This window comes from Serratia sp. TMDUHS_CL (assembly GCF_037137105.1).
Taxonomy (GTDB): domain Bacteria; phylum Pseudomonadota; class Gammaproteobacteria; order Enterobacterales; family Enterobacteriaceae; genus Serratia; species Serratia nevei.
The window spans coordinates 1-55,724 of the sequence record NZ_JBBBDV010000015.1 but is presented as its reverse complement, the minus strand read 5'-3'; the positions used below and the strand labels follow the sequence as shown (position 1 = coordinate 55,724).

At 60.8% G+C, this 55,724-nt stretch carries 57 protein-coding genes, 2 pseudogenes and 1 riboswitch (1 of these 60 running past the window's edge); of the genes and pseudogenes, 36 read left to right on the top strand and 23 right to left on the bottom strand.

What is annotated here, in order from left to right:
* The 5 genes in view from WCL58_RS22120 to baeR are tightly spaced (at most 10 nt apart) and all read left to right on the top strand, a layout consistent with a single transcriptional unit that may run on beyond the window.
* Positions 1–1,811: the 3' portion of an MdtB/MuxB family multidrug efflux RND transporter permease subunit gene (locus WCL58_RS22120; protein WP_187322671.1), read on the top strand. Its footprint begins 1,309 nt before the window's first position; only the last 1,811 of its 3,120 coding nucleotides appear in the window; its start codon lies beyond the left edge, outside the window; it ends in the stop codon at positions 1,809–1,811.
* Positions 1,808–4,888: a multidrug efflux RND transporter permease subunit MdtC gene (gene mdtC, locus WCL58_RS22115; protein ID WP_141959916.1), complete on the top strand. Its 3,081-nt coding sequence runs from the start codon at positions 1,808–1,810 to the stop codon at positions 4,886–4,888. The genes WCL58_RS22120 and mdtC overlap by 4 nt, the downstream gene beginning before the upstream one ends.
* A gap of 10 nt (positions 4,889–4,898) precedes the next feature.
* Positions 4,899–6,329: an MFS transporter gene (locus WCL58_RS22110; protein WP_185741746.1), complete on the top strand. Its 1,431-nt coding sequence runs from the start codon at positions 4,899–4,901 to the stop codon at positions 6,327–6,329.
* Positions 6,326–7,708, top strand: a complete 1,383-nt coding sequence (baeS, locus tag WCL58_RS22105; RefSeq protein ID WP_049202687.1) for a two-component system sensor histidine kinase BaeS — start codon at positions 6,326–6,328, stop codon at positions 7,706–7,708. The genes WCL58_RS22110 and baeS overlap by 4 nt, the downstream gene beginning before the upstream one ends.
* Complete coding sequence (gene baeR, locus WCL58_RS22100) at positions 7,708–8,424, top strand: two-component system response regulator BaeR (RefSeq protein ID WP_060441150.1); 717 nt, start codon at positions 7,708–7,710, stop codon at positions 8,422–8,424. Before baeS ends, baeR begins: the two co-directional genes overlap by 1 nt.
* 10 nt (positions 8,425–8,434) lie before the next feature.
* Here baeR and WCL58_RS22095 read toward each other — a convergent pair.
* Together WCL58_RS22095 and WCL58_RS22090 are read right to left on the bottom strand one after the other, a co-directional pair.
* Positions 8,435–8,821 (bottom strand): annotated as a pseudogene (locus WCL58_RS22095) (type II toxin-antitoxin system VapC family toxin); the annotation flags it as partial.
* Positions 8,822–8,824: 3 nt separating this feature from the next.
* On the bottom strand, positions 8,825–9,088 hold the full coding sequence (locus WCL58_RS22090; protein WP_004941563.1) for an antitoxin: 264 nt from the start codon (positions 9,086–9,088) through the stop codon (positions 8,825–8,827).
* Between the two features lie 337 nt (positions 9,089–9,425).
* Here WCL58_RS22090 and WCL58_RS22085 point away from each other — a divergent pair, with 337 nt between their 5' ends.
* From WCL58_RS22085 to gutQ, 17 genes are all read left to right on the top strand, one after another.
* Entirely contained in the window at positions 9,426–9,764 is a 339-nt protein-coding gene (locus WCL58_RS22085; protein ID WP_038873760.1) for a YegP family protein, read from the top strand.
* Positions 9,765–10,065: 301 nt separating this feature from the next.
* Entirely contained in the window at positions 10,066–11,418 is a 1,353-nt protein-coding gene (gene trhP, locus WCL58_RS22080) for a prephenate-dependent tRNA uridine(34) hydroxylase TrhP (RefSeq protein ID WP_336851609.1), read from the top strand.
* Positions 11,419–11,884: 466 nt separating this feature from the next.
* The gene (gene yegS, locus WCL58_RS22075; protein WP_049202693.1) at positions 11,885–12,790 is read left to right on the top strand and encodes a lipid kinase YegS; all 906 of its coding nucleotides are present in this window, start codon (positions 11,885–11,887) and stop codon (positions 12,788–12,790) included.
* Positions 12,791–12,959: 169 nt separating this feature from the next.
* Positions 12,960–14,174, top strand: coding sequence for a D-mannonate dehydratase ManD (gene manD, locus WCL58_RS22070; protein ID WP_049213350.1), 1,215 nt, complete (start codon positions 12,960–12,962; stop codon positions 14,172–14,174).
* 5 nt (positions 14,175–14,179) lie between these two features.
* A complete protein-coding gene (locus tag WCL58_RS22065) occupies positions 14,180–15,196 on the top strand; it encodes a Zn-dependent oxidoreductase (protein ID WP_187181566.1) in 1,017 nt (338 codons plus the stop codon).
* Positions 15,197–15,287: 91 nt separating this feature from the next.
* Entirely contained in the window at positions 15,288–16,577 is a 1,290-nt protein-coding gene (locus WCL58_RS22060; protein WP_197808831.1) for an MFS transporter, read from the top strand.
* 52 nt (positions 16,578–16,629) lie between these two features.
* A complete protein-coding gene (locus WCL58_RS22055) occupies positions 16,630–18,135 on the top strand; it encodes a mannitol dehydrogenase family protein (protein WP_336851608.1) in 1,506 nt (501 codons plus the stop codon).
* Entirely contained in the window at positions 18,116–19,447 is a 1,332-nt protein-coding gene (locus WCL58_RS22050) for an MFS transporter (RefSeq protein WP_060441146.1), read from the top strand. The genes WCL58_RS22055 and WCL58_RS22050 overlap by 20 nt, the downstream gene beginning before the upstream one ends.
* Positions 19,448–19,545: 98 nt before the next feature.
* Entirely contained in the window at positions 19,546–20,232 is a 687-nt protein-coding gene (locus WCL58_RS22045; RefSeq protein ID WP_060441145.1) for a GntR family transcriptional regulator, read from the top strand.
* A gap of 206 nt (positions 20,233–20,438) precedes the next feature.
* Complete coding sequence (gene fbaB / locus WCL58_RS22040; protein WP_033644067.1) at positions 20,439–21,488, top strand: class I fructose-bisphosphate aldolase; 1,050 nt, start codon at positions 20,439–20,441, stop codon at positions 21,486–21,488.
* Positions 21,489–21,723: 235 nt separating this feature from the next.
* Positions 21,724–22,272: a PTS glucitol/sorbitol transporter subunit IIC gene (srlA, locus tag WCL58_RS22035; protein ID WP_004941528.1), complete on the top strand. Its 549-nt coding sequence runs from the start codon at positions 21,724–21,726 to the stop codon at positions 22,270–22,272.
* A gap of 15 nt (positions 22,273–22,287) precedes the next feature.
* Positions 22,288–23,265, top strand: a complete 978-nt coding sequence (gene srlE, locus WCL58_RS22030; protein ID WP_102984283.1) for a PTS glucitol/sorbitol transporter subunit IIB — start codon at positions 22,288–22,290, stop codon at positions 23,263–23,265.
* A gap of 22 nt (positions 23,266–23,287) precedes the next feature.
* Positions 23,288–23,650 (top strand): PTS glucitol/sorbitol transporter subunit IIA, encoded by a 363-nt coding sequence (gene srlB / locus WCL58_RS22025; RefSeq protein WP_021504438.1) that lies wholly within the window; start codon positions 23,288–23,290, stop codon positions 23,648–23,650.
* Between the two features lie 10 nt (positions 23,651–23,660).
* Positions 23,661–24,440, top strand: a complete 780-nt coding sequence (gene srlD / locus WCL58_RS22020; protein WP_197757167.1) for a sorbitol-6-phosphate dehydrogenase — start codon at positions 23,661–23,663, stop codon at positions 24,438–24,440.
* Positions 24,441–24,487: 47 nt separating this feature from the next.
* Entirely contained in the window at positions 24,488–24,844 is a 357-nt protein-coding gene (gutM, locus tag WCL58_RS22015; RefSeq protein ID WP_033648849.1) for a transcriptional regulator GutM, read from the top strand.
* A gap of 83 nt (positions 24,845–24,927) precedes the next feature.
* Positions 24,928–25,701, top strand: coding sequence for a glucitol operon DNA-binding transcriptional repressor SrlR (gene srlR / locus WCL58_RS22010; protein WP_033635559.1), 774 nt, complete (start codon positions 24,928–24,930; stop codon positions 25,699–25,701).
* Entirely contained in the window at positions 25,694–26,665 is a 972-nt protein-coding gene (gene gutQ, locus WCL58_RS22005; protein WP_336851607.1) for an arabinose-5-phosphate isomerase GutQ, read from the top strand. The genes srlR and gutQ overlap by 8 nt, the downstream gene beginning before the upstream one ends.
* Positions 26,666–26,704: 39 nt before the next feature.
* On the opposite strand, the gene WCL58_RS22000 is transcribed toward gutQ, so the two are convergent.
* The 3 genes from WCL58_RS22000 to thiM all read right to left on the bottom strand — a co-directional run bounded on the left by WCL58_RS22000 (position 26,705) and on the right by thiM (position 28,839).
* Positions 26,705–27,163 (bottom strand): inhibitor of vertebrate lysozyme family protein, encoded by a 459-nt coding sequence (locus WCL58_RS22000; protein WP_336851606.1) that lies wholly within the window; start codon positions 27,161–27,163, stop codon positions 26,705–26,707.
* Positions 27,164–27,247: 84 nt separating this feature from the next.
* On the bottom strand, positions 27,248–28,048 hold the full coding sequence (thiD, locus tag WCL58_RS21995; protein ID WP_033648851.1) for a bifunctional hydroxymethylpyrimidine kinase/phosphomethylpyrimidine kinase: 801 nt from the start codon (positions 28,046–28,048) through the stop codon (positions 27,248–27,250).
* Positions 28,048–28,839 carry a hydroxyethylthiazole kinase gene (gene thiM / locus WCL58_RS21990; protein WP_336851605.1) on the bottom strand — a complete coding sequence of 264 codons (792 nt, stop codon included), beginning with the start codon at positions 28,837–28,839 and terminating at the stop codon, positions 28,048–28,050. The genes thiD and thiM overlap by 1 nt, the downstream gene beginning before the upstream one ends.
* Before the next feature lie 35 nt (positions 28,840–28,874).
* Positions 28,875–28,971: riboswitch (TPP riboswitch) on the bottom strand.
* A gap of 142 nt (positions 28,972–29,113) precedes the next feature.
* On the opposite strand from thiM, the gene WCL58_RS21985 reads away from it, so the two are divergent.
* Positions 29,114–29,539, top strand: coding sequence for a GNAT family N-acetyltransferase (locus WCL58_RS21985; RefSeq protein ID WP_060424902.1), 426 nt, complete (start codon positions 29,114–29,116; stop codon positions 29,537–29,539).
* A gap of 101 nt (positions 29,540–29,640) precedes the next feature.
* Positions 29,641–30,321: a class I SAM-dependent methyltransferase gene (locus WCL58_RS21980; RefSeq protein ID WP_336851604.1), complete on the top strand. Its 681-nt coding sequence runs from the start codon at positions 29,641–29,643 to the stop codon at positions 30,319–30,321.
* On the opposite strand, the gene WCL58_RS21975 is transcribed toward WCL58_RS21980, so the two are convergent.
* The gene (locus tag WCL58_RS21975) at positions 30,298–31,527 is read right to left on the bottom strand and encodes an MFS transporter (RefSeq protein WP_336851603.1); all 1,230 of its coding nucleotides are present in this window, start codon (positions 31,525–31,527) and stop codon (positions 30,298–30,300) included. The two genes, WCL58_RS21980 and WCL58_RS21975, sit on opposite strands and share 24 nt — an antisense overlap.
* 95 nt (positions 31,528–31,622) lie before the next feature.
* On the opposite strand from WCL58_RS21975, the gene WCL58_RS21970 reads away from it, so the two are divergent.
* On the top strand, positions 31,623–32,081 hold the full coding sequence (locus WCL58_RS21970; protein ID WP_142110374.1) for a winged helix-turn-helix transcriptional regulator: 459 nt from the start codon (positions 31,623–31,625) through the stop codon (positions 32,079–32,081).
* Here the strand turns inward: WCL58_RS21970 and WCL58_RS21965 are convergent.
* Genes WCL58_RS21965 through WCL58_RS21955 form a run of 3 tightly spaced genes read right to left on the bottom strand, consistent with a single transcriptional unit; the run spans position 32,078 to position 33,315 of the window.
* Complete coding sequence (locus tag WCL58_RS21965) at positions 32,078–32,338, bottom strand: DUF1158 family protein (protein ID WP_033655345.1); 261 nt, start codon at positions 32,336–32,338, stop codon at positions 32,078–32,080. The two genes, WCL58_RS21970 and WCL58_RS21965, sit on opposite strands and share 4 nt — an antisense overlap.
* A 55-nt stretch (positions 32,339–32,393) precedes the next feature.
* Positions 32,394–32,774, bottom strand: coding sequence for a putative T6SS immunity periplasmic lipoprotein (locus tag WCL58_RS21960; protein ID WP_336851602.1), 381 nt, complete (start codon positions 32,772–32,774; stop codon positions 32,394–32,396).
* A gap of 7 nt (positions 32,775–32,781) precedes the next feature.
* On the bottom strand, positions 32,782–33,315 hold the full coding sequence (locus WCL58_RS21955; protein ID WP_336851601.1) for a type IV secretion protein Rhs: 534 nt from the start codon (positions 33,313–33,315) through the stop codon (positions 32,782–32,784).
* Between the two features lie 274 nt (positions 33,316–33,589).
* Here WCL58_RS21955 and rluF point away from each other — a divergent pair, with 274 nt between their 5' ends.
* Positions 33,590–34,459 (top strand): 23S rRNA pseudouridine(2604) synthase RluF, encoded by an 870-nt coding sequence (gene rluF, locus WCL58_RS21950; RefSeq protein ID WP_021504493.1) that lies wholly within the window; start codon positions 33,590–33,592, stop codon positions 34,457–34,459.
* A 911-nt stretch (positions 34,460–35,370) separates the two neighbouring features.
* Here rluF and WCL58_RS21945 read toward each other — a convergent pair.
* Together WCL58_RS21945 and WCL58_RS21940 are read right to left on the bottom strand one after the other, a co-directional pair.
* On the bottom strand, positions 35,371–38,448 hold the full coding sequence (locus tag WCL58_RS21945; RefSeq protein WP_336851600.1) for an autotransporter outer membrane beta-barrel domain-containing protein: 3,078 nt from the start codon (positions 38,446–38,448) through the stop codon (positions 35,371–35,373).
* Positions 38,449–38,643: 195 nt separating this feature from the next.
* Complete coding sequence (locus WCL58_RS21940) at positions 38,644–38,958, bottom strand: hypothetical protein (RefSeq protein WP_025303891.1); 315 nt, start codon at positions 38,956–38,958, stop codon at positions 38,644–38,646.
* 175 nt (positions 38,959–39,133) lie between these two features.
* Here WCL58_RS21940 and WCL58_RS21935 point away from each other — a divergent pair, with 175 nt between their 5' ends.
* Positions 39,134–39,766 (top strand): response regulator transcription factor, encoded by a 633-nt coding sequence (locus tag WCL58_RS21935; protein ID WP_197658709.1) that lies wholly within the window; start codon positions 39,134–39,136, stop codon positions 39,764–39,766.
* Complete coding sequence (locus tag WCL58_RS21930; protein WP_336851599.1) at positions 39,763–41,547, top strand: hybrid sensor histidine kinase/response regulator; 1,785 nt, start codon at positions 39,763–39,765, stop codon at positions 41,545–41,547. The genes WCL58_RS21935 and WCL58_RS21930 overlap by 4 nt, the downstream gene beginning before the upstream one ends.
* On the opposite strand, the gene WCL58_RS21925 is transcribed toward WCL58_RS21930, so the two are convergent.
* A complete protein-coding gene (locus WCL58_RS21925; RefSeq protein WP_336851598.1) occupies positions 41,544–42,377 on the bottom strand; it encodes an enoyl-CoA hydratase/isomerase family protein in 834 nt (277 codons plus the stop codon). The genes WCL58_RS21930 and WCL58_RS21925 overlap by 4 nt on opposite strands.
* Before the next feature lie 122 nt (positions 42,378–42,499).
* Between WCL58_RS21925 and WCL58_RS21920 the strand changes: the two genes are divergently transcribed.
* Positions 42,500–42,862, top strand: coding sequence for a winged helix-turn-helix transcriptional regulator (locus WCL58_RS21920; RefSeq protein WP_336851597.1), 363 nt, complete (start codon positions 42,500–42,502; stop codon positions 42,860–42,862).
* 14 nt (positions 42,863–42,876) lie between these two features.
* On the opposite strand, the pseudogene WCL58_RS21915 reads toward WCL58_RS21920, so the two are convergent.
* Positions 42,877–42,942, bottom strand: a pseudogene (locus WCL58_RS21915) (type II toxin-antitoxin system Phd/YefM family antitoxin); the annotation flags it as partial.
* A gap of 512 nt (positions 42,943–43,454) precedes the next feature.
* Between WCL58_RS21915 and sul2 the strand changes: the two are divergent.
* Both sul2 and WCL58_RS21905 read left to right on the top strand, forming a co-directional pair.
* A complete protein-coding gene (gene sul2 / locus WCL58_RS21910; protein WP_001043260.1) occupies positions 43,455–44,270 on the top strand; it encodes a sulfonamide-resistant dihydropteroate synthase Sul2 in 816 nt (271 codons plus the stop codon).
* A gap of 86 nt (positions 44,271–44,356) precedes the next feature.
* On the top strand, positions 44,357–44,659 hold the full coding sequence (locus WCL58_RS21905; protein ID WP_000251875.1) for a phosphoglucosamine mutase: 303 nt from the start codon (positions 44,357–44,359) through the stop codon (positions 44,657–44,659).
* A 175-nt stretch (positions 44,660–44,834) separates the two neighbouring features.
* On the opposite strand, the gene WCL58_RS21900 is transcribed toward WCL58_RS21905, so the two are convergent.
* The 3 genes from WCL58_RS21900 to WCL58_RS21890 all read right to left on the bottom strand — a co-directional run bounded on the left by WCL58_RS21900 (position 44,835) and on the right by WCL58_RS21890 (position 47,497).
* Entirely contained in the window at positions 44,835–46,328 is a 1,494-nt protein-coding gene (locus WCL58_RS21900; protein ID WP_001120888.1) for an IS91-like element ISCR2 family transposase, read from the bottom strand.
* 210 nt (positions 46,329–46,538) lie between these two features.
* Complete coding sequence (locus WCL58_RS21895) at positions 46,539–46,763, bottom strand: hypothetical protein (protein WP_000743213.1); 225 nt, start codon at positions 46,761–46,763, stop codon at positions 46,539–46,541.
* Positions 46,760–47,497: a recombinase family protein gene (locus WCL58_RS21890; protein ID WP_001366550.1), complete on the bottom strand. Its 738-nt coding sequence runs from the start codon at positions 47,495–47,497 to the stop codon at positions 46,760–46,762. Before WCL58_RS21890 ends, WCL58_RS21895 begins: the two co-directional genes overlap by 4 nt.
* Before the next feature lie 147 nt (positions 47,498–47,644).
* Here WCL58_RS21890 and WCL58_RS21885 point away from each other — a divergent pair, with 147 nt between their 5' ends.
* The 5 genes from WCL58_RS21885 to WCL58_RS21865 all read left to right on the top strand — a co-directional run bounded on the left by WCL58_RS21885 (position 47,645) and on the right by WCL58_RS21865 (position 50,626).
* Positions 47,645–47,977, top strand: a complete 333-nt coding sequence (locus tag WCL58_RS21885; RefSeq protein ID WP_000447876.1) for an ArsR/SmtB family transcription factor — start codon at positions 47,645–47,647, stop codon at positions 47,975–47,977.
* Positions 47,974–48,741 carry an arsenical resistance protein ArsH gene (gene arsH, locus WCL58_RS21880; RefSeq protein ID WP_001239389.1) on the top strand — a complete coding sequence of 256 codons (768 nt, stop codon included), beginning with the start codon at positions 47,974–47,976 and terminating at the stop codon, positions 48,739–48,741. Before WCL58_RS21885 ends, arsH begins: the two co-directional genes overlap by 4 nt.
* Complete coding sequence (locus WCL58_RS21875) at positions 48,738–49,244, top strand: arsenate reductase ArsC (protein WP_000140066.1); 507 nt, start codon at positions 48,738–48,740, stop codon at positions 49,242–49,244. The genes arsH and WCL58_RS21875 overlap by 4 nt, the downstream gene beginning before the upstream one ends.
* Positions 49,241–50,308, top strand: a complete 1,068-nt coding sequence (gene arsB / locus WCL58_RS21870; RefSeq protein ID WP_001272375.1) for an ACR3 family arsenite efflux transporter — start codon at positions 49,241–49,243, stop codon at positions 50,306–50,308. The genes WCL58_RS21875 and arsB overlap by 4 nt, the downstream gene beginning before the upstream one ends.
* A 114-nt stretch (positions 50,309–50,422) precedes the next feature.
* The gene (locus tag WCL58_RS21865; RefSeq protein ID WP_000131871.1) at positions 50,423–50,626 is read left to right on the top strand and encodes a hypothetical protein; all 204 of its coding nucleotides are present in this window, start codon (positions 50,423–50,425) and stop codon (positions 50,624–50,626) included.
* Positions 50,627–50,662: 36 nt separating this feature from the next.
* Here WCL58_RS21865 and WCL58_RS21860 read toward each other — a convergent pair whose 3' ends face one another.
* The 7 genes from WCL58_RS21860 to repC form a co-directional block, all read right to left on the bottom strand.
* On the bottom strand, positions 50,663–50,887 hold the full coding sequence (locus tag WCL58_RS21860) for a type I toxin-antitoxin system ptaRNA1 family toxin (protein WP_000211355.1): 225 nt from the start codon (positions 50,885–50,887) through the stop codon (positions 50,663–50,665).
* 63 nt (positions 50,888–50,950) lie between these two features.
* Positions 50,951–51,199: a hypothetical protein gene (locus WCL58_RS21855; protein ID WP_000213809.1), complete on the bottom strand. Its 249-nt coding sequence runs from the start codon at positions 51,197–51,199 to the stop codon at positions 50,951–50,953.
* A 4-nt stretch (positions 51,200–51,203) separates the two neighbouring features.
* Entirely contained in the window at positions 51,204–52,631 is a 1,428-nt protein-coding gene (gene trbL, locus WCL58_RS21850; protein WP_001405816.1) for a P-type conjugative transfer protein TrbL, read from the bottom strand.
* A gap of 10 nt (positions 52,632–52,641) precedes the next feature.
* Positions 52,642–52,878, bottom strand: a complete 237-nt coding sequence (trbK, locus tag WCL58_RS21845; protein WP_000718002.1) for an entry exclusion lipoprotein TrbK — start codon at positions 52,876–52,878, stop codon at positions 52,642–52,644.
* A gap of 12 nt (positions 52,879–52,890) precedes the next feature.
* Positions 52,891–53,670: a P-type conjugative transfer protein TrbJ gene (gene trbJ, locus WCL58_RS21840; protein ID WP_000836966.1), complete on the bottom strand. Its 780-nt coding sequence runs from the start codon at positions 53,668–53,670 to the stop codon at positions 52,891–52,893.
* Between the two features lie 140 nt (positions 53,671–53,810).
* Positions 53,811–53,999 (bottom strand): FitA-like ribbon-helix-helix domain-containing protein, encoded by a 189-nt coding sequence (locus WCL58_RS21835; RefSeq protein ID WP_000024442.1) that lies wholly within the window; start codon positions 53,997–53,999, stop codon positions 53,811–53,813.
* Between the two features lie 1,032 nt (positions 54,000–55,031).
* The coding region (repC, locus tag WCL58_RS21830; protein WP_336851596.1) for a replication protein C, IncQ-type at positions 55,032–55,724 on the bottom strand (693 nt) is incomplete at its 5' end.

The window sequence follows — 55,724 nt, the reverse complement described above, 5'->3', positions numbered from 1 at the left end:
CCGGCGAAATCGGCTTCACCATCATCTCGCTGACCTTCTCGCTGGTGGCGGTGCTGATCCCGCTGCTGTTCATGGGCGACATCGTCGGCCGCCTGTTCCGCGAGTTCGCCGTGACGCTGGCGGTGGCAATACTGATCTCCGCCGTGGTGTCGCTGACGCTGACGCCGATGATGTGCGCCCGCCTGTTGAGCCATGAGTCGCTGCGCAAGCAGAACCGTTTCTCCGCTGCCTCGGAACGTTTCTTCGAACGTGTGATCGCCGGCTACGGCCGCTGGCTGAAAGTCGTGCTCGCCCACCAGTGGCTGACGCTGTGCGTGGCGTTGAGCACCCTGGCCGTCACCGTGCTGCTCTACCTGTTCATCCCCAAAGGCTTCTTCCCGATTCAGGACAACGGCCTGATCCAGGGCACGCTGGAAGCGCCGCAGTCGGTGTCGTTCAGCAAAATGGCGGTGTTGCAACAACAGGTCGCCGCGCAGGTGCTGCAAGATCCGGCAGTAGAGAGCCTGACCTCGTTTATCGGCGTCGACGGCACCAACGCCGCCCTCAACAGCGGCCGGCTGCAGATCAACCTGAAGCCGCTGAGCGAACGCAGCGACAGCCTGCAGACCATCATCGACCGGATGCAGGAGAAGGCGGCAGCACTGCCCGGCCTGAAGCTCTATCTGCAACCGGTGCAGGATCTGACCATCGACACCCAGGTCAGCCGCACGCAGTACCAGTTCACCCTGCAGGCGATGTCCCTCGAGCAGCTCAGCCAATGGGTGCCGCAGCTGGTCGACGAGCTGCGGCAGACGCCCGAGCTGCAGGACGTCAGCAGCGACTGGCAGGATCAGGGGCTGGAGGCCTATATCAACGTCGATCGCGACTCGGCGTCACGCCTCGGCATCCAGATGAGCGACGTGGACAGCGCGCTGTACAACGCCTTCGGCCAGCGCCTGATCTCCACCATCTACACCCAGGCCAACCAGTACCGCGTGGTGCTGGAGCATGACGTGCAGGCGACGCCGGGGCTGGCGGCGCTGAACGATATCCGCCTCACCAGCAGTACCGGCGCCGTGGTGCCGCTGAATACCCTCGCCAAAATTGAACAGCGCAACGGGCCGCTGGCGATCAACCACCTCGATCAGTTCCCGGCGACCACCGTCTCCTTCAACGTGGCGGAGGGCTACTCGCTGGAAGAAGCGGTCAACGCCATTACCCAGGTCGAGAAGACCCTGGCGATGCCGAAAGACATCACCACCAAGTTCCAGGGCGCGACCCTGGCCTTCCAGGCGGCGCTCGGCAGCACGCTGTGGTTGATCCTGGCGGCGGTGGTGGCGATGTATATCGTGCTGGGCGTGCTGTATGAAAGCTTCATCCATCCGGTCACCATCCTCTCCACCCTGCCGACCGCCGGGGTCGGCGCGCTGCTGGCGCTGATGCTGGCGGGCAGCGAGCTGGACGTGATCGCCATCATCGGTATTATCCTGCTGATCGGCATCGTGAAGAAAAACGCCATCATGATGATCGACTTCGCCCTGGCCGCCGAACGCGAGCAGGGCATGAAGCCCTATGACGCCATCTATCAGGCCTGCCTGCTGCGTTTTAGGCCGATCCTGATGACCACGCTCGCCGCCCTACTCGGCGCGCTGCCGCTGATGCTCAGCACCGGCGTCGGCGCGGAGCTGCGCCGGCCGCTCGGCATCTGCATGGTCGGCGGCCTGATCATGAGCCAGATCCTGACGCTGTTCACCACCCCGGTGATTTACCTGCTGTTTGATAAACTGGCGCGCAACACCCACGCCAAAGAAGAAGCGCGGGAGACACCGTGAAATTCTTCTCGCTGTTTATCTTCCGGCCGGTGGCCACCACCCTGCTGACGCTGGCTATCGCGCTGGCGGGCGCGCTGGGCTTCAGCCTGCTGCCCGTCGCGCCGCTGCCGCAGGTGGACTACCCGGTGATCTCCGTCACCGCAACCTTGCCGGGCGCCGATCCGGAAACCATGGCGACCTCGGTCGCCACCCCGCTGGAGCGCGCGCTCAGCCGCATCGCCGGGGTTAACGAAATGACCTCAATGAGCTCGCTCGGCAGCACCCGCGTGATCCTGCAGTTCGATCTCAGCCGCGACATCAACGGCGCGGCGCGCGACGTGCAGGCGGCGATCAACGCCGCGCAAAGCCTGCTGCCCTCCGGCATGCCGAGCCGCCCAACCTATCGGCAGATGAACCCGTCGGACGCACCGATCATGATCCTGACGCTCACCTCCGACACCTACAGCCAGGGGCAACTTTACGACTTCGCCTCCACCCAGCTGGCGCAGAAAATCGCCCAGACCGAGGGCGTCGGCGACGTCACCGTCGGCGGCAGCTCGCTGCCTGCGGTGCGGGTGGAGCTGAATCCTTCCGCGCTGTTTAACCAGGGCGTATCGCTGGACAGCGTGCGCCAGGCCATCAGCAACGCCAACCTGCGCACGCCGCTCGGCTCGGCCGAAAGCCAGGACAAGCGCTGGCAGATCCAGAGCAACGACCAGATCAAGAAGGCCGAGGGCTACAAGCCGCTGATCGTGCATTACAACAACGGCTCCGCCGTCCGGCTGAGCGACGTCGCCAACGTCATCGACTCGGTGCAGGACGTGCGCAACGCCGGGATGACCAACGCCCAACCGGCGATCCTGCTGGTGGTCAGCCGCTCGCCGGACGCCAACATCATCGCCACCGTCGATCGCATCCGCGCCGAGCTGCCCGATCTGCAGGCCAGCATTCCGGCCTCGATCAAGCTGAACATCGCGCAGGATCGCTCGCCAACCATTCGCGCCTCGCTGGCGGAAGTGGAGCAATCGCTGGTCATCGCCATCGCGCTGGTGATCCTGGTGGTGTTCGCCTTCCTGCGCTCCGGCCGCGCCACGCTGATCCCCGCCGTCGCGGTGCCGGTGTCGTTGATCGGCACCTTCGCCGCCATGTATCTGTGCGGTTTCAGCCTCAACAACCTGTCGCTGATGGCGCTGACCATCGCCACCGGCTTCGTGGTGGACGACGCCATCGTGGTGCTGGAAAACATTTCCCGCCACGTGGAAGCCGGCATCAAGCCGCTGCAGGCGGCGCTGCAAGGGATACGCGAGGTCGGCTTTACCGTGCTTTCGATGAGCATGTCGCTGGTGGCGGTATTTATTCCGCTGCTGCTGATGGAGGGGCTGCCGGGGCGCCTGTTCCGCGAGTTCGCCGTTACCCTGTCGGTGTCTATCGGGCTGTCGCTGATCATCTCGCTGACGCTCACGCCGATGATGTGCGCCTACCTGCTGCGCCCGCAAACGGAACGCGCGCAGCAGCGCGTGCGCGGCTTCGGCAAGCTGTTGATGAAACTGCAGCAGGGCTACGGCCGCTCGCTGCACTGGGTGCTCGACCATGCCCGATGGGTGCTGGCGATCCTGCTGGCGACGGTGGCGCTGAACGTCTGGCTGTATATCAGCATCCCGAAAACCTTCTTCCCGGAACAGGATACCGGCCGTCTGATGGGGTCGATTCAGGCCGATCAGAGCATTTCGTTCCAGGCCATGCGCCAGAAACTGCAGGATTTCATGACCATCGTGCGCGACGATCCGGCGGTGGATAACGTCACCGGCTTCACCGGCGGTTCGCGCACCAACAGCGGTTCGATGTTCATCGCGCTTAAACCGCTGTCCGAACGCAAAGAGAGCGCGCAGCAGGTGATCGCTCGACTGCGCGCCAAGCTGGCGAAAGAGCCCGGCGCCAGCCTGTTCCTGATGGCGGTGCAGGATATCCGTGTCGGCGGCCGGCAGGCCAACGCCAGCTATCAGTACACGCTGCTGTCGGACGATTTGAGCGCCCTGCGCACCTGGGAGCCGAAAATCCGCACCGCGCTGGCCGCCCTGCCGGAGCTGGCGGACGTCAACTCGGATCAGCAGGATAAAGGCTCGGAGATGGATCTGATTTACGATCGCGACACCATGTCGCGCCTCGGCATCTCGGTGTCCGACGCCAACAACCTGTTGAACAACGCCTTCGGCCAACGGCAGATCTCGACCATCTATCAGCCGCTCAACCAATACAAGGTGGTGATGGAAGTGGCGCCGCCCTACACCCAGGACGTGAGTTCGCTGGACAAAATGTTCATCATCAACAGCGAAGGCAAGGCGATACCGCTCTCCTACTTCGCGCACTGGCAGCCGGCCAATACGCCGCTGGCGGTCAACCACCAGGGGCTGTCCGCCGCCTCCACCATCTCGTTCAACCTGCCGCTCGGGGCCAGCCTGGGCGACGCCACCGACGCCGTCACCCGCGCCATGACCCAGCTCGGCGTACCGCCTACGGTGCGCGGCGCCTTTGCCGGCACCGCCCAGGTGTTCCAGGACACCCTGAAATCGCAGGTGATCCTGATCCTGGCGGCGATCGCCACGGTGTACATCGTGCTCGGCGTGCTGTACGAGAGCTATATCCATCCGCTGACCATCCTCTCTACGCTGCCTTCCGCGGGCGTGGGCGCGCTGCTGGCGCTCGAGCTGTTCGGCGCGCCGTTCAGCCTGATTGCGCTGATCGGCATCATGCTGCTGATCGGCATCGTGAAGAAAAATGCCATCATGATGGTCGACTTCGCGCTCGAAGCGCAGCGCAACGGCGGCATCAGCGCCCGAGAGGCAATTTTTCAGGCCAGCCTGCTGCGTTTCCGGCCGATCATGATGACCACGCTGGCGGCGCTGTTCGGCGCGCTGCCGCTGGTGCTGGCCAGCGGCGACGGCGCGGAGCTGCGCCAGCCGCTCGGCATCACCATCGCCGGCGGCCTGGTGATGAGCCAGCTGCTGACGCTGTACACCACGCCGGTGGTCTATCTTTACTTCGACCGGCTGCAGGCAAAGTTCCGCCGCAACAAGCAACTGGCCCCGCTGCCACACTAATGGCCGACCGATGCTGATGAAACACGCCGCCACGGTACGCTGGCAACTCTGGATAGTGGCATTCGGCTTCTTTATGCAGACGCTGGATACCACTATCGTCAACACCGCCCTGCCCTCGATGGCCGCCAGCCTGGGGGAGAACCCGCTGCGCATGCAGTCAGTGATCGTCTCCTATGTGCTGACGGTGGCGGTGACGCTGCCGGCCAGCGGTTGGCTGGCGGACAAGGTCGGCGTACAGCGGGTGTTTTTCAGCGCCATCGTGCTGTTCACCCTCGGCTCCATTCTCTGCGCCCGCTCGGATACCCTGAACGAGCTGATCGCCTCGCGCGTGATTCAGGGCATCGGCGGCGCGATGATGGTGCCGGTCGGCCGCCTGACGGTGATGAAGATCGTGCCGCGCGAGCAGTACATGGCGGCGATGACCTTCGTGACGCTGCCGGGCCAGATCGGCCCGCTGATGGGGCCGGCGCTGGGCGGCTTTCTGGTGCAATATGCCAGCTGGCACTGGATTTTCCTGATCAATATTCCGGTAGGCATCGTAGGCGCCATCGCCACGCTGCTGCTGATGCCCAACTACCAAATGCAAACCCGACGCTTCGACCTCAGCGGCTTTATCCTGCTGGCGATCGGCATGGCGTCGCTGACGCTGGCGCTCGACGGCCACAAGGGGATGGGGCTTTCCGGCAGCGCCATCGCCGGCCTGGTGGCGCTGGGCGTAGCGGCGCTGTTGGGGTATGTTTGGCATGCCTACGGCAATAGCCGCGCCCTGTTCTCGCTGCGGCTGCTGCGCACCCCGACTTACAAGATCGGGCTGCTGGCCAGCCTGCTGGGGCGCATCGGCAGCGGCATGTTGCCGTTCATGACGCCGCTGTTCCTGCAGGTGGGCATGGGTTTCACGCCGTTCCACGCCGGGCTGATGATGATCCCGATGATCATCGGCAGCATGGGCATGAAACGCATCGTGGTGCAGGTGGTCAACCGCTTCGGCTACCGCAACGTGCTGGTGGCCGCCACGCTGCTGCTGGCGCTGGTCAGCCTGAGCTTCCTGCTGGCGGCGATGCTCGGCTGGCTGTGGCTGCTGCCGGTGGTGCTGTTCTTCCAGGGGATGGTCAACTCGCTGCGCTTCTCGGCGATGAACACCCTGACGTTGAAAGACCTGCCGGATCGGCTGGCCAGCAGCGGCAACAGCCTGTTGTCGATGGTCATGCAGCTGTCGATGAGCCTTGGCGTCAGCGTCGCCGGCATCTTGATCGGCAGCTTCGCCCATCACCAGGTGGTGGCCGACAGCCCGGCCATCCACAGCGCATTTATTTACAGCTACTGCTGTATGGCGTTGATTATCGCTCTGCCCGCACTGGCCTTCGCCCGCGTGCCGGCCGATAGCGCGCCCAACCGCACGCTGACCAAAGAGCCGGGTACCGGTTCAACGAGGTTGCAATGAAGATAGGCATTACCGGGAAACTGTTCCTGGCCATTTTCGCCACCTGCATGCTGGTGCTGATCACCATGCATTGGGGGGTGCGCGTCAGCTTTGAACGCGGCTTTATCGACTACATCAAACACAGCAACGAGCAGCGCATCAACATGCTGAGCGAAGCGCTGGAGGAACAGTACAGCCACCACGGCAACTGGGTGTTCCTGCGCAACAACGATCAGGTGATCTACCAGATCATGCGCTCGTTCGAACAGAACAGCGACAGCAGCCACAACCTGCCGCCCAAGGGCTGGCGCACCCAGTTTTGGGTGGTGGACAGCCAGTTCAACCGCCTGGTGGGCCACTCCGGGCCGGTACCGAAAGAGGGCCCGCGCCACCCGATCCGCTACAACAACGAGATCGTCGGCTGGGTGATCACCACCCCGGTCGAGCGCCTGACGCGCAACACCGACATCAACTTCGATCGCCAGCAGCGGCGCACCAGCTGGATCATCGTCGCGCTCTCTACCCTGCTGGCTGCGGCGGTGACCTGGCTGCTGTCGCGCGGCATGCTGGCCCCGGTCAAGCGCCTGGTGGCGGGCACCCATCGCCTGGCGGCGGGCGATTTCACCACCCGCGTGGCGGTCAGCAGCCAGGATGAACTGGGCCGGCTGGCGCACGACTTCAACCAGTTGGCCACCTCGCTGGAGAAAAACGAACAGATGCGCCGCGCTTTTATGGCCGACGTCTCGCACGAGCTGCGCACGCCGCTGGCGGTGCTGCGGGGCGAGCTGGAGGCGCTGCAGGACGGCGTGCGCCAGCCGACGCCGGCGTCGCTCAGTTCGCTGCAGGCCGAGGTGTCTACCCTGACTAAACTGGTCGACGATCTGCACCAGCTGTCGCTTTCCGATCTCGGTGCGCTGGCCTATCGCAAATCGTCGGTGGACTGCGTGCACCTGCTGCAGATCGCCGTCGCCGCCTTTCGCGAACGCTTCCGCGCCAAAGGGCTGGAGATCGTTACGCATCTGCCGGCCCAGGCGCCGCTGTTCGGCGATCCCGATCGCCTGAACCAGCTGTTCAATAACCTGCTGGAAAACAGCCTGCGCTACACCGACGCCGGCGGCCGGCTGGAAATCAGCGCCGAGCTGCAGCCAGGGCGGCTGTTCCTCTACTGGCAGGACAGCGCGCCGGGCATCAGCGATCAGCAGCTGACGCGCATTTTCGAACGTTTCTACCGGGCGGAAGGTTCACGCAACCGCGCCAGCGGCGGTTCCGGGCTGGGGCTGGCGATCTGCCACAACATCGTGGAAGCCCACGACGGGAAAATCCGCGCCGAGCATTCGCCTTTAGGCGGCGTGCGCATTACAGTAGAATTTGCTACCCCGATAAAAAATAAGGCGCCCTGATGGACATTCAGAATCACCCCGTGCAGATCATGATTGTTGAAGATGAGCCCAAGCTGGGCCAGCTGCTGGTGGACTATCTGCAGGCGGCGGGTTACGCCACCCGCTGGCTGACCAACGGCAACGAGGTGGTGCCGACCGTGCACCAGCATCCGCCGGCGCTGATTTTGCTCGACCTGATGTTGCCGGGTGCCGACGGCCTGACGGTGTGCCGCGAGCTGCGCCGCTTCAGCGACGTGCCTATCGTGATGGTGACGGCGAAAATCGAAGAGATCGATCGCCTGCTGGGGCTGGAGATCGGCGCCGACGATTACATCTGCAAACCCTACAGCCCGCGCGAAGTGGTGGCGCGGGTGAAAACCATTCTGCGCCGCAGCTATCGGCCGCAGGAGAGCGCGCGGGAAGATGACCTGCTGCACATCGATGAGCCGCGTTTCCAGGCCAGCTATCAGGGGCAGTTGCTGGATCTGACGCCGGCGGAATTCCGCCTGCTGAAAACGCTGGCCAGCCAGCCGGGCAACGTGTTTTCACGCGAGCAGCTGCTGAACAACCTGTATGACGACTATCGGGTGGTCACCGATCGCACCATCGACAGCCACATCAAAAACCTGCGCCGCAAGCTGGAACTGATCGACGGGGAAAAATCCTTTATTCGCTCGGTATACGGCGTGGGCTACCGCTGGGAAGCCGAGCCCTGCCGGCTGGTGAATGGGGTTTAGGGGGAAAACAGCGCGTCCAGTCTTCAACCGCCAACCCGGGCACCATGGCGAATGCGCGATCGTTGGTCACCAGCGTCGCGCCACGGCTCTGCGCGTGAGCGGCGATCAGTTGATCCAGCGCGCCCATGATTTTGCCCTTTCTCTCCATGTTCGCGCGCATTTCACCGTAGCAGCGGGCGGCCTCGCTATCCCATGCATAGACCGTCACCGCGGCAAGAAAGGCCTCGACACTGCTTTGCAACGCCTTGTTCCGCCGCTTAGCGACACCGTAAAGCAGTTCCGCCTCCGTGACGCTGGAAATACACACGGCAGAAGGCGGAAGCTTTTCCATGATGCTTAGCACCTGCGGATGCTGCCGAAACAGGTGGCTGACGGTATTGGTATCAAACATGTACATCGCCTACTCTTCCTCTGAGAATGGATCGCGGTCTGCAACCCCTTGCTGACGATCTTCCGCGCCAAGAAACTCTTGCGGCACCGGCGTTTGGGCGATAATGCTCAGCAGCGGTGCCCAGCTGTCCGGCTTTGCCGGATATTTGGATAAAATCACGTTTCCCTCCCGATCGCGACGGATATAGACACGATCCGTATCAAATTCAAATTCCACCGGTAACCTCACCGCCTGATTTCTGCCGTTTTTAAACAGCTTTGCGATTCTTTCCATCTCAACACTCCACAGCAGGCATAGGCCAAAGCATATGCCTGTAGCGTGTCGATGCCAAGATGTATCGCTCACTTTTCACTCACCTTTACGTAGCGGGCAAACGGTAACGCGCAATGCTGCTCGATGAAACCACGTAATTGTCATTATGCGGCGCACTGCGCAATCACCACGCCTTCCCTTAGCTTCCCGTGCGGCGCCGGGATTCTCGGATGAAAACTCCGCGCCGGCGCAAGAAAACTGCGCATTTTTTAGACTAAGCTGCTGTGAGGTTTAGCCGCCGATTTTCAAGCGATTGGCTACACTTACATCACGAATCGGAACCTACAGGAGAAGAACCATGGCAATCGGTCATTACGAGCTGAAAAAAGCAAAGAACGGACAGTACCACTTCAACCTGAAAGCCAGTAACGGCGAGATCATTCTGGCCAGCGAGATGTACGCCAGCAAAGCGTCGGCGGAGAACGGCATCGCCTCGGTGCAGACCAATGCGCCGCACGAAGCGCAGTTTGAACTGAAGCACAGCACCAGCAATCAGCCCTATTTTGTGCTGAAGGCCAAGAACCATCAGGTGATCGGCGTCAGCGAAATGTACAGCTCCGAAAGCGCAGCCAAAAACGGTATCCAGTCGGTGATGAAAAACGGCCCGACCACCGATATCCGCGATTTGAGCGCCTGATCCCCCGTGTCGCCCGCGCGGTGGCCGCCATCGCGCGTTTTCCGTTTGACCGGGATCAATCTCCCTTGAATAAATCCGGTTAACTGCTGATTTCTTGCCGCGCTGCGGCTACAATCCCCCGCTTTTACTGCGCCATCTGGGGCGCGATATACCCACTGGCTTTCATACGGCAGCTAGGCGGCAAGTTCGTGAGTCTCCAGGAGCTTGGTCAACCAAGTGACTGGAGTGAGCGAATGCAGCCAACAACGCTGCAGTTCGAAAGACAGAGGTATACTGACCTGAAATCAGACCGAGACACACTATGTTTACACCGGAACTTCTCTCCCCGGCCGGAACGCTGAAAAACATGCGTTACGCCTTCGCCTATGGCGCCGATGCGGTTTACGCCGGCCAGCCGCGCTACAGCCTGCGGGTGCGCAACAACGAATTCAACCACGAGAATCTGGCGCAGGGCATCAATGAAGCCCATGCGCTGGGCAAAAAATTCTACGTGGTGGTGAACATCGCCCCGCACAACGCCAAGTTGAAAACCTTCCTGCGCGATCTGAAGCCGGTTATCGATATGGGCCCGGATGCGCTGATCATGTCCGATCCCGGCCTTATCATGATGGTGCGCGAAGCCTTCCCGCAGATGGACATCCACCTGTCGGTGCAGGCCAACGCCGTTAACTGGGCGACGGTGAAGTTCTGGAAGCAAATGGGCCTGACCCGCGTGATCCTCTCGCGCGAGCTGTCGCTGGAAGAGATCGCCGAGATCCGCACCGAAGTGCCGGACATGGAGCTGGAGATCTTCGTCCACGGCGCGCTGTGCATGGCCTACTCCGGCCGCTGCCTGCTGTCGGGCTATATCAACAAGCGCGATCCCAACCAGGGCACCTGCACCAACGCCTGCCGCTGGCAGTATAAGGCTGAAGAAGGCAAAGAGGACGACACCGGCAATATCGTGCACCTGCACGAGCCGATCCCGGTGCAAACCGTCGAGCCGACGCTGGGCATCGGCGCGCCGACCGACAAGGTGTTCATGCTGTCTGAAGCGCAAAAACCAGGCGAATATATGAGCGCCTTCGAAGACGAGCACGGCACCTATATCATGAACTCCAAGGATCTGCGCGCCATCCAGCACGTGGAGCGTCTGACGCAGCTCGGCGTGCACTCGCTGAAGATCGAAGGCCGCACCAAGTCCTTCTACTACTGCGCCCGCACCGCCCAGGTCTACCGCCGCGCCATCGACGACGCGGCCGCCGGCAAACCCTTCGATCCGACCCTGCTTACCACGCTGGAAGGCCTGGCGCACCGCGGCTACACCGAAGGCTTCCTGCGCCGCCACGTGCACGAAGCGCAGCAGAATTACGACTACGGCTCCTCGCTCTCCGAGCGCCAGCAGTTCGTCGGCGAATTCACCGGCGTGCGCCGCGATGGCTGGGCGGAGGTCGACGTGAAGAATAAGTTCTCACTCGGCGACAGCGTCGAGATGATGACGCCGGGCGGCAACGTGGTCTTCACCCTCGAAAGCATGCAAAATAAGAAAGGCGAGCCGATTGAGGTGGCGCCGGGCAACGGCCATATCGTTTATTTGCCGATCCCGCAGGATATCGATCTCAATTATGCGTTGCTGATCCGCAATTTGGCGGAAGAAAATAGCGCCGGGGCATAAAAATGAATCGCCGTCATTCGGCGGCGATTTTTAGCAAATATTAGAATTGGATCACATCAATGTGCGCGCAGCTTGGTTACTATCACGCTGCTTAAAACGAACAACGAAAATATTTGCATAGCAATACTAGGAACCACCTCCTTAGCCGGCCCAATCTCCCTTGGGCTGGCTTTTTCTTTATGGGCTCGCCTATTTTTTTCGCTGCGCCTATTTCCATAACTTATTCTCGTTATCCGTTTTAATAATAATAATCACGCCGCTTCGATATATAAATAACGCTACAGCGATTAATCCTCTCGTCTTTAAAACCTGGCTTATTTCCGCGTAAAATTCAGATAAATTCGCCTTGCTTCATATTCACTGAACGCCGGGGAATAACCAGAATTAGCTGAATATTCTGATGGCCTGGTGGCGGCAGCTGGTTTATCTTGAGGCATTCTTGGTTTTCCGCCGGAGGAGATCGGCAATGCCTCAACACTCACATGCGCCCGCCCTGCTTATTCTCAACGGCAAAGGCGCCGGTAACGAAGAGCTGCGTCAGGCGGTCAAACGCCTGCGCGCAGAACGCATCACGCTGCACGTGCGCGTGACCTGGGAGCACGGCGACGCCGCGCGCTACGTCGCGGAAGCCGCACAGCTCGGCGTCGGCACCGTCGTCGCCGGCGGCGGTGACGGCACCATCAACGAAGTGGCGGCCGCGCTGGTGCAACTGCCGGCGCACAACCGGCCGGTGCTGGGCATCCTGCCGCTCGGCACCGCCAACGATTTCGCCATGGCCTGCAATATTCCCCCGTCGCCGGAACAGGCGCTGCAGCTGGCGATCAAGGGCCGCTCGGTGCCGATCGATCTGGCCAAGGTTAACGGCGAGCGCTACTTCATCAACATGGCCACCGGCGGCTTCGGCACCCGCATCACCACCGAAACGCCGGAGAAGCTGAAGGCGGCATTGGGCGGCGTGTCCTACTTCGTGCACGGCTTGCTGCGCATGGATACGCTGCAGGCCGACCGCTGTGAAATTCGCGGGCCGGACTTCCGCTGGGCCGGCGACGCGCTGGTGATCGGCATCGGCAACGGCAAACAGGCCGGCGGCGGCCAGGAGCTGTGCCCCAGCGCGCTGATCAACGACGGCCTGCTGCAGCTGCGCCTGCTGATCGCCGATGAACTGCTGCCGGCGCTGGTCGCCGCCCTGTTCAACGACGAAGAGAGCAACAGCATCCTCAGTGCAGCGCTGCCGTGGCTCGAGATCGACGCGCCGCATGAGATGACTTTCAACCTCGACGGCGAGCCGCTCAAAGGCCGTCATTTCCGCATCGAAGTGTTGCCACAGGCCATCGAATGCCGCCTGCCGCCTAACTGCGCCCTGCTGGGCTGACCTTGTCGGGCGCAGCCGCTGCGCCCCGCTTCTTCCCCCTCCGCTTACCCGCTTCCGCTCGCGATCAAATGTGATCCTCTCCGGCAAATTCATTAATTCATACTTGTATGGTAGTTAGTTCATGGCGTATTTTCGCGCTATCTCTCCGCAGCTACAGGATGTGAAGGTTATGAAAATCGTCAACGCCGAGGTGTTCGTCACCTGCCCGGGGCGCAACTTTGTCACGCTGAAGATCACCACCGATGACGGCATCGTCGGCCTCGGTGACGCTACGCTGAACGGGCGTGAATTGTCGGTGGCCTCTTACCTGAAAGATCACCTCTGCCCGCAGCTGATCGGCCGCGACGCGCAGCGGATCGAAGACCTCTGGCAATTCTTCTACAAAGGCGCTTACTGGCGGCGCGGCCCGGTGACCATGTCGGCCATTTCCGCCGTCGACATGGCGCTGTGGGACATCAAGGCCAAGGCCGCCAACATGCCGCTGTACCAGTTGTTGGGCGGCGCGTCGCGTTCGGGGGTGATGGTGTATTGCCACACCACCGGCCACTCGATCGACGAGGTGCTCGACGACTACGCCAAGCATAAAGAACAAGGCTTCAAGGCGATCCGCGTCCAATGCGGCGTGCCGGGCATGAAAACCACCTACGGCATGGCCAAGGGGAAAGGCCAGGCCTACGAGCCGGCCACCAAGGGTGACTGGCCGGAAGAGCAGCTGTGGTCGACGGAAAAATACCTCGATTTCACCCCCAAACTGTTCGATGCGGTGCGCAACAGGTTCGGCTTCAACGAGCACCTGCTGCACGACATGCACCACCGCCTGACGCCGATCGAAGCGGCGCGCTTCGGCAAAAGCGCCGAGCCGTATCGCCTGTTCTGGATGGAAGATCCGACGCCGGCGGAAAACCAGGCCTGTTTCCGCCTGATCCGCCAGCATACCGTCACGCCGATTGCCGTCGGCGAGGTGTTCAACAGCATCTGGGACTGCAAACAGCTGATTGAAGAGCAGCTGATCGACTACATCCGCACCACCCTGACGCACGCGGGCGGCATTACCGGCATGCGGCGCATCGCCGACTTCGCCTCACTGTATCAGGTGCGCACCGGCTCCCACGGCCCTTCCGATCTGTCGCCGATCTGCATGGCGGCAGCGCTGCATTTCGATCTGTGGGTGCCGAATTTCGGCGTGCAGGAATACATGGGCTATTCCGAGCAGATGCTCGAGGTGTTCCCGCACAGCTGGACGTTCGACGACGGCTATATGCATCCGGGCGACAAGCCGGGCATCGGCATCGAGTTCGATGAGAAGCTGGCGGCCCGTTACCCGTATGAACCGGCCTACCTGCCGGTCGCGCGTCTGGAGGATGGCACCTTATGGAACTGGTAAACACCATGCGCAGCGTCGTGATCGAACAGCCCGGGCGCCTGGCGCTGCAGACGCGCGCGCTGCCGCAGCCGGCGGCCGGCGAGGTGCGGGTCAAGGTGAAATTCGCCGGCATCTGCGGCTCCGACGTCCATATCTATCACGGCCATAACCCGTTCGCCCGCTATCCGCGGGTGATCGGCCACGAGTTCTTCGGCCTGATCGATGCGCTGGGCGAAGGCGTCGATCCGGCGCGCCTCGGCGAACGCGTCTCGGTAGATCCGGTGGTGAGCTGCGGCCACTGCTATCCCTGTTCGGTCGGCCGGCCCAACGTCTGCACCTCGCTGCAGGTGATCGGCGTGCACCGCGACGGCGGCTTCAGCGACTACGCCTGCGTACCGGCGCGCAACGCCTATCCGGTTCCGCCCGCCATCAGCGATCGCCACGCCGCGATGATCGAACCCTTCAGCATCGCCGCCAACATCACCGCCCACCTGCAACCGCGTCCTGACGACATCGCGCTGATCTACGGCGCCGGGCCGATGGGGCTCACGGTGATCCAGACGCTGAAAGGCGTGTACGGCGTCAAGCAGGTGTGGGTCGTCGATCGCATCGCCGAGCGGCTGGACATGGCGCGCGCCAACGGCGCCGACGAGACGTTCAACAACGCCGAGGCCGCATTGCCGCAGGCGCTGCAGCAGCGCGGCATTCAGCCGACGCTGATCGTCGATGCCGCCTGCCACCCCGCCATTTTGCCGGAGGCGATCGCGCTGGCCTCGCCGGCGGCGCGCATCGGCATCATGGGCTTTTCCGGCGACGCCTGCACCCTGACCCAGCAGAGCATCACCAGCAAGGAGCTGTCGATCTTCTCCTCGCGCCTGAACAGCGCACGCTTCCCGCAGGTGATCGCCTGGATGGCGGACGGCAAGCTAGACCCGCAGCGGCTGCTCACCCACTGCGTGCCCGCCGGCGACGTCGAACGGGCGATGCTGATGTTCGAGCGGGATCAGCGCACCTGCTGCAAGGTGCTGCTGCAGTTCGAGTAACGCCAAGGCCGCATCGGGGCATTGGGCGGCCCCCGCCGCCCGTGCAAACAACGAAGCATCACGATTAAAACGACACCCAGTGGAGTGCTTTATGTTTAAAAACCTGCGTTGGACCATCGTGTTCCTGCTGTTCATGGTCTACATGATCAACTACCTCGATCGCGTGGCGCTGTCGATCACCGTGCCGATGATCGAACAGGATCTGATGCTGAACGCCGAACAGTTCGGCCTGATCTTCGGCAGCTTCTTCTTCGGCTACGCCATCTTCAACTTCGTCGGCGGGCTGGCGGTCGACCGTTTCGGCCCGACGCTGGTGCTGGGCGTGGCGGTCGGTCTGTGGTCCCTCTTCTGCGGCATGACGGCGATCGCCACCGGTTTTTACTCGATGCTGATCCTGCGCGTCCTGTTCGGCATGGCCGAAGGGCCGATCTGCGCCTCGGCCAACAAGATGATCAACGGCTGGTTCCCGAAGAAACAGGCGGCGACCGCCATGGGCTTGCTCAGCGCCGGTTCGCCGTTGGGCGGCGCGGTGGCCGGGCCGATCGTCGGCTATCTGGCGCTGGCGTTCGGCTGGCGACCGGCGTTTATGATCATCTGCGCCATCGGCATCGTCTGGATGCTGGTGTGGTTCTTCGTGGTGGCGGATAACCCGGCGAAAAGCCAGCGCATCAGCGCCGAAGAACGGGTGCTGATCGCGCGGTTGAAACAGGAAAACCTCGGCGAGGAAAGCGCGCTGAGTGACGCAGCGCACGGGCTGGGTTACTACCTGAAGCAGCCGATCATTCTGGTCACCGCCTTCGCCTTCTTCTGCTACAACTACATTCTGTTCTTCTTCCTGAGCTGGTTCCCCTCGTATCTGGTGCAGGCGCACAACCTGAACATCAAGGAGATGAGCCTGACCACGATGATCCCGTGGATCGTCGGCTTCGTCGGGCTGGCGCTCGGCGGCTATATTTCCGACAAAATCTTCAACATCACCGGCAAATTGCTGCTGTCGCGCAAGATCGTGTTGGTCACCAGCCTGATGGCGGCGGCGGTGTGTGTGGCGTTGGCAGGCACCGTCAGCAGCGTGGTGCCGGCGGTGATGCTGATGTCGGTGTCGATCTTCTTCCTTTACATCACCGGCGCCCTCTACTGGGCGATCATCCAGGACGTGGTGCATAAATCCCGGGTCGGCGGCGCCAGCGGGTTCATTCATTTGATCGGCAGCGTCTCCGGCATCATCGGGCCGATCGTCACCGGCTACATCGTGCAGAACACCGGCAAATTCGACAGCGCCTTTATGCTGGCGGGCGGCGTCGCCGCGCTGGGCGCGCTGCTGGTGCTGCTGGTGATCAAGGCGCCGCGCGCAACGGCGGGCGTGCAAATCTTAAAACCATAACGCCAGGCGGGGCGGCTTCGCCCCTTTGCTTACCTCTCCAGGGACATTGAACATGAGACTTTCCGACCACCGCGTTCTGCCGGCCGCCATTATTCGGCCCGGCTACGCACGTGAGCGCGTGAAACCGCGCATGGTGCATATCGGCTTCGGCGCGTTTCACCGCGCGCACCAGGCGATGTACGCCGACAGGCTGGCCAGCGAGCACGGCAGCGACTGGGGCTACTGCGAAATCAGCATGCAGCACGGCCGGCAAAAGATCGCCGACCTACGGCAACAGGATCTGCTGTTCTCGGTGGCGGAGATGGACGACGACGGCTGGCGGGGCCGGGTCATCGGCGTGGTGCGCCAGGCGCTGCACCTGCAAACCGACGGGCTGGCGGCGGTGCTGGCGGCCCTGACGCAGCCTGAGATCGCCATCGTCTCGCTGACCATCAGCGAAAAGGGCTATTGCCACCACCCTGCCAGCGGCCGGCTGATGGCGGAACACCCGGCAATCGCGCATGATATCGCCCATCCGGCACAGCCACAGTCGGCGCCGGGGCTGCTGCTGGCGGCGCTGCGCCTGCGCCGTGAACGCGGGCTGCCACCGTTCGCCGTGATGTCCTGCGACAATATGCCGGCCAACGGCCGGGTCACGCGCCAGGTGCTGCTCGACCTGGCGCAGCGGCAGGATCCGGCGCTGGCCGACTGGGTGCGTCAAGAGGTCGCCTTCCCTTCCACCATGGTGGATCGCATCGTGCCGGCGATGACGCAGGAAGCCCGCGGGCAGCTGCTTGCCTGGCTGGGCGGCGTCGAGGATGAGGTCGGCGTGGCCTGCGAGCCGTTCAGCCAGTGGGTCATTGAGGACCGCTTTCCCCAGGGGCGACCGGCCTGGGAAAAGGTCGGCGCCGAACTGGTGAGCGACGTGCTGCCGTTTGAGGAGATGAAGCTGCGCATGCTGAACGGTAGCCATTCGTTCCTCGCCTATCTCGGCTATCTGGCCGGTTATCAGCACGTCGGCGACTGCATGCAGGACGCGGATTTTGTCCGCGCCGCCCGTCACCTGATGCTGGCGGAACAGGCACCAACTCTGCAGGTGCCGAACGTCGATTTGGCGCAGTATGCCGACTCGCTGCTGCGGCGTTTCCGCAACCGCGCGCTGAAGCACCGCACCGCGCAGATCGCCATGGACGGCACGCAAAAGCTGCCGCAGCGGCTGCTGGACGCGATCCGCTGGCATCTGGCGCGCGGCAGCCGCTTCGACTGCCTGGCGCTGGGCGTCGCCGGCTGGATGCGCTACGTCGGCGGCCGCGATGAGCAAGGCGCGCCGATCGCCATCAGCGATCCGCTGCGCGACCCCATCGCCGCGTTGGTCGCCGGCAGCGAGGAAGGCCGGCCCCGCGTCCTGGCGCTGCTGCAGCTCGACAGCGTCTTCGGCCAGGATCTGCCCGACTCGCCTGACTTCGTCCGTGCCGTCAGCCACGCTTATCATCAACTGCTGAGCCTGGGGGCCAAAGCCGCCGTCGCCGCTCTGCCGCTTACCGACCGGGAGGTTTCCGATGACCGTCACCACGCATAACGCCGTCAATACCGGCAATCAACCGCTGCTGCGGCGCGTCGCCAGCGCTTCGGCCATCGGCACCGCCGCCGAATACTATGATTTCTTCGCTTACGGCACCGCTGCGGTGCTGTTCTTCGGCCAGCTGTTTTTCCCCAGCGCCGATCCGCTGATCAGCACGCTGGCGGCCTTCGCCACCTACGCGGTCGGTTTCCTGGCGCGCCCGCTGGGCGGCATCGTGTTCGGCCACATCGGCGACAAGGTCGGCCGCAAGAAGGCGCTGGTGATCACCATCCTGATCGTCGGCCTCGGCACCTTCTGCATCGGCCTGCTGCCCACCTATGAGCAGATCGGCATCTGGGCGCCGCTCGCGCTGATCTTTATCCGCGTGCTGCAGGGCTTCGGCGTCGGCGGCGAACAGGCCGGCGCGGTGCTGATGACCGCCGAATACGCGCCGCCGCCGCGGCGCGGCTTCTACGCCAGCTGGGTACAGATCGGCGCGCCCGCCGGTTTCCTGCTGCCATCGGGGCTGTTTGCGCTGCTGACCGCCGTGCTGTCGCCGGCGCAGATGCTGGACTGGGGCTGGCGCATTCCGTTCCTGCTCAGCCTGCTGCTGGTGATCGTCGGGCTGTTTATTCGCCTGAAGATCGACGAGTCGCCGGTGTTTACCCAGATCCGCGCCACCAAGGCGGTGGAGAGCCGGCCGGTGGTGGAAGTGGCCCGCCGCTACCCCGGCCTTATCGGCAAAGGGGTGTGCGCCAAGCTGATTGAAGCCTGCGCCTTCGCCATGTTCACGGTGATCGTGCTGGCCTACGGCAAGGCCAACCACCTCAACGAGACCATTCTGCTGGAGGCGATGATCGTGGCGGTGCTGCTGGAGATTTTCGCCATTCCGCTGATGGGCCGCCTCTCCGATCGGCTGGGGCGAAAACCGGTGTACATCGCCGGCGCGCTGCTGCAGGTGGTGTGCATCGTGCCGTTCTTTATGGCGATCAACCTCGATAGTTTCTGGGTGACGCAGATCGCCATGATCGTGGTGCTGACCTTCGGCCACAGCATGTGCTACGCGCCACAGGCCTCCTACTTCCCGGAGCTGTTCCCCACCCGCGTGCGCTGCAGCGGCATCGCGCTGATCTGGCAGATAGGATCGCTGATCGGCAGCGGCATTCTGGGGCTGCTGGCGGTGAAGATCCTGCAGGTGACCGGCGGCCACTACTACGGGTTGGCGGGGTACATGATGGTGCTGGGCGTGGTGTCGGCCATCGGCCTGAGCCTGATGCCGGAAACCGCGCCGGGGCGGCGCAAGCAGGAATATCAGGATTGGCATCACTGAGTTACCCTACCCGGCGGGTGGATTTATCCCCCCGCCCTCAACCAATAATCTGCTAGTATGGTGGCATTCGAATTCCAGCCAGATGCCTGATTGTCGCCATGTCTGAAACGTACAGTCTCACCAACAACGTCCCGGTCAACCAGCAGATCTATCGCTTCCTGCGCAAGGATATCGTCGACTGCACCATCCCCCCCGGCACCCTGTTGTCCGAGAAAGAGATTTCCACGCGCTTTTGCGTTTCGCGCCAGCCGGTGCGCGAAGCCTTCATCAAGCTGGCGGAGGCCGGCCTGGTGCAGATCCTGCCGCAGCGCGGCACTTTCGTGATGAAAATCTCCGCCAAGCGCGTGGCCGACGGGCGCTTTATTCGTCAGGCGGTGGAATGCGCCATCGTGCGCCGTGCAGCGGAGCGCGCCACCGCGGCGCAGCTGATGACGCTGGAGCATAACCTGCACCGTCAGGCGCTGGCGGCGCAGAACGGGCAGACGCGCGAGTTTCTGGCGCTGGACGACGAATTCCACCAGCTGCTGACCCAGTTCGCCGACTGCCCGCTGGCATGGGAGACCATCGAAACCATCAAGGCCACCATGGATCGGGTGCGTTTCCTCAGCCTGAGCGAAGTCTCGCCGCCGGAGAGCCTGATCAAGCAGCACTACCGCATCTACGAGGCGCTGAAAGCGCGCGATGCCGAGGCGGCGGAGCGCGCCATCCACGATCACCTGCAGGAGATGATCTACTCCATCACCCCGATCGCCCTGCAGAACACCGAGTGGTTCGAGATCGAATAATCAATCGCTTAGCGCGCCGGGGGCGATCGTCCCCGCGTATTTGGCCTCGCCAATGGCATTTCCTCTCAATCGCATCTATTGTTTGTCCTTGCCGGATCAAGTTCGGTAGTATCGCTTTACAGCTTCAATCACCGCTTTTTTACTTCGCCGGTGGTCAAAAACCCTTGCATTGCCGGTGTATGAAGAAGCTTAATCGGGAGTGAATCATGACTGATATTGTGCAGTTGCTAGGAAAGGAAGCGGAAGATCTGCTGCAACACCGCTGTACCACTATCCCCGCCGAGAATCTCTACCTGCCGGGCGCCGACTTCGTCGACCGCGTAATGATCGATAACAACCGTCCCAACAGCGTGCTGCGTTCGATGCAAACCCTGTTCAACCACGGCCGCCTGGCCGGCACCGGCTACCTGTCGATCCTGCCGGTCGATCAGGGCATCGAGCACTCCGCCGCCGCCTCGTTCGCCGCCAACCCGCTGTATTTCGATCCGAAGAACATCGTCGAGCTGGCGATTGAAGCCGGCTGTAACTGCGTCGCCTCCACTTACGGCGTGCTAGCGTCGGTATCGCGCCGCTACGCGCACAAGATCCCGTTCCTGGTCAAACTCAACCACAACGAAACGCTGAGTTACCCGACCCAGTACGACCAGACCCTGTACGCCAGCGTCGAGCAGGCGTTCAACATGGGCGCGGTGGCGGTCGGTGCCACCATTTACTTCGGCTCCGAGCAGTCGCGCCGCCAGATCGAAGAGATCTCGATCGCCTTCGAGCGCGCGCATGAGCTGGGCATGGTCACCGTGTTGTGGGCCTATCTGCGCAATCCGGCGTTCAACAAGGATGGCGTGGACTACCACTCCAGCGCCGATCTGACCGGCCAGGCCAACCACATCGCCGCCACCATCGGCGCCGACATCGTCAAACAGAAAATGGCGGAAAACAACGGCGGCTACCGCGCGGTGAAATTCGGCTATACCGACGATCGCGTCTACACCAAGCTGACCACCGATCATCCGATCGATCTGGTGCGCTACCAGCTGGCCAACTGCTACATGGGCCGCGCCGGGCTGATCAACTCCGGCGGCGCCGCCGGCGAGAACGACCTGCAGGAATCGGTGCGCACCGCGGTGATCAACAAACGCGCCGGCGGCATGGGCCTGATCCTGGGGCGCAAGGCGTTCAAGAAATCGATGAAAGACGGCGTGGCGCTGATCAACGCTGTGCAAGACGCCTACCTGGACAAGAAGGTCACCATCGCCTGATGTGACGGACCACCTGTCCCAAAGCCCGGCTAGCCGGGCTTTTTTGTGCCCGCTTTCTCCCCCTCATGCCACAGACCTTCTTTTTCTTTCATTTTAAACTTTCAAAATAAAATATTTATCTTTCAAAATGTGATCTATTTAAAACAAATAGCCCAACAAAGTGACTACTGTAAGGCCCATGGCGACAGAGCCGCCGTTCGCTCCAGGCCATATCAGTCCATTACAGGAGAACATAATGATTGAGCTAATCACCCACGGCGCCGAGTGGTTTATCGGCCTGTTTCAGAAAGGCGGTGAAGTGTTTGTCGGCATGGTGACCGGCATTTTACCTTTGTTGATCAGCCTGTTGGTTATCATGAACGCGCTGATCAAATTTGTTGGCCAGGAACGTATCGAACGATTGGCGCAGCGCTGCGCGGGCAACCCCGTCTCGCGTTATCTGCTGCTGCCGCTGATCGGCACCTTTGTCTTCTGCAATCCGATGACCCTCAGCCTGGGGCGCTTCATGCCGGAGAAATACAAGCCGAGCTACTACGCGGCGGCCTCCTACAGCTGCCACTCGATGAACGGCCTGTTCCCACACATCAACCCCGGCGAGCTGTTCGTTTACCTCGGCATCGCCAGCGGCCTGACCACCCTCGGCCTGCCGCTCGGCCCGCTGGCGGTGAGCTATTTCCTGGTGGGGCTGTTCACCAACTTCTTCCGCGGCTGGGTCACCGATCTGACCACCAGCCTGTTCGAACGCAAGATGGGCATCCGTCTGGATCGCCAGGTGCAACTTTAATTCGTGGAGTGCAGCATGAGTGCTTATATCCGTATTGAAAAAGGCGCCAGCGGCTGGGGTGGCCCCCTGGAGCTGCCGATAGAACCCGGCAAGAAAGTGGTGTACATCACCGCCGGCACCCGGCCTTCGATCGTCGATCGCCTCAGCGAATTGACCGGCTGGCCGGCCGTCGACGGTTTCAAAGAGGGCGAGCCGCCGGCGGAAGAGATCGGCGTGGCGGTGATCGACTGCGGCGGCACCCTGCGCTGCGGCCTGTACCCGAAACGCCGCATTCCGACGGTCAACATCCACGCCACCGGCCAGTCCGGTCCGCTGGCGCAGTTTATCCTCGAAGACATCTATGTCTCCGGCGTGCGCGACCACAACATCAGCCGAATCGAAGCGGCAGATAGCCAACCCGCCGCCGTTGCAGCGCCACCCAAGGCGCGCGACTACGACACCAGCAAGAAGATCACCGAGCAAAGCGACGGGCTGCTGGCGAAGGTCGGCATGGGCATGGGATCGGTGGTGGCGGTGTTCTTCCAGGCCGGGCGCGACACCATCGACACCGTGCTGAAGACCATCCTGCCGTTTATGGCGTTCGTCTCGGCCTTGATCGGCATCATCATGGCCTCCGGCCTCGGGGACTTTATCGCTCACGGCCTGACGCCGCTCGCCAACAGCCCGATCGGCCTGGTGACGCTGGCGCTGATCTGCTCATTCCCGCTGCTGTCGCCGTTCCTCGGCCCCGGCGCGGTTATCGCCCAGGTGATCGGCGTGCTGGTCGGGGTGCAGATCGGCCTCGGCCATATTCCGCCGCAGCTGGCGCTGCCCGCGCTGTTCGCCATCAACGCGCAGGCCGCCTGCGACTTCATTCCGGTCGGCCTGTCGCTGGCGGAAGCCAAACAGGACACCGTGCGGGTCGGCGTGCCCTCGGTGCTGGTCGGCCGCTTCCTGACCGGCGCGCCGACGGTGTTGATCGCCTGGGCCGCCTCGGCCTTCATTTATCAATAAGCTGATTTCCAGGGAGACGTTTATGCACACCATTTTTCACACCACCATCACGCAGATCGGTGGCTGCGCCCGCGACGCGTTGCTGGACAACATGCTGATCACCTTCCGTGAAGGCGCGCCGGCGGATATCGAAGAGTTCTGCTTCATCCACCGCCACGGTGCGACCGCCGGTGAGCTGCAGGTCGGCGGCGTGATGGAGCTGGCGCAGCGGCGCTACGCCATCACCGCCGTCGGCAGCGTTGCCACACAGAACCTGCGCGAGCTGGGCCACATCACCGTGCGCTTCGACGGTGAAGCCGAAGCCGAATTCCCCGGCTCGATCCACGTATCCGGCCCGACGCCGACCGATATCCCGTTGGGCAGCACGCTGTCATTTATCGCATAAGGAGTAGACCATGTCTGAAGTAGCTGTAGTGATTGGCGGCGGCCAAACGTTAGGCGCCTTTTTGTCCCGCGGGCTGGCGCAGGCCGGCTATCGGGTGGCGGTGGCCGATCTGAACGCCGACAATGCCAATCAGGTGGCACAGCAGATCAACGAAGCGTTTGGCGCAGGCAGCGCCTGCGGTTTTCAGGCCGACGCCACCGACGAGCAGAGCGTGATCGCGCTGGCGGCGGCGGTTGACCGGGCGTTCGGCCAGGCCAACCTGCTGGTGTACAGCGCCGGCATCGCCAAGGCGGCGCCGATCACCGATTTCCCGCTGGGCGACTTTGATCGCTCGCTGCAGGTGAACCTGGTGGGTTATTTCCTCTGCGCCCGCGAGTTCTCGCGCCTGATGATCCGCGACGGCATCGCCGGGCGCATCATTCAGATCAACTCCAAGTCCGGCAAGGTCGGCAGCAAGCACAACTCCGGCTACAGCGCCGCCAAGTTCGGCGGCGTGGGGCTGACGCAGTCGCTGGCGCTCGATCTGGCGGAGTACGGCATTACCGTGCATTCGCTGATGCTCGGCAACCTGCTGAAGTCGCCGATGTTCCAGTCGCTGCTGCCGCAGTACGCGCAAAAACTGGGCATCGCGCCGGACCAGGTGGAACAGTACTACATCGACAAAGTGCCGCTGAAGCGCGGCTGCGACTACCAGGACGTGCTGAACACCCTGCTGTTCTATGCCAGCGACAAGGCCTCTTACTGCACCGGCCAATCGATCAACATCACCGGCGGCCAGGTGATGTTCTGACGCCATCGACGCCCCCCTTCCGCGGAAGGGGGCCTAAGGAGAACCCCATGACTCAAGCTCTGATCGCCTTCGCGCTGCTGGCCTGGCTGCTGCAAATCGCCTTCGGCTGGTGGCAACTGCAGCGCTTCAACCGCGCCTTCGACGGCCTGTGCCGGCTGGGCGCCGTCGGCGTCGGCCGTTCCGGCGGCCGCTTCCGCCCGCGAGTGGTGCTGGCGCTGGCCTTCGACGCCGATCGGCGGGTGTGCGGCAGTCTGTTGCTGCGCGGCCTGACCGTTTTCGCCCGGCCCCGCCCGCTGCCTCGATTGCACGGTTTGCATCAGCGGGATTTGCGCCCGGATGTGATCTTCCCCGAGGATCGCGCATGCCAGTCTGCACTATCGTTAGCGATTGAACCCAAATCGTGATATTTTCACATTAAAAGACATTACCTTTCATAGTGAATTATTCAGCGAGGGGAAATGCCCAACTCTTGTGAACGGGAATCGCGATGAAACCAAAGCAGCGGCAGGCCGCTATCCTTGAATATCTGCAGCGGCATGGCAAAACGGCAGTGGACGCCCTGGCCGAGCATTTCTCCACCACCGGCACCACCATCCGCAAGGATCTCACCCTGCTGGAAGAAGAAGGCGAGGTGATCCGCACCTACGGCGGCGTGGTGCTCAGCCGCGACGACGGCGATCAGCCGATCGACCGCAAAACCCATATCAATACCGAGAAAAAACGCCACATTGCCAGCGCCGCCGTGGCGCTGATCGCCGACGGCGACTCGCTGATCTTCGATGCCGGCAGCACGGTGCTGCAGATGGTGCCGCACCTGGCGCAGTTCAATAACATCACGGTGATGACCAACAGCCTGACCATCGTCAACGCGCTGGTGGAGCTGGACAACGATCAGACCATCCTGATGCCCGGCGGCACCTACCGCAAAAAATCGGCCTCGTTCCACGGCAGCCTGGCCGAATCGGCGTTTCAGCAGTTCAGCTTCGACAAACTGTTTATCGGCGCGGACGGCGTCGATCTCAACGCCGGCGTCACCACCTTTAACGAAGTGCACAACGTCAGCAAAGCGATGTGCGAAGCCGCCGGCCGCATTATTCTGTTGGTAGACTCCTCGAAATTCGGCCGCAAGAGCCCGAACGTGGTGTGCGAACTCAGCGCCGTCGACACGCTGATCACCGACAGAGACATCAACCCCGATTACCTCGCCGCCCTGCAGGCGAAAGGCATCAATATCCTTCTGGTAGGAGACCCCGATGAGTAACGCCAACGCCCTGCTCGCCTTCGCCCGCGAAACGCTGGAGATCGAGCTGACCGAAGCGCAACGCCTGCTGGCGCGCCTGGACGACAACTTCGTCTGCGCCTGCGAACTGCTGCTGAACTGCCGTGGCAAAGCGGTGATTTCCGGCATCGGCAAATCCGGCCACATCGGCAAGAAAATCGCCGCCTCGCTGGCCAGCACCGGCACGCCGTCGTTCTTCGTGCACCCGGCGGAAGCGCTGCACGGCGATCTCGGCATGATCGGCGCCGACGACGTGGTGGTGTTTATCTCCTACTCCGGCCGCGCCAAAGAGCTGGATCTGATCCTGCCGCTGCTGGCGGAGAACAGCATTCCGGTGATCGCCATCACCGGCGGCAAAGAGTCGCCGCTGGCGCAGGCCGCGGCCTGCGTGTTGGATATCGGCGTCGAGCGCGAAGCCTGCCCGATGGGGCTGGCGCCGACCTCCAGCGCGGTCAACACGCTGATGATGGGCGATGCTCTGGCGATGGCGCTGATGCGCCAGCGCGGTTTCAACGCGGAAGATTTCGCCCGCTCGCACCCTGGCGGCAGCCTGGGGGCTCGCCTGTTGAACCGCGTGCATCACCTGATGCGCACCGGCGATCGCCTGCCGCGCGTGAGCGAAAGCGCCAACGTGATGGAAGCGATGCTGGAGCTGAGCCGCACCGGGCTCGGGTTAGTGGCGGTCTGCGACGCGCAGCAGCGGGTGGTGGGCGTGTTTACCGACGGCGACCTGCGCCGCTGGCTGGTGAAGGGCAACAGCCTGCAGGATCCGCTCAGCCCGGCGATCACCCGCCCCGGCTATCGGCTGCCGGAGCAGTGGCGCGCCGGCGAGGCGCTGGAAGCGCTGCACGAACAGCACATCAGCGCGGCCCCGGTGGTCGATATGGACGGCGTGCTGGTGGGGGCGCTCAACCTGCACGATCTGCATCAGGCCGGCATCGGCTGATCAACGCCGGGGGCGCCATCACCGGCGCCCCCGGTCTGATCATTTCCAATCAGGATTGTTCTCGAACTGCTGCTTCAGCAGCGCCTTCATGTCGTCATTCGGCTTGCCGAGCCACTGGTACTTGGCATACTTCTTCGGATGATCGACGGCTTCCGGCCGATCTTCCACTGCCACCCGCACGCCCCAGGCCTGGGATTTGTCCGCGCTGAACGCCACGATCAAAAAGTTGTTGCCGCAGTCGTGCGGCTTGCACAGGTTGCCGACCAGATACTCTTTGCCCTTCCAGTTCAGATTCTGCGCCGGCGTTGAGGTGCCGACGCCCTTACGCGCCCAGCCCGGCATCCGCGCCTGGCCTTTCACCATGTTTTGCCAGCTGGCCTGATACCCCGGCTGCTGAATCAAATCCGACGTGGTGACGATCTGCTGGGCAAAGCTGCCCGCGCTGAAGCTGAGCAGTGCGCCGAAGAGGGCGCAACGCAGCGCCTGGTGTCCCGCCATAGTCCTTCTCCCTAGGTTAAATCAGGTTTCGCCCATAAAACCGGGCCTGAACTAGTCAGACCACGGTTGCGGCAAAAAGTTGACTCACCACCAGGCATGGAAATGATGCACCGGCCCGATGCCGTGCCCCACCTCCAGCGTGTCCGCCTGTTGCAGCGCTTGTTGCAGATAGTCCTTGGCGGCGGCTACCGTCGCCGCCCAGTCGGCATGGCGCGGGCGCAGCGCCGCCAGCGCGGCCGAGAGCGTGCAACCGGTGCCGTGGGTGTGGCGGGTGGCAACGCGCGGCGCGGTAAAGCGCTGCTCGCCTTCTGCGGTAAACAGCCAGTCCGGGCTCTCGCTTTCGCTCAGGTGGCCGCCCTTCATCAGCACCGCCCGGCAGCCCATCGCGAGCAGCGCCCGCCCCTGCTCGCGCATCTGCGCTTCATCTTCCGCCGGCGCGCACGCCAGCAGCGCCGCCGCTTCCGGCAGGTTCGGCGTAATGATCGACACCAGCGGCAACAGCTCGCGCCGAATAGACGCCACCGCCTCCGGCGCCAGCAACGGATCGCCGCTTTTCGCCAGCATCACGGTGTCCAGCACCACGAACTCCGGCCGGTAATGGCGCAGCCGCTCGGCCACCGCCTGCACGATGTCGGCGTTGGCCAGCATGCCGATCTTGACGCTGTCGATGCGCACGTCGCTGAACACCGAGTCCAGCTGCGCGGCGACGAACGCCGGATCGATGTAATACACCGACTGCACGCCGCGGGTATTCTGCGCCACCAGCGCGGTGATCACCGAGGTGCCGTAGGCGCCGAGCGCCGAGAAGGCCTTCAAATCGGCCTGAATACCGGCGCCGCCGCTGGGATCGGTGCCGGCGATGGTCAGGGCGTTAATACGTTTCATCACAGATCCTCCCCGCGCAGCTGATACAGGGCGTCGAGGAACGCCGGCGTAAAACTGCCCGGCCCGCCGGCGTGCCTGGCCGCGAGGCCGCCGCAGTGGGACATCACCCGGCAGGCGGTCGCCACGTTGTCCAGGCGATCGCCCGGCAGGCCGCAAAACGCCGCCACGACCGCCGACAGCGCGCAGCCGGTGCCCACCACCCGCGTCATCAGTGGGGAACCGCCTTCGATCGCCCAATCGCGTTGGCCGTCGGTGACGTAATCCACCGCGCCGGTGACCGCCACCACCGCGCCGCTGCGCTGCGCCAGCTCACGCGCGGCGGGCAAGGCCGCCAGCGAATCGTCGCCGCTGTCAACCCCGCGGCCGCTGGCCAGCAACCCGCTGAGCGCCATGATTTCCGAGGCGTTGCCGCGTATCGCCGCCGGTTTCTCGTCCAGCAGCTGTTTAGCAAAGGCGGTGCGGTAGGAGAGCGCGCCGACCGCCACCGGATCCAGCGTCCAGGGCTTGCCGGCCCGATTGGCGGCGGCCACCGCCGCCCGCATCGATTCGGCGCGCAGCGCATTGAGGGTACCGACGTTGATCAGCAGGCCATCGGCCAGCGCGCTGAACTGCGCCGCCTCTTGCGGCTCCACCACCATCGCCGGGGAGGCGCCGAGCGCCAATAGCACGTTGGCGGTCAGCGATTGCACCACTTCGTTGGTCAGGCAGTGGATCAGCGGAGGCCGCTGTTGGAATTGGGTCAGACAGGCCGCGGCGCGCGCGCCGGGTAGTGCATCAGGTCGAGCGATCATATTCCTCCCAACCGGCGTTCAAGAAGGCGGCGCCGGCTGGGCGGCCGTGACTTCCCTACGCTGGCATTATCCAGATCAGGTAATACGGGTATTTCTCAGCCTTCACGTAGAAGGGCACCCCGAGTCATGAAAATCAATAGGTTGTGATCAACGTTGCGTTAATCCCTGCAGGGGATCATGCCAGCGGCGGCGCGGACAAACAAGCGAATAAATTGGCTCGGCAGGCATACGCCGCGCAATGCGCTATAGTGAGCACAAACCACCGGGAGATGCCATGCAGATAAGACCCTATCAAGAGACCGATCGCCCCTTCCTGCGCACGCTGTACCTGGCGTCGCGCAAGGCGGCGTTCGGCTGGCGCGATACCTCAAACTATCAGTTGGAAGATTTCGACGGCGCGACGCTGGGCGAAGCGATTTGGGTGGCGGAAGACGGCGGCGTGCTGCTGGGATTCGTCTCCGTCTACCGCGAAGACAACTTCATTCATAACCTGTATGTCGATCCCCATCAGCCGCCGCGCGGCGTCGGCAGTGCGCTGCTGCAGGCGGCGGAAGCTACCTTCACCGCCACCGGCTCGCTGAAATGCCTGGTGAAGAATGAAAAGGCGCTGGCGTTCTACCGCAAACACGGCTGGCGCATCATCTCTACCGGCAACGACGGCGAAGAAGATTATTACCTGATGCATTCGCCGGCCCGCTAACGCCGCCTTTCCCGTCACAGAACTCATTAATGATAATGGATTTCATTATCATTTAAGCATAACCTTCCTTGTCTCTCTCAATGAACTTGGCAAGGAAGGTTATGCAACACCAAACGGATACACGCTTCCCCGATGCCGCAGCGGCGGACTACGATCGCCGTATTCTGACCCTGGTGCCCGGCTATCAGTTTGCCCAGGCGCTGCTGACGGCGACGCTCGCACAGACGCTGCCGAATGACGCCACGCTGTTGCTGGCCGGCTGCGGCACCGGCAGTGAACTGGAGGCGCTGGCCGCCGCCAACGCCAGCTGGCGTTTCAGCGCCGTGGAACCCTCCGCCGGCATGCTGGCGGCCGCGCGCGCCAAGGCCGAAGCCGCGGGTTACGCACAACGGGTGAGCTTCCAGCCCACCTTGCTGCAACAAGCGCCGCAAACCCGCCACGACGCGGCGGTGTGCTCATTGGTGCTGCACTTTATCGCCGACGATGGCGCCAAACTGGATTTCCTGCAGCAGTTGGCGCAGCGCCTCTCCCCCGCAGCACTGCTGCTGCTGTTCGACTATCAGCCGGAGGGTCTGCCCGTCAGCCACTACCAACATTGGCTGCAAAGCGCCGGGCACTCGGCGGCGCAGGCGCAGGAGGTGATCGAACGCACCCGCCGCAACTGGCACCCGATGGCGGCGGCGCGCAGCCGTCTCCTCTTGGCGGAAAGCGGCTTCACCGCGCCTCAGCAGTTGTGCGGTGCGCTGGGCTTCCAGCTTTCACTGCTCCACCGCCGTCGATGAGGGCGGCATCCCGCGCAGCGTCAGCCGCCAAAACAGCAGCGCGCTCAGGCTGACGCCTGCCCCCAGCCAGCAGACGCCGCTCCAGCCCGCCCAGGCGTACATATGGGTGCCGGCAAAGGCACCCAGCCCGCTGCCGACGGCGTAAAACAGCATGTAGCAGCCCACCAGCCGGCTGTGCGACTGCGGGTGCGCGCTGAAGATCATGCTCTGGTTCAGCACGTGGATCGCCTGCCCCGCCAGATCCAGCAGCACGATGCCCGCCACCAGCCAAACCAGGCCGCTGCCGAGCAAACCGAGCGGCAGCCAGGCCAGCGTCAACAGCAGCAGACACACGCCGCTGGCCGCCTGCCCCAGCCCGCGATCCGCCAGATGCCCGGCGCGCACCGCCGCCAGTGCGCCCACCGCGCCGACCAGGCCGAACGCCCCCACCGCGGCATGGGTGAAGTTGAACGGTGCCTGGCTCAGCGGCAACACCAGCGAACTCCAAAAGAGGCTGAAAGCGCCGAACATCAGCAGCGCCAACATGCCGCGAATTTGCAGCGTGCGGTCATGCAGCAACAGGCTCAGCATCGAACGCAGCAGCGCGGGATAGCTCAGCGTACTGGGAGCGGTGCGCGGCGCAGGCAGCAGGCGCGACAAGATCGGCAGCAATACCAGCGTCACCCCGGCAGAGAAGAAATACACCGTGCGCCAGCCGCCGACGTCCGCCAGCGCGCCGGACAGGGTGCGCGCCAGCAGCAATCCCAGCACCACTCCGCCCTGCGCCGCACCAACCACCCGCCCGCGCTCCTGCGGCGCCGCCAGGGCTGCGGCGTAAGCGATCAGCCCCTGCGTCATGGCGGTGCCCAATAAGCCTACCAGCAACATCCCTACCAGCAGCCAGGGCGCGCTGTGCGCCCAGCCCACCAATAGCAGCGCGCCGATCAGCCCCAGCTGTTGCCCCGCCAGCAACCGATGCCGGTTCAGCCGATCCCCCAACGGCACCACCAACAGCAGCGCCAGCGCACAGCCCAGTTGGGTCACGGTGATCACCATGCCGACCGCCGCCAGGCTGATGGAAAAATCATGGGCGATAGCGTCCAGCAGCGGCTGCGCATAGTAAACGTTGGCCACGCTGAAGGCGCTGGCGGCGGCCAACAGCAGCACCAAGGGGGCCGGCAGGCGCCCCAGCACCGCACAGGAGGGATCCAGCAGTTTGTCGCTCATTGCACACCTCAATCTGGTTTCATTATTAAACACAATGAACTTTAGGTGTAGAGGTTTTATAATGCAACCAGAATATGCAGCTGGAGATAACCGTCGTGAAACGTAAAAGCCTGGAAGACGCGCCGTGCCCGGTGGCGCGCACGCTGGATGTGATTGGCGACTGGTGGTCGCTGCTGATCGTGCGCGACGCCTTCGACGGCGTCACCCGCTTCAGCGAATTTCAAAAAGGGCTGGGGATGGCGAAGAATATCCTTGCCACCCGCCTGCGCGCGCTGGTGACGCACGGCGTGCTGGAGATCGTGCCCGCCGCAGATGGCAGCGCCTATCAGGAATATGTACTGACCGAGAAAGGCCGCGCGCTGTTTCCGGTGATCGTCGGCCTGCGCCAGTGGGGGGAAGATCATCTGTTCGCCGAGGGAGAAGCGCACTCAACGCTGGTGGAAAGCGACAGCGGCCGCCCCGTCCCGCGCCTGACGCCGATCGGCAGCGCCGGGCAGACGCTCACCCCGCTGAATACCCGGGTGGTGAAGGTGGGGAACGGTGATGAGAGTTAGTGGCGGTGCCCGCAGCTCACCCGCTGAAAAACCTGGCGGATAAAGAGCCATTCCAGACACCCGGCCAGCAGATAAACCGCGCCAAAAACGAGCGCACCAAACCATTCCGTATCGTTAAAATGGAAAAACCCACTGGCGTCAATCAGCCAAGCGGTTTGATTCTGGTTTAGCCTGGGTACAGGAAAAAGCTTTATTGTCAGCACAGCCAGCCCAACAACAGCCAATGCGTTAGCGAGCAACAAGGCAAGTTTTTTCATAGCCTTTCATTCTACAACCTAACGCAGTCCAACAAACTAAACCTAAGAACATGCGTTAATGGTTAACCTTCAGGTTGCCCCGTTCGTCGGAGACAACCATGAATGCGGCGGTAATCAAATGCGAACCTTCGGGTGTCTGTATATCGTAGGCGACGGAATAACGCTTCCCTGGCCGAAAAGCATAGTCGAATACCGGCATGCACCTCCCCGGCTCAACGAAGAAAACGTCATTATCGATAGCTTTAATGAGCTTATCGCCTGATTCGCTATAAATCTGAACGAAGCGAATATTATCTCCCGCCTTCATAGAAGAAAGAATGCAGACATGGTTATCTTTGGCAGTGACGACGGCGGGGAAGCGTGGAGTCAGCTTATCGCCAGGCCCCGGACAGCCGACCAGGAGGCAGGCCGTGAATAGAACCAAATATTTTTTCATGCTCCTCTCATCCCTTAATAATTTTTTGATAAAGTGCATGAATGTCACGCAAACTATCGGTTCCCCTGTACTTGCCCACTCGTCCAGGACGTTGATAATAACGCCACGTTTCAATACCATAAACCAACAGCAGCCAGTAATCAGCAAAAATCGAAGCTTGTTGCTCCAGCGAGTAATCAGTAATTTTATTCTTATCAAGACGATAGTTGTACTCAGCCGCCCAACAAAACAACCCACGCATTCTTACCCATTGTCCATGCTGATGCTGCCATACATGCCCCAACTCATGGATGAAAAGATGTTTTTCTTCTATCAGAACCGTGTTATCAGAAAAATCGTCTTTATAGAGTTCCCTCCGTAACCATAACTCGCCATTAGGTGCCATGGCATAACTTCTGTTTTGTAAGCCAAACGGGAAATAGCTATCACAGTGTATCCATACACGACCATATATAATTGAGCCTCCATATATATGGCGAGCCAATTTAATTTCCCCCATGGTCATACGTTGTAACGTCCCTTCCTCGGCTAATGCGCTCATTTATCCCTCCTTGAATTTATCAATATCCTAATGCTTTTCTAAAATGAATCTATACATGAACGCTTAAATGGTTTAATTTGGCACAATCCATTTATAACTTGAATAAGTTGCAGAAAAACCCTCATCGATTTTCTATAATTAATTAAACGAAAAAAACATATTGCAAATACCTTTGTAGTAGCCGCGGTCAGGATACCCTTATCCAGCTCCCCCTGCATGATTCGCTTCGCAGCGTCATCCGGGTAATGTATAGTCCGCGTTTTACGGAGATCCCATGCTGACCAACTCATCCATTCGTCTGAACAAATACATTAGCGAGAGCGGTATCTGCTCACGCCGCGATGCCGATCGATACATCGAACAGGGCAACGTTTTCATCAACGGTAAGCGCGCCACCGTTGGCGCTCAGGTATTTGCCGGGGATGTCGTGAAGGTTAACGGTCAGCTGATCGAACCGCGCAATGAAGAAGATCTGGTGCTGATCGCGCTGAACAAGCCGGTCGGCATCGTCACCACCACTGAAGACGGCGAGCGCGACAACATCGCCGACTTCGTCAACCACAGCAAACGCATCTTCCCGATCGGCCGTTTGGACAAGGATTCGCAGGGGCTGATCTTTCTGACCAACCACGGTGACCTGGTCAACAAGATCCTGCGCGCCGGCAACAATCACGAGAAAGAGTATCTGGTGACGGTCAACAAGCCGGTGACCGACGAGTTTATTCGCGGCATGGGCGCCGGCGTGCCGATGCTGGGCACGGTGACCAAAAAGTGCAAGGTGAAAAAAGAGGCGCCGTTCGTGTTCCGCATCACGCTGGTGCAGGGGCTGAACCGCCAGATCCGCCGCATGTGCGAACACTTCGGCTACGAGGTCACCAAGCTGGAACGCACGCGCATCATGAACGTCAGCCTGAAAGGCTTGCCGCTGGGCGAATGGCGCGATCTGACCGATGACGAGCTGATCGAGCTGTTCAAACTGATTGAAGGCTCCTCGTCCGAGGCCAAGCCGGCGAAGAAGGCCCCGGCCAAATCCGCCGCGGCGAAAAAACCGAGTGCCGGCGGCCCCAAAAGCGCCGACAAAGCCGCTGCGCCGGCCGGCCGTAAGCGCTTTACCCAGCCAGGGCGCAAGAAAAAAGGGCGTTAACCCCCGCTCGCGCTTCTCGCCAAGCCCGCCGTTGTGCGCAATGCTGATCAGTTAGCGTTTTTCTGCAGGCGTTCGTGACATTTTCGGTCGATAAAAGTGAGATGCCCCATGTGGCTCACGCACCTCGACCGAGCCAGGGGCCGAAGGCGCGCCCCCTGGCAACCCGCGCCTTTGCCCTATCAGACGGTTGGCTTTGCCAACTCCCCTCCCTCCGCCATACCGCATTGAGGCCGGTTGCGACAGGCGTCCCTGCCTGTCTCACCTGAAACCGCCGTCCATGGCGGTTTCGCCTAATGCGCTATGCCTGCGTTCGGCGTCTTCAAGGGCGCCCAGCACCGCGCTCATCTCCAACTTCTCTACCAGAAGCTCATAAGCGACAGATTTCCCGGTAGCAGCCAGCTCAGGTGTTGACCTTTAGCGCGCATCACCGGCTGCCGAGCAAGACGGCGTTGTCAGGGTCAACCGGCCAGGGAAGGCCGGTTGAGGCGAGACTAACAGGGACGTTTGTCGCAGCCGACCCGCCCGACGGCGAGGACAAATCTGCCGGGAGCAGATTTGAACGCTGCTTGCAGCGGCCCCGAAGGGGCGAGGCCCAGGATGGGCCGAGTAATTTCCGCGTAGCGGACAGATGGTGTTAAGCGAAGGCGCGGGTGGAGGGGCCGCGCCATCGGCCCCTCCAATTGCCGTTCATATTGGCCGCAGAGAAATGCGGGACATTTACGGCAATTCCCCTGCACAGAACCCCCAGAGGCTGGATAAAAAAATGCCACTCAGGCTTAAGTGAGCGGCATTGCGCCTTTGCGTGGGCTTTTTCATCATAAAAGTCAGCCACAGGCCGCCACTGAGCCCTCACCATAAAAAAGGCCCGCATCAAGCGGGCCTGCAAGTACCAGAGAAGTCTAGAGGAAAAATCAGAACGACCAGCGCAGGTTGGCGTTGACCGAATTAACGCGGGTATCGGCGCCGAATTGCCCCTGATAGCCGACATCCAACGTCGCGGCGCGCGACAGCTTCACGCTCACGCCGATATCGCCCACCATCACGTTGTCATCCACGGCCTGGCCCTGAGTGACGAACGCGTCACTGCCGGCAAACGCCATACGCGATGAAGTGTTCTTATCGCCGTAGGCATGCTGCCAACCGAGCGAGCCATAGAGGCTGACGTTCTTCGGCAGCTCGGTCACGCCGCGCACCCCGAGCGTGGAGTAGAAGGTGTTCATCGTTTCATTGCGCACGCTCAGCGCCGCCGCGCCACCCGACTCCTGGAAGCTGTCGGTATGCAGGCGGATGTAGCTCAGGTTAATGAACGGTTCGACGTTCATCTCCGGCTGGCCGAAACGGTAACCCGCTTCGGTGAACGCCAGCAATGAGTTGGCATCGTAGTCCGACTTCAGCCGATCCGAGAAGCCGCTGAAATCGACGTTGCGCTTGCCTTCGATCTTGTGCCAGGTGTAACCCAGCGCACCGCGCAGCGAGAACGCATCCTGCTGCCCCGCCGCATACAGGCCGAGGTGGTAGTTGTCGGTATCAGCCTTGGAACGGCGGCTGTCGACGTCGTAGTCACCGCGGCTGTAACCGAAGTAGCCGCCGATGCGCACGTTATGGTCCGCCAGCTTGCGATCCGCCCCCAACAGGAAGCCGGTGGTGTTACCATCCAGCTTGCCCACGTTACCGTTGCCGCTGTTTCTGCCCCAGGAACTGAAGGTCTGCCCCCAGACGCCGCTGTTTTGCGCCTGCGCCGGTTGCACCAGCGACATCGCCAGCGGCGGTATCGGCAGGCTGTCGTTGTCGAACAGGCGCAGCATGCGCTGGTTCAGCACGTTGAACAGCTGGGTGCTGCCGGCGATCAGGTTAGACTGCATCGACGGATAGACTTCGCCGGACAGCTGATTGAACGCCTCGCGCGCTTCCGGCGCGCTCAGCAGCAGCAGCGAGTTGTACAGCGCCAGCGAAGGGCCGTTCTGCACCAACGTCGAGAGCGCACCGGCGGTATTCCACTGGTTGCCGCTTTCGGCCACCGTTTGGAAAATGCCCGGCTTGCCGCTGCCTGGGTTCTCGCCCCCCGGATTTTCACCACCTGGGTTTTCCCCGCCCGGATTCTCGCCCCCCGGATTTTCACCGCCTGGGTTTTCACCGCCCGGATTCTCGCCCCCTGGATTCTCACCGCCTGGATTCTCACCGCCTGGGTTTTCCCCCCCCGGATTCTCGCCCCCTGGATTTTCACCGCCCGTGTCTTTCTGCGCGATGGTGAGATCCACGGCGTTGGCGCTGTGGTTCAACGCCACATCGAGGAAGGCAGACTTGGAGACCGCCGCCGCGAATTGGCCGTCAATGCCGCCGTCCGAGGTCAAAATGCGGTAGCTTTGGCCGGTTTTATAGCTGGTTTGCGGATCCAGCGCCGTGACCTGCACCTTGGCCCGATCGCTGATGGTGGTTTTGCCCGCCACCAGCAGTTGGTCACTGCGGCCGTCACCGGCGATATCGACGTCATAGAAGGATTCGCCGATAAAATTCAGGTAGCGTTTCAGCGTCAGCGTGCCGATATTGCCGTCGCCGGGCGAAATATGGCCGCCGGACTGGATCTCGGTCTGGCCCAGCGTGCCGTTGCCGCCCAATGTGCCACCGGCCTTGATCGACGCGGCGCTGCTGTAGCCCTGCCCGTTATTGACATCGGAACCCGCCGTCGCGTTGAGGATCAGCGTGCCGCCGTTTTCGGCGCTGAGGGTTTGGATCTCGAAGATATCGTCTTCTTTCTGGGTATTGATGTCGCTGGCGATGATGAGCTTACCGCCGCGCGCGGTGACGTTGGCCTGCAGCCCAGTGAGATCGCCGTTCAGCGTCGTGTGCCCGGCGGTGTTGATCACCTCGCCTTCGCCGCTCATCTTGTTGCTGAAGACGTAATTGCCGTCGGTATGGTTAAAATACACATAGCTGCGGAACAATCCGCCCCGCAGGGCGATCGCCGTCTGGGCATCGATAGTGCCTGCAGCGCCCGCCGCGCCGAGCGTCGGCTCGGTCAACCCGGTGCCGGTATCCATATTGCCGCGGCTGCCGATAATCAGCGCGCCGCGGTTAGAACCGGAACCGGTCTTGCCCAGCACCACTTCGTTGCCGCCGGCGGAGAATGTCCCGCCGTCCATGACCGCCAACACGCCATTGCCGTAATCGCCGACGTTGACGCTGCTGCCGCTGGTAAACCGTGAGCCGTTGCCGGCGATCGTCAGCTCGGCGGTTTTACGCGCGCCGGAGACGCCCGCCACCTGAATATTACCGACGTTGACCGCGCCGCCGTTCAGCACGTCCAGATCGCCGTAAAGCGTGAGCGCGCGGCCAACGTTCCATTGGGAATTGGCCCCCGTGACCGTGGCCTTCGGGCTCAGCGTATCGGTCTCGCCCGGCCCGCTGCCATTGCCGATGCGCGCGTCAAAGGTGGTGTTCAGCACCGCGCCGTCTTCAATTGCCAGCGTGGATCGCGCCCCTAAGTCGGTGCCGACGCTGAGAAAATTGCTGGTGACGCGGGAACCGGCGCCGGTGGCGATCAGGTGGCTGTCGTAGCCGCGCGTGGTGCCGACCACGATCTCTTTCGCGCTGGCCAGCGCGCCGTCCTCAACCCGCAGGGTGCCCCGCCCCAGATTCAGGCCGCCGCGCAGCACGAACTGATCGTTCACCGCGTTCAGCTCAGCGTTCGGCCCGCGAACCGTGACCAGGCTGTCATGAATTTGGCCGTTGAACATCCGGCCGATATTGATGTTATAGGCGCTGATCTTGCCATTCTCGATCAGCAGGTTGCCGCTTTGATTGCGGCCGACGTAAACGTCCCCGGTGTAGGCCAATGATTCGGTAATTTTTGAGTCGCCGTCAAAAATAGCATCGTCTGCGCGAGCGATATCGGCGGGCGCCAGCATCAACAGCGGCGCGGAAAATAGAGCGAGGTAAAGTTTGGAAAGCGGTGTTTTAACCGCTAAAGGGTGCGATGTCTTGTCATTCACGGGCTATCTCCGTACTCGTTGGCATGATGGCGCGAAATTTATTGTTATGGGTAAACTCACTGCGCTAGAGGAAGTGTGAGGCGTTATTTCGCGCACGCCGGTTTAGTGATCGTCGAAGCAAAAGCTTATTGCCCCCCGGCGCTGACGCTCCGACGATGGAAAACCAGGAAGCGGCAATACCGCCCCCAAAGCGAATTATTTATGCGTGACCACCGGCGTACAGGTCGGCGCGCTCAGCGACGGCGACGAACCTAAAATTCCCGGCATCATCAGCGACGAGCAATCGAAAATACGGCCCTTTTCCGTGGTGGCGCGATATGAAAGTTTTTGGCCGCCCAGCGCATCCGGCTGCGCACCATTGACGTTGGTCACGGTAATTTCGTCCGATGAGCCCAGGCCCAGCATTTTGGCGGTTTCCGCCTGCAGCAGTGGAATGGCCTGATCGGTTTTCAGGGTGGAACAACCGGCTATCATCATCGTCACGGTTAAAGCGATAAGTGGTTTCTTCATAAATTATCCTTTATAACCAATCATTTAAAATTATCGATTGGCTTTATGTTTTCTCTTATCCAAATCCTCGAATAATATATTTCCCTTTCCTAAACGAAAAAACCCTCCTAAAGTAGGGAGGGTTGATAATAATTCATCAGACTTATCTGAACTGTGAAGGCGAAAGGAGAATCCTTTGGGGCAGGATTATGCGTTGGTCGTTGATGACCATCCATTGGTAGCAAGCGGCATCGCTAATTTTCTCAGCACGCATTGCCGATTCAAACAGGCGCATGTGGTGACCAATGAAGAGAATTGCTACCGTCATATTAGGGAAAATGGCCCGCCGCGTTTACTGGTGATTGATTTTTGGCTCTCTTCCGGTACCGCGTTGAAATTACTCAAAGAAGTAAAACAACGTTATCCGCAGGTACGGATTTTAGTGGTCAGCGGCGACGAGAATAACGATATCTGGCAGAAAGTGCACAATGCCGGCGGGCACGGATTCGTATTAAAAAACGAGCCACCTGAATTATTCGCCAGGGCGGTTTTTGCGCTGAATAATAATCAGGAGTGGTTCCCGGAGGGAAATGAATCCGCTATTAAAAGCAGCCATGACCATTTAAATAAATTCAATTTAACGCCGAGGCAAATCGACGTATTAACCATGATGTTGCGCGGCCTACCAAATAAAAGAATCGCGACGCAACTCTCTATTTCCGAACCTACCGTCAAAGAACATATCAGCAATATATTGAAAAAGATCGGCGTCAACAGCCGGGTAGAAGCCATCACGCTGTTGCACGGCAAACGGGATCCGTCGTCATGAGGTTTTTCCAGAATTTACAAAATGATGGTATCTCCCCACGCGCGCAGATCCGCCTGCTGGACAACACTTTCATGCGGCTGGTATTCAGTTTCACCGCCGTGCCTTTCGTCGGCATCCCGTTCGCCATCTGGATTTATTTGCTGGGTGATGAACTCGGCCCAACCATTACCTGGATCATCGTTTACCTGCTATGCGCCGTGGCGATCCGAATATGGCACCGCCGCTACCTGCATGAGGCCAAAGAAAATGATGAAGACGCCGTGCTGCGCCGCTGGCTGCCGCGCATTAATAAGGTGGCGTTTATTCACGGGTTGGGGATCTCATCACTCTATTTAATTACGCCGCAGACCCATAACTTTGACTTTTTTCTGCTGCTCAATATCAGCATCGCCGCGATCGTCGCCGCCAACGCAACGCATCTGACGCCGGTTATCAGCACCTTTACCCGCTTTTTCTTCGCTTCCTGGGGGCTGCTGAACCTCGGCATCATCTGCCGGCTGGAAGACGTGATGTTCATCGTGCTGATGCTGAACTTGCTGTACGGCTTCGCCATTTACCGCCACGCGTTAACCTCGCATGCGTTCTTTATCCAGCAGGCGCTGCTCGAGGAACAAAGCTCGCGCCTGGCGGAGCAGTTCCGCCAGGCTAAAGAGGAAGCGGAACAGGCGCTGCTGGACAAGAACCAGTTCCTGACCACCGCCAGCCACGATCTGCGCCAGCCGGTGCACGCCATGGGCTTTCTGATCGAAGCCATCATCCACAAAAACCGCGACGACAGCCTGACGCCGCAGCTGCTGGATCTGCAGCAGAGCGTGCGTTCGGTGCATTTGATGTTCAATTCACTGCTCGATCTCAGCAAGATCGAATCCGGCAACGTGCGCACCGCCGCCACCCATGTGGATATCGGCGCCCTGCTCGACTCGGTGATCACCCTGTTCCGCGAAGAGGCCAACAGCCGCGCCCTGGCGCTGCGCACCTGGCGGCCCAAACGGCGCATCAGCGTGATGGGCGATCCGCTGCTGGTGCGGCAATCGCTGATTAACCTGATCCAAAACGCCCTGCGCTACACGCAACAGGGCGGCGTGTTGATCGCTATCCGCCCGCGCGGCGCCGAGTGCCTGGTGGAAGTGTGGGACACCGGCGTGGGCATCGCCGACGAAGAGAAAAGCAAAATCTTCTCCCCTTACTACCGCCCCGAACTGGCGTGGAAAATCGACAGCGCCGGCCACGGGCTGGGGCTGGCGGTGGTGGCGCGCTGCGCCAAACTGATGAAGGTGAAGTACGGCATGCACTCCGTCGAAGGCAAAGGTTCGCGCTTCTGGATGCGCTTCACGCAATACAGCGGCGAAGACAAAGCGCCGGAAACCGCAGCCGCCTACGACAACACCGCCACGCCTATCCGCTATGCGCCGCTGCGCGGCGCCTGCCTGGTGGTGGACGACGATCCCTTGGTGACCTCCGCCTGGGAGAGCCTGATGAGCACCTGGGGCATCACCGTGCGCTGCGCGGCCTCCGCCGAGGAAGCCTTCGCCATTGTCGAGGACGGTTTTACGCCGTTCGCCGTGCTGTGCGACCAGCGCCTGCGCTCCGGCGAGAGCGGTTTCGACATCCTGAAAACGCTGTTCGAACGTCTGCCGGACGTGAGTGGCGCCATGGTCAGCGGCGAGTTCAACTCGCAGATATTGCAAGAGGCCGAGCAGGAAGGCTATCTGGTGCTGCGCAAACCGCTGGAGCCGGCCAGGCTGCATGCGCTGCTGACGCAGTGGGGGGCGGCATCTTAGCGGGCCAGATGACGCAGCAGGCCTTCAAGGTTACGCTCCCCCTCCGGGGTTTGCGCACCGGCCTTCAGCCCGCCGCGAATCAACCGCTCCGCGGCCGGGCGTGCGAACAATCCCGCCCAGGCGTCGTGCTCGCGATAAAAACCGGCCTGCAGATCCGGCGCAGGCATCGCCTGTTTGGCCGCCGCAATCACGCCCTCTGGCAATGCCGCGATGTTGCGCGCTAACCGATCGACGAAATCATCAAGCTCGGCGGCAGGCAAGGCGCGGTTAATCCAGCCGTAGCGTTCTGCGGTAGCGGCATCGATGAGATCGGCACCCAGGATCGCCTCCAGAGCGCGGCCGCGCGTCATTCGGCTCGTCAGATACTGCGTCGCACCGCCGCCGGGCGTAATGCCCATCAAGGCCTCGCACTGGGCCAGCCCCGCCGCTTCCCGTGCCGCGAAAGCCATATCGGCCGCCGCCACAAACTCGGCGCCGCCGCCGCGCGCCAACCCGGCCAGCTTAACGAGAGTGACCTGCGGCTGGCTGCGCAGCAGTTCGCCAAACGCCTGGAACGGATTTAGCCCCTCCGGCGCGTTGCTCGCCAGTTCGTCGAAAGCGTGCGGCTCATCGATCAAGGTCATGTCGACGTGAGCAATAAAGAACGCTGGGTTCGCGCTCTGGAACACCAACACCCGCGTATCCGGATCGTCACGCACCGCGAGCAATAAACGGCTGATTTCCGACATCAGCGCCACATCAAGCACGTTTACCGGTGGGTTATCGATAGCGATCGTCATCACGCCGTGCGCATAAGACAGCCTGAGTTTGCTGAAATCTGTATCTGTCATCTCAATGTCCTTTTACCTGGGGTACAAGTGCGGGTTATTCGCGCCGTGTTTCAAATGGTATACTTTGCATACCTGGCGTCAATTACGCACCTTAAGCATCCCAGGGATGCAGGAGGATACCGATGGATAAGACCGATGTTGTTTACCGCGCCGACTGCCCGAGCCGCATCGTGCTCGACCAGATTGCAGATAAATGGTCCATGATGGTGCTGGAACTGCTGCGCGAGCCGCAGCGTTTCAACGCCATCAAGCGCCGTCTGGATGGCGTCACGCAACGCGTGCTGACCCAGACCCTGCGCAAGCTGGAACGCAACGGCATGGTGCATCGCAAAGTGTTGGATGGGCGGGTGCTTGGCGTCGAGTATTCGCTGACGCCGCTCGGCAAATCCCTGCAGGGGCCGTTCTCGATACTGTTCGACTGGACGTTAGGGAATATTGAGGCGATTCAGGAGTGCCAGCGCAAGTATGATGAGCAGGACGGGTGATGCGATCCCCCATAGATAGGTTCAGAGAGATCGAGCGTGGCCGCGTTTTTTTTAACGTAGCTGATGGTCTCTACTTTCATCTGTGCCCCCAAGCGCTATCAATCATACCAAGGTTTGAATATAGGCCATATTTAGACCACAAACAATGTTCGGCTTTACCCATAACTTACCTCATGGCTGACAACAGGCAGAAAAGATATGGCCATATAAAGAAAAACCCTCTGTAAAAACAGAGGGTTTCAGTCACTACGGCCTAGTTACGAACAGGCTGCGGGAAGTGTCCAATCACTCCCACTCTATTGTAAACAAGACATTTTTATCTTTTATATTCAATGGCTTATTTTCCTGCTAATTGGTAATACCATGAAAAATACCATGCTCAGAAAAGGCTTAACAATATTTTGAAAAATTGCCTACTGAGCGCTGCCGCACAGCTCCATAGGCCGCTTTCCTGGCTTTGCTTCCAGATGTATGCTCTTCTGCTCCTGCAGCTAATGGATCACCGCAAACAGGTTACTCGCCTGGGGATTCCCTTTCGACCCGAGCATCCGTATGAGACTCATGCTCGATTATTATTATTATAGAAGCCCCCATGAATAAATCGCTCATCATTTTCGGCATCGTCAACATAACCTCGGACAGTTTCTCCGATGGAGGCCGGTATCTGGCGCCAGACGCAGCCATTGCGCAGGCGCGTAAGCTGATGGCCGAGGGGGCAGATGTGATCGACCTCGGTCCGGCATCCAGCAATCCCGACGCCGCGCCTGTTTCGTCCGACACAGAAATCGCGCGTATCGCGCCGGTGCTGGACGCGCTCAAGGCAGATGGCATTCCCGTCTCGCTCGACAGTTATCAACCCGCGACGCAAGCCTATGCCTTGTCGCGTGGTGTGGCCTATCTCAATGATATTCGCGGTTTTCCAGACGCTGCGTTCTATCCGCAATTGGCGAAATCATCTGCCAAACTCGTCGTTATGCATTCGGTGCAAGACGGGCAGGCAGATCGGCGCGAGGCACCCGCTGGCGACATCATGGATCACATTGCGGCGTTCTTTGACGCGCGCATCGCGGCGCTGACGGGTGCCGGTATCAAACGCAACCGCCTTGTCCTTGATCCCGGCATGGGGTTTTTTCTGGGGGCTGCTCCCGAAACCTCGCTCTCGGTGCTGGCGCGGTTCGATGAATTGCGGCTGCGCTTCGATTTGCCGGTGCTTCTGTCTGTTTCGCGCAAATCCTTTCTGCGCGCGCTCACAGGCCGTGGTCCGGGGGATGTCGGGGCCGCGACACTCGCTGCAGAGCTTGCCGCCGCCGCAGGTGGAGCTGACTTCATCCGCACACACGAGCCGCGCCCCTTGCGCGACGGGCTGGCGGTATTGGCGGCGCTGAAAGAAACCGCAAGAATTCGTTAACTGCACATTCGGGATATTTCTCTATATTCGCGGTTCAGCAGGCATGTCCCCTTTGAGGGCGACCCGACGACAGGATAATCGACCTTATGGTGCGCAAATATTTCGGCACAGACGGTATTCGTGGCAAAGCCAACGAAGGCGCGATGACGGCGGAAACCGCCTTGCGCGTCGGCATGGCGGCTGGCCGTGTCTTTCGTCGCGGTGACCACCGCCATCGTGTCGTGATCGGCAAGGATACGCGCCTGTCGGGCTATATGCTTGAACCCGCGCTCACAGCCGGTTTCACCTCGATGGGCATGGACGTATTCCTTTTTGGCCCGCTGCCGACAACGTATAGGAAGAATAAACGCCCTTTTCACCCAAGTCCAACAGCTTTGGACCGCAGTTGACTCTTTCGACACCCCTGCGATGCAACCCAATCCGGCTGACGGGGAGCCAGCAACGCTGAAAATTTACCCTCCTCTTTCCCACTAGCGGCTCCTTTTCCGACAACCAGCACGGCGGATCCCTGCCGCGGCGCTGTGAACGCAGCATTTTGATTGGTATCGTTGGCCTTCAGGCTCGTCAGTCAAACAGACCCAGGAGCAGCTCAGCCGGTGGCGCCCGGCTTTCGGGTAACGCCCTGGTCCCGCTGGTTTCGGCTTTGTGCTTCAGGTGATCAAGGATCTGCTTGATCACTATAGGGTCTTCAATGCAGGCGATGACTTTCATGGCGCCGCCGCAGCCGCTGCAGGTCTCGATGTCGATATTGAAAACACGCTTGAGCCGTTGCGCCCATGTCATCGACGCTCGCCGTTGTGCTGGTGTTGCCGGTTCATCAGCCACCCTGACCTTGTTGCCCCTGCCCCGTTTTGCCGGCGTGACCAACGCCCGGTGCCGACTGTTGGGTGCGAACACCCCGTGGAAGCGGGTTAGGTTGACTCTGGGCTTCGGTACCAGGGCGGCCAGCCTTGCAATGAAATCCAATGGTTCGAAAATGACGTGCGTGGTGCCGTCCCGGTACGGCGTCTTGAGCTGGTAGCGCACGTTGCCGCCTCGTGTTAACGACAGCCGCTTCTCGGATACCGCCGGGCGGCTGATGTACCGGCACAGCCGTTCGAGCTTCTTGCGTTCATCGGCCCTGGCCGCCACGCCGGCGTGCAGGCTGGACCCGGCTACCTTGCCAATCCCGTCACCGAACGGATCACCACTGGTCGGCAGAGTTTGCAAAGTGAACACCTTTCGCCCCGCCTGTGAACCGACAGCGATACGGTAAGTGATCGAGTGCCCCAGCAGGGGTGTCATCGGGTCGTCATCCACCGCATCCGAGGCCAGATAGCTGTTTTCGACATCCCGTTCCAGCAGGCCTTGCCGTTCCAGATAGCGACCCACCCGGTGGGCGATGGTGTGCGTCAGCTGGGTGAGCTCTGGGCTGGTCGGCGCCTTGACCCAGCGGAAACGCGCTGAGCCGTGGGATTGCTCGACATACACACCGTCGAGAAACAGCATGTGGAAGTGAACATTCAGATTGAGCGCCGATCCAAAACGCTGGATCAGGGTGACCGCGCCCGTCTTGGCCACTTGGTGGGTATGGCCCGCTTTCTTGACCAGGTGCGTGGCAATGACGCGGTAAACGATGCCCAGCACCCACCCCATGATCTCGGGCCGGCTGGCAAACAGGAAACGCAGCTGAAACGGGAAGCTCAACACCCACTGACGCATGGGTTGTTCAGGCAGTACTTCATCAACCAGCAAGGCGGCACTTTCGGCCATCCGCCGCGCCCCACAGCTCGGGCAGAAACCGCGACGCTTACAGCTGAAAGCGACCAGGTGCTCGGCGTGGCAAGACTCGCAGCGAACCCGTAGAAAGCCATGCTCCAGCCGCCCGCATTGGAGAAATTCTTCAAATTCCCGTTGCACATAGCCCGGCAATTCCTTTCCCTGCTCTGCCATAAGCGCAGCGAATGCCGGGTAATACTCGTCAACGATCTGATAGAGAAGGGTTTGCTCGGGTCGGTGGCTCTGGTAACGACCAGTATCCCGATCCCGGCTGGCCGTCCTGGCCGCCACATGAGGCATGTTCCGCGTCCTTGCAATACTGTGTTTACATACAGTCTATCGCTTAGCGGAAAGTTCTTTTACCCTCAGCCGAAATGCCTGCCGTTGCTAGACATTGCCAGCCAGTGCCCGTCACTCCCACTCGATTGTAAACAAGCACACAAAACCCTTTAGTGACAACAATTTGCAAGAACTATCAGGCTCAGTGCCATGAAAAATACCATGACCAGATCATGAGGTTGAACACGGCTTGCGCCGGCAGCGTTCACGCTCCTGGTCGGCGATCTCGCCCGGCTGCAATGCTAGCTCAGCATCGGTCATGCGCTCCAGCACGTCGCGTAGGCGGATGGTGCAAGGAATGGGCGGCAGCTCGAACTCATAGCCGCCGGCGATCATTTCGGCCGCAATCTCCTCGGTGATGAAAAACGGCTCGTCGTCTTGGTTCGGCTTCTTCATGCCCTTTCCTCCTGGCGCTCATCCTGGCCGACAGCGGCCAGGGCATCGGCTTCCGTCAATGCGTCCTCCACGAACGCGCCGTGCTGCTTCGCTTCGGCCTGGCTGACCTCGGCCCATATCCGTTTCACCTGGGCCGCACTGTACCCGGCCAGCTCGGCGGTCTTGTTGATGCTGTAGCCGGACTTGCGCAGCGCGACAACTTGGGCGCGGCGCTTCGGATCAGCACGGCGGCCCTTGTACCGCCCGGCCTGGCGGGCCAACTCAATGCCTTGGCGCTGGCGTTCGCGCCTGTCCTCGTAGTCGTCGCGGGCCATCTGCAAGGCCAGGCGAAAAAGCATGATCTGCACGGCTTCCAGCACGATCTTGGCGACGCCCTGGGCCTCGGCCGCCAGGTCGGATAGATCGACCACGCCAGGGACGGCCAGGCGTGCGCCTTTGGCCTGTATCGAGGCCACCAGGCGCTCGGCCTCGGGCAAAGGTAGGCGGCTGATGCGGTCGATCTTCTCGGCAATGACCACCTCGCCGGGCTGTAGGTCGCCGATCATGCGCAGCAGCTCAGGCCGGTCGGCGCGTGCGCCGGATGCCTTCTCACGGTAGATGCCGGCGACGTAGTAGCCGGCGGCCTTCGCGGCCGTAGTGATCGCCTCTTGGCGTTCCAAGTCCTGCGCGTCGGTGCTGACGCGCAGATAGACCCGCGCCACCATCGGCGCGGCTACTGGCTTCGTCCTGCGCATACTTGCGGGCTCCTTTGGGCATACTCAAATGCACCCATCTTAAACTGGCAGGCCAATTTATCACATATCGATCTAAATGCGCCTAGCTCATTTTTACAGCTTAAATGAGCTATTGAGCACACTCCATATTTCGACTATTATTGAAACATGGAAACGATAAATGCTGTAGCCGCCCTGGCGGCCATCGCTCAAGAATCGCGCCTCGCGGTGTTCCGGCTTCTCGTCCAGGCCGGCCCCGCCGGCATGGCCGCCGGAAAAATCAGCGAAGCGGCCGGCATCCCGCCGTCTTCGCTATCCTTCCACCTGAAAGAGCTGGCACACGCCGGCATGGTCACGTCGCGGCAAGAAGGCCGATTTGTGATCTACGAGGCGAACTTTTCGACGGCCACTAACCTGGTGGCCTTTCTCACGGAAAACTGCTGCGGCGGCCAGGTGTGCAACCTGTCTTGCACCACGGAAGCCGGGAAGGTGTTGGCATGAGACTTCGCCATCTTTCCGACCCCGATTCTTTGCCCGCTTTGGACAAATCCTTTGCCATCGAGCGCCCGGCGCTCGGGCTGGCACCCGACGCCCCGCCGGTGCGTATCCTGCTGCTGTATGGCTCGCTGCGCGCCCGCTCGTTCTCACGGCTGGCCGTCGAGGAAGCGGCCCGGCTGCTGCAATTCTTTGGCGCAGAAACACGCATCTTCGACCCGTCCGATTTGCCGTTGCCCGATCAAGTGCAAAGCGACGATCACCCGGCCGTCAAGGAGCTGCGCGCCCTGTCCGAGTGGTCAGAGGGACAAGTCTGGTGCAGCCCGGAACGCCACGGTCAGATTACCAGTGTCATGAAGGCGCAGATTGACCATCTGCCGCTTGAAATGGCCGGCATCCGGCCGACCCAAGGCCGCACCCTGGCCGTGATGCAGGTATCCGGCGGCTCGCAGAGCTTCAACGCCGTGAACACCTTGCGTCTGCTCGGCCGCTGGATGCGAATGTTCACCATTCCGAACCAGTCGAGTATCGCCAAAGCGTTCCAAGAGTTCGACGCGGCGGGCCGCATGAAGCCCTCGCCGTACTACGACCGAATAGCCGATGTGATGGAAGAACTGGTGCGCTTCACGGCGCTGGTACGGCCGCACCGTGAAGCACTGACAGACCGCTATTCCGAACGGAAAGCGGCCGGCCACGTCATCGACGAGGCCACCGATCTTTCATCCATCGCCATTGCTCCCCAGCCACTACCAGAAAGCGAAACATCATGACCGAAAGAATCTATAACGTCCTCATCCTCTGCACCGGCAATTCGGCGCGCAGCATCATGGCCGAAGCTCTCATCAACACGATGGGGCAAGGGCGCTTCCGCGCCTACAGCGCCGGCAGTCACCCAACCGGCAAGGTCAATCCCTTCGCCGTCGAAAAGGTGGAGTCGGTGAATTACCCGACCGAGAATCTGCGCAGCAAGAGCTGGGACGAGTACGCCACGCCCGACGCACCGAAGATGGACTTCATCATCACCGTCTGCGACAACGCCGCCGGCGAAATGTGTCCGGTGTGGCCTGGTCAGCCGATCTCGGCGCATTGGGGATTTGAAGACCCGGCCGCCGTCGAAGGCACTGACGCCGAGAAGCGCCGGGCCTTCGAACAAACCTTCCGGCACATGATGAACCGCGTCCGCCTGTTCGTGAATCTGCCTCTCAAAATGCTTGACCAGACGGCCATCAAGCGCGAGCTGGCGAACATCGGCAAGACCGAGCAGGAAGCATGAGCGCCGGCGCACAGGCCATCGCCGCGAAGCCGCGCCAGGCCCCGATGAGCGGCTTCGAGCGTTACCTGACGCTGTGGGTGGCCCTGTGCATCGTCGCCGGTGTTGCGCTCGGCCAGGGCCTTCCTGACGTGTTCCAGGCCATAGGCCGCATGGAAGTGGCCCAGGTCAATTTGCCGGTGGGCCTGCTGATTTGGGTAATGATCGTCCCGATGCTGGTCAAGATCGACTTCGGGGCGCTGCACCAGGTCAAAGAGCATTGGCGCGGCATCGGCGTCACGCTGTTCGTGAATTGGGCCGTCAAGCCATTCTCGATGGCCCTGCTGGGGTGGCTGTTCATCCGACAAGTGTTCGCTCCGTTCCTGCCGGCCGATCAACTGGACAGCTACATCGCGGGCTTGATCTTGCTGGCCGCCGCGCCCTGCACGGCAATGGTGTTCGTGTGGAGCCGCCTTACCAACGGCGACCCGCTTTTCACGCTCTCGCAAGTGGCTCTGAACGACGCCATCATGATCGTGGCCTTCGCGCCCATCGTCGGCCTGCTGCTGGGCATGTCCTCGATCTCGGTGCCTTGGGACACGCTGCTGATTTCGGTCGTGCTCTACATCATCGTGCCGGTGATCCTGGCGCAGCTCTTGCGGCGGCATCTGCTCAAGCAAGGACAGGCCGCCTTTGAACGGGCCATGCAGAAGATCGGGCCGTGGTCGATGGCCGCGCTGCTGCTGACGTTGGTTCTACTGTTCGCCTTCCAGGGCGAGGCCATCATCCGGCAGCCGTTAGTGATCGCCATGCTAGCCGTGCCGATCTTGATTCAAGTGTTCTTCAATTCCGGGTTAGCCTACTGGCTGAACAAGCGGGCGGGGGAAAAGCACTCTGTCGCCTGTCCTTCGGCCCTGATCGGTGCCAGCAACTTCTTCGAGCTGGCCGTGGCGGCCGCCATCAGCTTGTTCGGTCTGCACTCCGGCGCTGCATTGGCAACCGTGGTCGGCGTCCTGGTCGAAGTGCCGGTGATGCTGCTGGTCGTGCGCGTGGTGAATCGCTCGAAGAGCTGGTACGAACGAGGTTGAACATGAGTAGGAAAAAACTGAGGAAATGATTGCAGATTGCCGCGCCGGCCGCTTCCTGGCGCATTCGATCACTGACCTGGAACACCTAGTATCCATGCTTGCTGAGGTCGCCCGATGACAGACCCAAAGAACCTAGAGAACAGGCTGCATGAGAAGGCCGACCCGGCCCGCGCCGTTTCCACTGGTCGGGTGCGCTACACACTGGCCGAACTACTGGCCGACGCGGAAGCATCCGGGGCTTACCCGCTGCCGCCGGAGGAACGCGAATGGATGGATGCGCCGTCTGTGGGTCGGGAATGGCCAAACAGTGAAGATTGAAAAAGGCGGCCAGTTCGAGTGGCCGCCCTTTCGTCATTAGCTGCACGCTTGGCGCAAGGCGTTCATTGCTTCTTGAAAATCAGCCTGTGTCGCCCGGCCCGTTTCAGCTTGGTAGTACACCACCATAAAAGCATTAGCGACGGCTTCGGCCAATGGCCCAAGGCTCCGCGCTTCCGCTTGGTTGATGTACTCCAAAGAAGAAAGAATAGCCGCTGCTTGATGCACTGCTTGCCCTGGTTCGATAATATGTTGTGTTGTCATAATTCACCTCTCCAGTAGGTGTTGATTGAAAGTGCCGGGCTGGTTGTGGCCAGCCCGGTGCGCCTACAGGTACAGCCCCGCCGCCTCCGCGAATGCTGACCGCTCATTCCTGCCGCCATTAACCTCAATACTTATCGGCTTAGTTTCGCTCTCTCTCATAGGGTCTGGCCGTGATACAAAAGCGGCTGTTTCTGTCTCTGCATCGACCTCGGTCGATTGATCACCCAGCGGCGAAATAAATACCTGGCTGACTTCTTCCCTTGGCGCTTCATCCAGGGCCGCCAATGCGGCCATGTATGTTGATGTCGTCATCGTGCTAACTCCTGACTTCGTTACTATCTGGGCCAGAATCGGCGCCCAAGCTATTGCCCTCGAACTGGCCAGATTGGCTTGCTTCTTTCGGCTCCATGCTTTCGCGTATCGAAGCAGCCAGTTTTCCGCCTGTGGTTTCGCTCACTCGCTCCTGGAATCCCTGCTTCACTTGAGAGCCGACACCCTTGGCTAACTCGGAGGCCGTGCCTGTGGCCAGCTTCGCGGCCTTGGCAAAGCCGCCACCGCTTGAGCTACTGCCGCTGTCACCAAAGCCAGCCGCTTGGGCGAATGGGCTACTGCCAGCAGTACCCGCTTCACCACCACCGTTTCCGCCACTGCTGACAACTGACCCCATGCTGGACATGTCACCGCCGGTTTCCATACTCGCTGATGCTTTCTGAAAAGCCGCTTGGAGTGCACTTGCACCTCCGGCTGCACCGGCTGCGGCACCCATAACCGCTTTACCTGCCAGGGCAGCGCCGCCAGTTGCCATACTGGCCGCCGTCACCGCCGCCCCAACTGCCGCACCCGCACCGAAGTTTCCAATTCCACCGGCTGCGCCAATACCACCACCAGACACAAGACCAGAAATCATCGGCGGAACTTTGTTGACCAAGAAAAGCAAGATGACCGATATAACCAACATCACGGCCAGTTCCTGGGATGCCATGTTCTCGCTGATTTGCGTGTAGTAGTGATTGATGAACTCTTTGCCAATCGCAACCAGAAGCACCATTGCCATAAGCTGTGCGGCCAGGCCCAGCACGGTCTTGTAGTAATTGATCGCCATGTCGGAAGTCCAACGACTTCCACCAAAGCCAAGGAAGAACACACCGGCATACAACAGAATCCAGGCTGATGCGAGCAACAGCAACAGGTTGACCGCAATCAACGCCAGGACAAACAAAACAGCCAGGGCCATTAGCTCCATGACCAGAGCAGTTGCCATCTGCCGCCATCCCAGCTCCGAGGTGGCCTGTACTGTGCGGTTGTATAACTCGAAACCAAGATCAAGGATGCTGGAGGGCCCAAGATTGCTATTGGAAAGTCCCCCCGCCTGCGCGCCCAGAGTTTGCAATGACTGAACAATCGTACCGGCGATATTCATGCCCTGGTTCGCATTCGTCAGCAACCACCAGAAAAAGCCGGTGAAGATCGTGAAGCGAACGAACTCCGCGAAGAACTCGCCAATGTCGGCCTTGCGCAAAGCCATCATGCCGAATGTCCAGACCATCGAAATCACAACCAGCGTCCAGAACAAACGCGATGCAGCGGACTCAATAGCTGGCCCCCATGTTGCGGCAGCATCATGAAAACGCTTGAGCACATCATTCATAACACCGCTGCTACTTAGCTCCTGCGCCATTGCAGGTTCAGCCAGCACCATTGTGGCGACCATCATCAAGCCACCTAGAGCAATTTTCTTTCTCATGGCGACCACCTCAATAATCATCTTTAGGGCTGGGCTTGAACTCCCACTGACGCATCTGCTTGGCCTTCTGGAATGCTCTGCATTCCTCGGTAAAGGCCTCTCGGTTCGCTTCGCTGCGCATTTCATTCAGTGCTGCCTGGAACGCATCGGGGGCACACGTCGCCGCATTTGGTTCGGGCATCCTTTCCTGTTCACATCCAGCCAACAACAGCAACGTAGCCGCGGTAGTAAAAAAGATTTTTTTCATCTCACCGCCTCCCTAGTAGTTGTCTGCCGGACTCGGGCGAAACGTCCAGGTACGCATTTGCTCGGCCCTGGCATCACCTCGCGCCTCGGCATCGAGTTCTGCTGCAATCCGGGCTGCCTCCGCGTTGTGTTGGGCGGTCAACATGGTGCGAATCTGCAAGAGCTGATTGGCCTGCTGGCTGGCGAGCTGGTTGGCGTAGCCGATGGCCTGTAGCTGGCCAGTTGCACCCTGGGCCGCGCCTTGCAGCCGCTCCAGGGTACGGGCGTCATCCTTCAAAGCCTTTTGCTGGTCGGCAACGGTCTGGAACAGGGCATCGTTGGCCTTCTTTTGCGACTCTGACGCCAGGCGGCGGTTCTCTTCCATCGCTGCCTTTTCGGCCGGCGTGCATCCGCCGCTGCCGTTGAAGCATGGCGAGCTGCGGTAATAGGCCACGTCCTGAAACTTGGCCAGGTAACGATCCAGGCTGCCTAGCTGGTTCTCGTAATAGGCCAGCGTGTTTTGCGCGGCAATCAGCCGGTTGATCGTAGTCTGCGCCTGATCCCAGATATACGCGGCTGGGGCCATCGTGTTCTGGAGCTGATTTTCGTACTGCTGCAACTGGGTCTGGTACTGCTCAATCTGCTTGAGCGTCTGCGCCACCGACTCGATGGCCGTCATGATGTTCTGGGCCAGGTTGCCGCCGTCGATGACGGGGATACCAGCTTGCACAGGGGCGGTGGTAGTGGTGATAAAGCCGGTTGCGAGTGCAACGGCTAGAGCGGTTTTTTTAGCCGCTAAAATTTTGGACTTCATGGTCGTACTCCGTCGATGAAAAGAAGGCATTGCCTTGACCAAGCGTTGTGCTTGTTCTCGGCAACGTTTCATCGAAGAGCTACGCCACTAGCTGATCGGTATTGCCCTTGGCGCTGAGGCCCGGACTTACAAACGTAAAACTACTCTGTTTTTTTATCGCTTTCGGACAAGCCAACTTCCCGGCCAATCTCTTCAAGCTCTAGCGGCTGTACTGCCGCCGTCAGTATTTCGCGTATTTCCGCGTCGGTGCTCCTATCGTTGAGCGCTGCTCGAACTTTCAACGCACGGTGCACCTCGGCGGGTAAATTCCTGATAAGCACATTTGCCATATCAATACCCTTTTGGTGTACCCGACAACCATGCTATCAAAGATATTAAAAATAGCAAGACCTATACTCTTGCAACCGGCGGTAGCCGATCAGCCCCGCAGGGCAGGATTCCCGTTGAGTGCCCCCGGCGCGAATAAGGGACAGTGAAGATAGATAACCGGCTTGCCGGTTAGCTAACTTCACCCATCCTGCCCGCATTTCACCCACTATTGAAAATCTAGCGCATATCGAACGTAAAGCGTTTTATCGTCAAACAAACACCGATTCTTGGCAACATAACCGTAATCGTCACCAAATCGGCCTGCAATCGACATAGTCGCTTCAAAATCGCTGCTCAATCGGCTTTAAATCGGAACCTAAAATGCCAACAATCGACACAAACCATTCGCCCCGATGGGGCGAGTTGGACGCCAAAAAAGAAGGGCATAACCCGCCCCTCAAGTGTCAATGAACACAAGAAATTTGCCTCCCCTCCCGTCATACCACTAAGGCGACGTATTGATACTTGAGGGGCAACCTTTCCTGATGTTGACACCTTCACGCAGGTTACTGGTTATGGGCGTCCAACACACACGGCTCATTCCTGCTTGGTAATAATAAGAATAATAATCTTCTTATTATTCTTACCGAACGAATGGGCACTGCTTAGCCATTTCACGTTTCGAGCCAAGGTTTCAGTACAGATAACTACAAGTGCACACAGCGGCCCTCCAGCACCGTTAGACGCAGATTCTGCTTCAGCTCATGGAATAAGGGACTCCGGGTTGTTTTCCCCTCTCACAAGGCGTTTCAGCGGCCACTGAAGCCGCCTTCTCTTCTTGGCGTTAAACCATCGGCCTATGGCCGATTGATAAAGCCCGCCAGGGCTTTATTGGCAAGGTCAGAACGCGCCCTCAAGGCGCGAGCTGCACCGCGCATGATGGATTATCTTTAGATAATCTTGGATGGATTTCCCAAACTGCCCGCAAAGCAGCGCACCGTCTGGGTTTTCCAAATTGGGACGGGGAACGTTACGACGGCAGAAGGGGAGCGTTACGACGGTAACAAGGGAACGTTACGACGGTAAACGGGTGCAGTTGCCGTGGGGCCAGGCCTCTTGATCTCCCATTTTCCCTTGGCGTATTCGTTCACTACCCAACCCACGGCGGCAAGTTCGGCCAGTGCCTTCCGGGCAGTCTGACGGCGTTTTTTCATAGCTTCGGCATTGGCTTCATCTGGCCAGACATAGCCGCAAAGCGTGTCCAGTTCCACGCGCCCGGATTTGCCGGGGTCGATCCAGCCGCATAGCCGTTGGTGCATCAGCCGTGCCGGATCAGTCTGTAGCACCCGCACTTCCGCCATGTCGATACGGGCATATGGACGATGCCCCAGGATCGCTTCGGCAATACGCGGATTCAGGGCAACCCATAGCCTGCCGTCCGTCTCGTCAAAAGCATGACTCATCAGGTGGAACGCGGCTTGCCGCCGTCCCTTCGTCACAAGGATGGTGACGTTCGACATGCGCAGCAGGCTGGCTTTGAGCGCCTTGATGTTGTCGCCGCTATCCGTCATGCCCGTTTCTGAGAGCAGTTTGGTCAGGCTCTCACGAACCACCAAGCCGTCTTGCTCAATGGCTTCGAAACGGGGTTCAAGGAATAGCCGTAGCTGTCGCCCCGTCTCACTGGTCGGTTCCGGGGTTAGCAAGATGCCGTTCGGGCCGCCAAGGGCCACGATGCCTTGCAAAAG

Excerpts from the sequence above, each read along its gene's own strand:
- WCL58_RS22110 (WP_185741746.1), top strand. The coding sequence starts at position 4,899 with ATGCTGATGAAACACGCCGCCACGGTACGCTGGCAACTCTGGATAGTG.
- baeS (WP_049202687.1), top strand. The coding sequence starts at position 6,326 with ATGAAGATAGGCATTACCGGGAAACTGTTCCTGGCCATTTTCGCCACC.
- baeR (WP_060441150.1), top strand. The coding sequence starts at position 7,708 with ATGGACATTCAGAATCACCCCGTGCAGATCATGATTGTTGAAGATGAG.
- WCL58_RS22090 (WP_004941563.1), bottom strand. The coding sequence starts at position 9,088 with ATGGAAAGAATCGCAAAGCTGTTTAAAAACGGCAGAAATCAGGCGGTG.
- WCL58_RS22085 (WP_038873760.1), top strand. The coding sequence starts at position 9,426 with ATGGCAATCGGTCATTACGAGCTGAAAAAAGCAAAGAACGGACAGTAC.
- trhP (WP_336851609.1), top strand. The coding sequence starts at position 10,066 with ATGTTTACACCGGAACTTCTCTCCCCGGCCGGAACGCTGAAAAACATG.
- yegS (WP_049202693.1), top strand. The coding sequence starts at position 11,885 with ATGCCTCAACACTCACATGCGCCCGCCCTGCTTATTCTCAACGGCAAA.
- manD (WP_049213350.1), top strand. The coding sequence starts at position 12,960 with ATGAAAATCGTCAACGCCGAGGTGTTCGTCACCTGCCCGGGGCGCAAC.
- WCL58_RS22065 (WP_187181566.1), top strand. The coding sequence starts at position 14,180 with ATGCGCAGCGTCGTGATCGAACAGCCCGGGCGCCTGGCGCTGCAGACG.
- WCL58_RS22060 (WP_197808831.1), top strand. The coding sequence starts at position 15,288 with ATGTTTAAAAACCTGCGTTGGACCATCGTGTTCCTGCTGTTCATGGTC.
- WCL58_RS22055 (WP_336851608.1), top strand. The coding sequence starts at position 16,630 with ATGAGACTTTCCGACCACCGCGTTCTGCCGGCCGCCATTATTCGGCCC.
- WCL58_RS22050 (WP_060441146.1), top strand. The coding sequence starts at position 18,116 with ATGACCGTCACCACGCATAACGCCGTCAATACCGGCAATCAACCGCTG.
- WCL58_RS22045 (WP_060441145.1), top strand. The coding sequence starts at position 19,546 with ATGTCTGAAACGTACAGTCTCACCAACAACGTCCCGGTCAACCAGCAG.
- fbaB (WP_033644067.1), top strand. The coding sequence starts at position 20,439 with ATGACTGATATTGTGCAGTTGCTAGGAAAGGAAGCGGAAGATCTGCTG.
- srlA (WP_004941528.1), top strand. The coding sequence starts at position 21,724 with ATGATTGAGCTAATCACCCACGGCGCCGAGTGGTTTATCGGCCTGTTT.
- srlE (WP_102984283.1), top strand. The coding sequence starts at position 22,288 with ATGAGTGCTTATATCCGTATTGAAAAAGGCGCCAGCGGCTGGGGTGGC.
- srlB (WP_021504438.1), top strand. The coding sequence starts at position 23,288 with ATGCACACCATTTTTCACACCACCATCACGCAGATCGGTGGCTGCGCC.
- srlD (WP_197757167.1), top strand. The coding sequence starts at position 23,661 with ATGTCTGAAGTAGCTGTAGTGATTGGCGGCGGCCAAACGTTAGGCGCC.
- gutM (WP_033648849.1), top strand. The coding sequence starts at position 24,488 with ATGACTCAAGCTCTGATCGCCTTCGCGCTGCTGGCCTGGCTGCTGCAA.
- srlR (WP_033635559.1), top strand. The coding sequence starts at position 24,928 with ATGAAACCAAAGCAGCGGCAGGCCGCTATCCTTGAATATCTGCAGCGG.
- gutQ (WP_336851607.1), top strand. The coding sequence starts at position 25,694 with ATGAGTAACGCCAACGCCCTGCTCGCCTTCGCCCGCGAAACGCTGGAG.
- WCL58_RS22000 (WP_336851606.1), bottom strand. The coding sequence starts at position 27,163 with ATGGCGGGACACCAGGCGCTGCGTTGCGCCCTCTTCGGCGCACTGCTC.
- thiD (WP_033648851.1), bottom strand. The coding sequence starts at position 28,048 with ATGAAACGTATTAACGCCCTGACCATCGCCGGCACCGATCCCAGCGGC.
- thiM (WP_336851605.1), bottom strand. The coding sequence starts at position 28,839 with ATGATCGCTCGACCTGATGCACTACCCGGCGCGCGCGCCGCGGCCTGT.
- WCL58_RS21985 (WP_060424902.1), top strand. The coding sequence starts at position 29,114 with ATGCAGATAAGACCCTATCAAGAGACCGATCGCCCCTTCCTGCGCACG.
- WCL58_RS21980 (WP_336851604.1), top strand. The coding sequence starts at position 29,641 with ATGCAACACCAAACGGATACACGCTTCCCCGATGCCGCAGCGGCGGAC.
- WCL58_RS21975 (WP_336851603.1), bottom strand. The coding sequence starts at position 31,527 with ATGAGCGACAAACTGCTGGATCCCTCCTGTGCGGTGCTGGGGCGCCTG.
- WCL58_RS21965 (WP_033655345.1), bottom strand. The coding sequence starts at position 32,338 with ATGAAAAAACTTGCCTTGTTGCTCGCTAACGCATTGGCTGTTGTTGGG.
- WCL58_RS21960 (WP_336851602.1), bottom strand. The coding sequence starts at position 32,774 with ATGAAAAAATATTTGGTTCTATTCACGGCCTGCCTCCTGGTCGGCTGT.
- WCL58_RS21955 (WP_336851601.1), bottom strand. The coding sequence starts at position 33,315 with ATGAGCGCATTAGCCGAGGAAGGGACGTTACAACGTATGACCATGGGG.
- rluF (WP_021504493.1), top strand. The coding sequence starts at position 33,590 with ATGCTGACCAACTCATCCATTCGTCTGAACAAATACATTAGCGAGAGC.
- WCL58_RS21940 (WP_025303891.1), bottom strand. The coding sequence starts at position 38,958 with ATGAAGAAACCACTTATCGCTTTAACCGTGACGATGATGATAGCCGGT.
- WCL58_RS21930 (WP_336851599.1), top strand. The coding sequence starts at position 39,763 with ATGAGGTTTTTCCAGAATTTACAAAATGATGGTATCTCCCCACGCGCG.
- WCL58_RS21925 (WP_336851598.1), bottom strand. The coding sequence starts at position 42,377 with ATGACAGATACAGATTTCAGCAAACTCAGGCTGTCTTATGCGCACGGC.
- WCL58_RS21920 (WP_336851597.1), top strand. The coding sequence starts at position 42,500 with ATGGATAAGACCGATGTTGTTTACCGCGCCGACTGCCCGAGCCGCATC.
- sul2 (WP_001043260.1), top strand. The coding sequence starts at position 43,455 with ATGAATAAATCGCTCATCATTTTCGGCATCGTCAACATAACCTCGGAC.
- WCL58_RS21905 (WP_000251875.1), top strand. The coding sequence starts at position 44,357 with ATGGTGCGCAAATATTTCGGCACAGACGGTATTCGTGGCAAAGCCAAC.
- WCL58_RS21900 (WP_001120888.1), bottom strand. The coding sequence starts at position 46,328 with ATGCCTCATGTGGCGGCCAGGACGGCCAGCCGGGATCGGGATACTGGT.
- WCL58_RS21895 (WP_000743213.1), bottom strand. The coding sequence starts at position 46,763 with ATGAAGAAGCCGAACCAAGACGACGAGCCGTTTTTCATCACCGAGGAG.
- WCL58_RS21890 (WP_001366550.1), bottom strand. The coding sequence starts at position 47,497 with ATGCGCAGGACGAAGCCAGTAGCCGCGCCGATGGTGGCGCGGGTCTAT.
- WCL58_RS21885 (WP_000447876.1), top strand. The coding sequence starts at position 47,645 with ATGGAAACGATAAATGCTGTAGCCGCCCTGGCGGCCATCGCTCAAGAA.
- arsH (WP_001239389.1), top strand. The coding sequence starts at position 47,974 with ATGAGACTTCGCCATCTTTCCGACCCCGATTCTTTGCCCGCTTTGGAC.
- WCL58_RS21875 (WP_000140066.1), top strand. The coding sequence starts at position 48,738 with ATGACCGAAAGAATCTATAACGTCCTCATCCTCTGCACCGGCAATTCG.
- arsB (WP_001272375.1), top strand. The coding sequence starts at position 49,241 with ATGAGCGCCGGCGCACAGGCCATCGCCGCGAAGCCGCGCCAGGCCCCG.
- WCL58_RS21865 (WP_000131871.1), top strand. The coding sequence starts at position 50,423 with ATGACAGACCCAAAGAACCTAGAGAACAGGCTGCATGAGAAGGCCGAC.
- WCL58_RS21860 (WP_000211355.1), bottom strand. The coding sequence starts at position 50,887 with ATGACAACACAACATATTATCGAACCAGGGCAAGCAGTGCATCAAGCA.
- WCL58_RS21855 (WP_000213809.1), bottom strand. The coding sequence starts at position 51,199 with ATGACGACATCAACATACATGGCCGCATTGGCGGCCCTGGATGAAGCG.
- trbL (WP_001405816.1), bottom strand. The coding sequence starts at position 52,631 with ATGAGAAAGAAAATTGCTCTAGGTGGCTTGATGATGGTCGCCACAATG.
- trbK (WP_000718002.1), bottom strand. The coding sequence starts at position 52,878 with ATGAAAAAAATCTTTTTTACTACCGCGGCTACGTTGCTGTTGTTGGCT.
- trbJ (WP_000836966.1), bottom strand. The coding sequence starts at position 53,670 with ATGAAGTCCAAAATTTTAGCGGCTAAAAAAACCGCTCTAGCCGTTGCA.
- WCL58_RS21835 (WP_000024442.1), bottom strand. The coding sequence starts at position 53,999 with ATGGCAAATGTGCTTATCAGGAATTTACCCGCCGAGGTGCACCGTGCG.